This window comes from Aurantimicrobium minutum (assembly GCF_029892845.1).
GTDB lineage: Bacteria > Actinomycetota > Actinomycetes > Actinomycetales > Microbacteriaceae > Aurantimicrobium > Aurantimicrobium minutum_B.
On sequence record NZ_JARXVT010000001.1, the window covers coordinates 398645 to 455576 of the forward strand.

Sequence of the window (56932 nt, forward strand, 5' to 3'; positions counted from 1 at the left end):
GCTGTAGAGCTTTCTCAAGGCAAGAAGGTTGTGTTGGAAGGGTATCCGGACAGTAAGGAGCCCGTCGCAGCTATCGGCCCAGGAGATAGGCTGGTGGGACTGGTTACGGTGAAGAAAAACCAGACTCGCGTTGTGGTGAATTTCCCCACAGAAACCGAAAGTTCGTAACTCTCATGATCGACTGGTTTACTGCCCTGCAGATTGGTGTTGCCGTTACTGGTGGCGTGCTTGCTGTTGCACTGGGGTTGATGGGACGTCGTCCAAGTGACCTCACCATGGCCTTTGCCGGTGTGGTTGCGTTGCTGTTGATTGTTCAGCTCGCCGTGACTATTGCCGGACCGTTGACAGGAAACCAGCCGACGGGAAGCCTGTTTGAGTTCTATATCTATCTCATCAGTGCCATCTTCTTGCCCGTCGGAGCAGGATTCTGGGCATTGATTGATCGTTCACGCTGGAGCACGGTGATTCTGGGTGTTGCCCAACTTGCTGTTGCCATCATGCTCTATCGCATGGGCCAGATTTGGTTCATCCAGAGCGCATAGTCTTCAGAAACTAGAATTAGCTCAACATGACTGACATCTCAGTACCTGCAACGCGCCGCTCTGGCGCTGGTCGCATCCTGATCGCGGTGTATCTGGTGTTGGCGTTGGCTGCTACTGGTCGTTCCTTCTATCAACTCGTGGCCAAGTTTGATCAAGCACCTTTGGCGTATTCTCTTTCTGCGCTCGCCGCAGTGGTTTATGTGGTGGCGACCATTGCTTTGATTGCTCGTGGTCCGGTGTGGTTCCGCATTGCGCAGATCACGATCGGTTTTGAACTTGCCGGCGTGCTCATTGTCGGGCTTCTCAGCCTTCTCGTTCCCTCGCTCTTTGCGCACCCCACTGTGTGGTCCTACTTCGGTATGGGGTATCTCTTCATTCCTCTCGTGATGCCGATTCTGGGACTTATCTGGCTCCGTCGTCACCCTGAGAAGAAGCCCGCCTAATGTTTCACTGGCGCAGTCTGGGTGAGGTTCCTGCTGGGTGGGGGCCAAGTGCGGTCACTATTGGCAAGTTTGATGGTGTCCACTTAGGTCACGTCGAGATTTTGCGCCAACTCGGTGACATCTCTGCCACCCGTGGACTGAAGTCCACGGTGGTGACGTTTGACCGTCACCCCGCTTCGTTGCTTTCTCCTGATCAGCTCCCCGCAGACATCCTCTCGACTGAAGATCGTCTGGACTTGATTGATCAAGAAAACATCGATGCCAGCTTGGTGCTGGCTTTCGATTCGGAACTTGCGAGCTTGAGTCCTCGTGACTTTGTCACCACCATCTTGCTGGGAAAACTCAATACCCAAGTGGTGTTGGTTGGCCATGACTTCCGGTTTGGGGACCACGCCTCCGGTGACGTGACAACCCTGCAGGAACTCGGTGCTGAACTTGGCTTTGACGTGGTACTCATCGATGATGTGGCACCTGTTGACGGGGTTCGTGTTTCTTCTTCACTTATCCGTCAGCTCATGGCGTCTGGTGATGTCGCCGCAGCGGCAAGACTGCTGGGGCGTCTGCCTCGCGTCAATGGCGAAGTTGTTCACGGCCACAAACGAGGCCGTGAACTCGGTTTCCCCACGGCAAACCTTTCTCAAGAGGCCACTGGGCTCGTGCCCAGTGACGGTGTCTACGCTGGGTGGTTCCTAGACGGAGAAGACCGTTTCCCAGCAGCAATCTCTGTGGGCACCAACCCCACCTTTGAAGGTGTGAACAAGCGCACTGTCGAAGCGTTCTTGATAGATCAGAATCTTGACCTCTATGGCCACGAGGTCACCATCGAGTTCGCAGCTCACATTCGTGGCATGGTTGCCTACACCGGCGTTGAGCCGTTGATTGAACAAATGCATGACGATGTTCATGTCACCCGAGTGATCCTGGGATTGGGAAAGTAATGGCTGAAGAATTCGACACCAAGAACGACGACCTCGGTGAATCCCAGGATGTGGGTGGAGTGAAGGTTGCTGTTGCCCAGTTCGGTCCGGGACCCAACCCTGCAGAGAACGTGAGCACCATCCAAGCGCTGGTTCACGCTGCTTCTCACAACGGCGCACGCATGATTGTGTTGCCTGAATACTCTTCTGTTCTGGGTGGAAAGCTCGGCGACTGGGTGTTTGAATATGCCGAGTCCATGGATGGTCCCTTCGTGGAAGCGATGACAGAGCTCGCGGACGAGTGCAACATTGCCATCGTCATTGGCATGCTCGAAAGTTCAGATAACCCCAACGATAAGCGCCCCTTCAACACCGCTATTGCGGTGTTGCCAGGCGCTGGTGTCGTGGCGAGATATCGCAAGGTTCACCTCTATGACGCCTTCGACATGCTCGAAAGCGAATGGATGCAGGCAGGTGACCCCGCTGAAGCACCGCAACTGTTCACGGTGGATGACATCACGGTGGGAATGCAGACCTGCTTTGATTTGCGCTTCCCTGAAACCACCCGCCGTTTAGTTGATGCAGGTGCGCACATGGTTGCCCTCATCGCTGAGTGGATCTCGGGTCCGAAGAAGGCTCATCACTGGGCCGCGTTGACCTCTGCTCGTGCCATTGAGAACACGGTTTACCTGGCTGCTGCAGACCAGATTCCTCCCATAGCGGTGGGGATGTCCCGAGTGATTTCTCCTCTCGGTGAAACCCTCATCGACATGGGTAATCAGATGGGTGTCTCCATCGCCACTGTCAACATTCAGGCTGTCATTGATGCGCGGAAGACGAACCCCTCGCTGGAACTTCGTCGATACAGCGTTCAACCCCGCGACTAATGAAGCCTTCAGGCGTAGGGTGAGAACTATGACCACGCTGAAGAAAAAGTCAGAAGCCGCAGCTCTTGTTGCGTCCCTCCGTGATGCCTATAACTCAGGTTTGACGGCGAAGCGTCAGTGGCGCATCAACCAGCTGAACGCTTTGCGTCAGATGGTGACAGACAATGAAGGCGTCATCGAGGCAGCACTCTTTTCGGACCTGGGCAAGAGCGCATCTGAAGCGCAGCTGACTGAGATCGGCATCATCTTGGGCGACATCGACTACGCGCTCAAGAACCTTGCTAGCTGGCTCAAGCCACAAAAGGTCAGTGTTCCTTTGGCGGCAATGCCCGCCAAGGCATTTGTTGTCAGCGAACCTGTGGGCGTGGCATTGATCATTGCGCCCTGGAACTATCCCATGCAGTTGCTGTTGGCTCCGCTGATCGGCGCTATTGCTTCCGGTAATGCAGCAGTGCTCAAGCCCAGTGAGTTAGCTCCAGCAACCTCTGCCGCTTTGGCTAAGCTCATTCCTGTCTATCTCGACCCTCGCGCCATTGCCATCGTGGAGGGTGCTGCCGAAGAAACTGGGTGGCTGCTCGAACAGCACTATGACCACATTTTCTACACCGGTAATGGTCGCGTGGGCCGCATCGTGATGGAGGCGGCAGCGAAGAATCTCACTCCTGTCTCACTTGAGCTTGGTGGAAAGTCGCCGATCTATATCGATGACACTGTTGACCTTGAAGCAGCTGCGTTACGCATTGCCTGGGCTAAATATCTCAACGCAGGTCAGACCTGCGTGGCACCGGACTACATCTTGGCCACAGCTTCTGTTCAGCATGAACTCGAAGCACATCTCGTTTCTGCCATTGCTGCGCTCTATGGGGCAGATCCTCTTCAGTCAGCGGACTATGGCCGAATCATCAACGACAACCACTTTGCTCGTCTGAATGGGTATCTGAAAGACGGACGCGTCGTCGCTGACGGCAAGCCGGTAGCGAAAACTCGCTACATCCCACCGACAGTCTTGGCAGATGTGAAGCGGGATGCTCCCGTGATGCAGGAAGAAATCTTTGGGCCCATTTTGCCCATGATTACGGTGACAGACCTCGATGACGCCATCGACTTCATCAACTCCAGGTCAAAGCCCCTGGCGCTCTATGTGTTCAGCGAGAACACTTTGGTTCGTCGTGCTTTCACCGAGCGCACCAGCTCCGGCGCTATTGGATTTAATGTGGCCATTCTGCATTTGAGTGTTCCAGGACTGCCCTTCGGTGGCGTGGGGGAGAGCGGCATTGGTGCCTACCGCGGCAAGCGCTCCTTCGATGCGTTTAGTCATGAGAAAGCCATCTTGTCGAAACCCCTCAAGCCAGAAACTCTGGCTTTGGTCTATCCGCCTTTTACGGAATCCAAGAAGAAGCTCATCAAGGGATTGCTTCGGAAACTGAGCTAACGAATTGTCCGAATAGCCGGACGCCTTCCTTGTTCGTGCCCGAATGACCGTTCTAGACTCGAGTCGACCCACAAAGTCCTTAACACAGCAATGGAGCTGATAACCAGTGTCTGAACAGACCACACCATCAACCCGTCCTATCGATACTCTCGGTCTTTCTTCCACCGATCGTGTGGGTAACTTCGCCGGTAATGCTCAGATGCCCATCGCACCTGTTGCAACGCGCACTGAAACAGACTCACTGGGAGCAATGCAAGTTCCCGCTGATGCCTACTGGGGTGTTCACACCGCTCGTGCTCTGGAAAACTTCCCTATCGCCAAGCGTCCCATCTCGGTATTCCCTGAGCTCATCGTGGGCTTGGCCTGCGTGAAGCAGGCAGCTGCTCGTGCCAACGCCGAGATTGGCGTCCTGGACCAGGCCAAGGCAGACATGATTGACCGCGTCTGCCAAGAAATCATTGACGGTGCCTGGCACGAACAGTTCGTCGTGGGTGTCATTCAAGGTGGTGCTGGAACCAGCACCAACATGAACGCTAACGAGGTCATCGCAAACCGCTGCCTCGAACTCATGGGCCACGCAAAGGGCGCGTATGAACACATGCACCCCATCGATGACGTGAACAAGTCACAGTCAACCAATGACACCTATCCCACCGCGGTGAAGCTCTCACTCGCATTCTCGCTGCCACACTTGCTCAACGAGTTGAGCTTGTTGCGAGACGCGTTCAATGCCAAGGGTGAAGAGTTCAAGCACATCCTCAAGGTGGGCCGTACCCAGATGCAGGACGCTGTTCCGATGACCTTGGGTCAGGAATTCCATGGCTTTGGCACCACCCTCGGTGAAGACTATGACCGTCTCACCGAGACTGTCTGGATGCTCAGCGAAATTAACCTGGGTGCTACTGCTATTGGCACCGGCATTACTGCAGATCCTCGTTACCGCGAGGCAGCCGTGCGCCACTTGGCCATCATCTCTGGTCTCGACATCACCAGCGCGCCTGACCTCATTGAGGCCACCAGCGACGCCGGTGGATTCATGAGCTTCTCGGGAACACTCAAGCGCTCAGCGATCAAGCTCTCCAAGATCAGCAATGACCTCCGCCTGCTCTCCTCTGGACCGCAAGCAGGTTTTGGCGAAATCAACCTTCCTGCTCAGCAGGCAGGTTCATCGATCATGCCTGGCAAGGTCAACCCGGTTATTCCTGAAGCAGTCAGTCAGGTGGCCTATGCCATCGCAGGTAATGACGTCACGGTGACTATGGCTGCCGAGGGTGGACAGCTTCAGCTCAATGCTTTCGAGCCTGTGATTGCCTACTCACTCCTGCAGGGCATTAGCTGGCTTGCCCAGGCCTGCATGACACTGCGTGTGAACTGTGTTGTGGGAATCACTGCCAACGTGGAGCGCCTCGAGGGCATGGTTGCCTCGAGTGTCGGTGTCATCACTGCACTGATTCCATTTATTGGTTACGGTCCAGCTGCAGAGCTGGCCAAGCAGGCACTCAAGACAGGTCGCCCCGTAGCTGACCTCGTCGTTGAAGCTGGCCTGATGACCAAAGAAGATGTCATGCGCGAGCTCTCGCCCGCCAAGATTTCAGGAATGGAAGCCTAGTAACCACAGCCCATTACTCTGGAAACATGAGTAACGCGACTGATGTCGTCATGCAACGCATGCTGACGGTTCCCAATTTTCCTTCCGAAGGCATTCTTTTCCGTGACTTGACACCAGTCTTTGCGCACGGAGAGTCCTTTCGTGCCGTCGTGGATGGACTGATTGAGCCATTCGTGGGTCAGTTCGATGCTGTGGCGGGCTTGGAAGCCCGCGGCTTCCTGCTGGCAGCTGCAGCTGCCATTGATGCAGGCGTGGGAGTGCTTCCTATTCGTAAGGGCGGCAAGCTCCCCGGCGACATCATTGGTGAAACGTATGACCTGGAATACGGAACAGCGACTCTTGAGGTGAACCCCATTTCTCTGCCCACTGGCTCTCGTGTTCTGGTACTCGATGACGTCCTGGCCACTGGTGGCACCATCGGTGCTTCTGTGTCGCTGATTGAGCGCGCAGGTTGGCAGGTGGCAGGTATTGCGGTCGTGCTTGAGCTTGATGCGTTAGGTGGACGTGAGCGCCTGGCGGGGCGTGAGATTCACTCTCTCGTCACGCTCTAGCTCGCTCTAAGCTGGGGAGTATGACGACTCCCACATATGAGCTCAATGACGGTCTTGTTCTGCCCCAGATTGGTCTGGGCACCTACAAGCTCACCGGTGATGACGGCATTGCATCCATCGTCAACGCCATTCATGAGGGTTATCGCCTGATCGACACAGCGACTCGGTATAACAACGAGGTTGAGGTTGGCAAGGCTATTGCGGCCTCGGGTGTTCCTCGCGAAGAAATCATCGTCACCACGAAGCTTCCAGGCGCTGCGCACGGTTTTGATGAAACCATGGCTGCGTTTGAGTTGAGCCGTCAAGCCATGAACCTCGACTACATCGACCTCTACTTGATTCACTGGCCCAACCCCAGCGTGAACCGTTACTTAGATTCCTGGCAGGCCATGATCGAACTCAAGGATGACGGTCTAGCTAAAAGCATCGGTGTGTGTAACTTCACTGAAGAGTTTCTGACCAAAATCATTGACGCCACTGGCGTCGTGCCATCTGTGAACCAGATCGAACTCCACCCCTACTTCCCCCAGGCGCAGATGCGTGCCTTCCACGCTCAGCACGGTATTCAAACCGAGAGCTGGAGCCCACTAGGTAAGACAGAAGAACTGCGGAACGAGAAGGTCATCACCGACCTCGCTCAGGCTCGTGGAGTCACCGCTGCACAGCTCATTCTCCGCTGGCACACCCAGCTCGGTGCTTTGCCGCTGCCCAAGTCAGCAGATCGTGGTCGCCAGATGTCGAACCTGCACAGCTTTGACTTTGACCTCTCTCCTGAGGAGATGGATGTCATCTCTGGCCTGGAACGGGGACGCCTCTGGGGTGGGGACCCCAATACGCACGAAGAGATGTAGTTCGAAAGAACGACAAGTTAGGCAGCGCGTGCTGCTTTCTTGGCTAATTGGCGTTTCACCAGCGTCACAATTACCGCAATGACAGCCACGCCGACGGTGAAGAGCACGTTCGGGCCATTCAAGACCAACAGCACGATGGTCATGGCCAGTGCCACAACGGCAACCCACCAGTCCCAGGTCCAGCGAGGGAAGATCAGCACTGCTGCCGTCATGCCCAGTACATAGATGGCCACCATCGAACTCAGGTGGATGGGAATCAAGCTGAGAAGTTGGAAGTCTTGGGCAAACAAGATGGCAAAGAAGATGATGGAAATTCCCAATGACAGCGCCAAGCTTCTGCGGGGGACTTCATCAGGCTCTGCACCCTTGGCGAAATAGCGGGGGAGATCTCCGTCACGTCCCAGAGAGGCACCGAGCTTGCCAATGGCTGCCAGATAGGCGTTGAGCACGCCCAGAGACACAATCGCCGCAATGCTCGCGATGATGATCGAACCAGCCTTAGGTGCGGTTTCATTCACCAGGGTCAGCAGCGGAACGCTGCCCTTGCCGGCATCTTCGCCGAGAACACCAATCGTGACCCATTGCAGAGCCAGATAGGCGGTTCCCACAATGACCAGGGCAATACCGGTGGCAATAGGGATGGTCTTGCGAGGGTTCTTGAACTCAGCTGCGATGTGGGTGCCGACTTCCCAGCCGGCGAATGCCCACACAAACAAGCTGATCGCCACCCCCACACCAACCCAACCATGGGGCATGAAGGGCTGGAAGCTGTTTTCCTGCACGGCAGGAGCGCCATAGGCAATCACGCCAACGACAACAACCACAAGAAGTGCGCTGAGGCCTAGCTGAACCCAGCCAGCAACCTTCACCCCGAACAGGTTCAAGGTGAATGGAACCAGGAAGAGAACGGCGGCAACTGCGGGCAGGAGAGAGCGGTCGGCGCCGGTGATGGCAACCACATATTCGGCTCCCATGACGGCAACCACCGGTTCACCAGCGGCAACGCCGAAGTAAAAGAGGTAGCCAGCTACCCGGGCCCAGGTGTTTCCCATGGACTTGCGCACATAGCTGGCCACACCGCCGGAATCGGGATAGCGGGCAGCTAGTGCGGCAAAGGTTCCTGCCAAGGGAATGGACAATACAAAGATGATCGCGACAGAGAGGATTGAAGCGGGTCCTGCAACCTGCGCTGCTAAGCCGGGGAGAACCAAGATGCCGGTGCCGAGCACGCTGGCGATATAGAGGGCAGTTCCCTGGGCAATGCCGAGGGTGCCTTTGTGTTCACTCACAGATTTACTCTGCCATGTTTAGCCAAGGAAGCCACGAAGCAGGGCTGCAGAGCCTGATACGTGGTCTGCCATAGCTGCACTGGCTTTGTCACCATCACCGGTGAGTATTGCTAACACGATGGCTTCGTGTTGTTCATTCGAGTGTGAAATGTTAGGTGGCAACAAGGGGATGCCGTCCAGAAGTTCATTCAGACGCATGCGTGAGGTTGCCACTTGTGACAGCAATGAAGGAGAACCGGTCAATTCCGCAATCAACAAGTGGAGTCGTGAATCGAGCATGCGGTAATTCTCTGAAGATGCTTCTGCTGTCTCTTGGAGTACTGCCCAGAGTTGTTCTCGCTCTACCGAACTCAGGCTTCGAGTTGCTGCATGTTGAGCTGCGCCGCATTCGAGGATTTCTCGCAGAATGAGGACATCTTCTAGCTCATCGTGAGTGAAATCCACGTGATGGGTCAGTTCACCATCGCGGCCCATGCGTAATGGCTTTTCGGGCAGGGTTTCAGAGACGAACGTACCGCCATAGCGTCCACGCTTCACCACAAGGTAGCCCGCATCCACGAGCGAAGAGATTGCTAAGCGAACGGTGTCCCGGCTCACATCCAGCATCGTGGCCAACTCCCGTTCTGGTGGGAACTGAACACCTGGCAGGGCTAGCCCTAAGCGGATGGTTTGGAGTAAACGCTCTACCGTTTCCTCATAGGTATTCCCGCCCCGGACAGGCCGAAGTAACAAGTCCCCATTGAGAGGGCTTGTTACCGCGGCCAGTCCGGTTTGGATGTCAGGTGACATTGGAGGTGGTGTTAGTCCAGAGGGGTGACGTAGGCAGAAGAAATGCCGCCATCAACCAAGAAGGTTGAACCGGTAATGAAGGAAGAGTCATCACTGGCGAGGAAGGCAACAGCAGCTGCAAGTTCCTCAGGCTTTGCAAAGCGACCAACTGGGATGTGCACCAGTCGACGCTGCGCGCGCTCGGGGTCCTTAGCGAAGAGCTCCTGGAGCAGAGGAGTGTTGACTGGTCCAGGGCACAAAGCGTTGACGCGGATGCCCTGGCGAGCAAACTGCACACCCAGCTCGCGGCTCATGGCAAGAACGCCACCCTTGGAAGCGGTGTAGGAGATCTGCGAGGTAGCAGAACCCATCACTGCAACGAAAGACGCCGTGTTGATGATGGAGCCACTTTGCTGCTTCACCATGTGACGCAGTGCAGCACGTGAACAGAGGTAGACCGACTTGAGGTTGACGTCTTGAACTTTGTTCCATGCAGGAAGCTCAGTGGTTTCAATCGAGTCGTCATCGGGTGGTGAGATACCAGCGTTGTTGAAGGCGATGTCGACAGAGCCATAAACCTTGAAAGCAGTGTCAAAGAGGTTGTTCACCTGATCTTCGTCTGTGACGTCAGCGCGAACATAGAGGCCACCGACTTCAGCAGCTGCCTTTTCGCCTGCTTCTTGGGGAGCGACGTCGCCAATGACGACGGTGGCACCTTCAGCTGCGAAGCGCTTAGCAGTGGCAAACCCAATACCGCTTGCGCCACCGGTAATGACAGCAACCTTGCCGGCAAGACGCTGGGTGAGGTCAATCTTTTCGATACTCATTGTTTTTCTCCTTAGTGAGGTTGTTCAGGTCTTAGTCGGCAGGAATGAAGACGTTTTTGGTTTCGGTGAAAGCCAATGCCGCATCTGGACCGAGCTCGCGGCCCAGTCCTGACTGCTTGAAGCCACCGAAGGGGGTGTTGTATCGGACGGAAGAGTGTGAGTTCACGGAAAGGTTTCCAGACTCGACGCCGCGAGAAATACGCAGTGCACGTCCCACGTCACGGGTCCAAATAGATCCTGAAAGGCCGTACTCTGTTGCATTCGCCAGTTCCATAGCGTCTGCATCGTCGTCAAACGGAAGCACGGTGACGACTGGACCAAAGATCTCGTCCGTTGCACTGATGTGGTTGCGCGAATCAGGAGTCAGCACAGTGGGGGCGAACCAGTAGCCAGCACCTTCGGGGGCAAAACCGCGGAAAGCAACGGGAGCATCGCTGGGCACGTAGGAAGAAACGCTGTCGAAGTGCTTCTTGTGAACCAAGGGACCCATCTCTGTAGCTTCATCGAGAGGGTTACCTACCTTGACGCCTTTGACGGCTGGTTCGAGGTATTCCATGAACTTGTCATAGGCACTGCGCTGAACCAAGATTCGGCTGCGGGCACAGCAGTCCTGGCCTGCATTTTCGAAGACACCATAGGGAGCGCTTGCAGCTGCTTTCTCGAGGTCTGCATCTGCGAACACAATATTGGCGCTCTTGCCACCCAATTCCAGAGTCACGCGCTTGATCTGATCAGCGGCACCCGCCATGATGCGCTTGCCCACTGCGGTGGAGCCAGTGAAGACAACCTTGCGCACGGTGGGGTTGGTAACGAAACGTTCTCCCACGACAGAACCCTGACCGGGCAGGACCTGGAATAGTCCTTCAGGAAGTCCTGATTGCAGGGCTAGCTCACCCAAGCGAATACTGGTGAGAGGAGTCCACTCAGCAGGCTTCAGGACAACGGCATTACCGGCTGCAAGGGCTGGAGCAAAACCCCAGGATGCAATAGTCATCGGGAAGTTCCACGGGGTAATCACACCGACAACACCGAGAGGTTCTTGGAAGGTGAAGTCAATGCCACCGGCAACGGGAATCTGCTTGCCAAAGAGCCGTTCGGGCGTGGCTGAGTAATACTCGAGCACGTTTCTCACATGCTCTGCTTCCCAGCGTGCCTGGCCAATGGGGTGGCCGGAGTTGCGAACCTCGAGCTGGGCGAGGTTTTCAATATCGCCATCTACGGCATCAGCGAAAAGACGAAGAGCTACAGCACGGTCAGCCGGGTTTCTTGCAGCCCATTCTTTCTGTGCACGCTTGGCAAGATCAATTGCCTCATCTGTTTGTTCCAGGCTCAGGTGCTCAATGGTTTCGCCCGCTTCTTCGGTGGCGGGGTTGATGATGGTGTAACTCACGATGAGCTCCTTTGAGTGTTGCGGGGGTGGTGGTGGGCATATTCTTTTGCTGCATCCACCAGGCCTTCAAAGAGGCCTATGTCTTCGGGGGTTTGTTCTGGGTGCCATTGCACGGCAAGGCCGAACGGAACGTCATCTAGTTGGAGTGCTTCAATCACTCCGTCCTCAGTGGAGGCAACAACGCTGAGGCCTTCGCCGAGCTCACCAATTGCTTGGTGGTGATACATGGCGCCCACGGGGGCTTCATTGCCCAGAACAGAGGCAAGGAGTGAATCTTCAGCAACCTTCACAGGAATGTGACTGAAGTTGCCTTGACCTTTTTGGTAGCGGTCATCTCCGACAACTTCGGGGAGGTGTTGAATCAGGTCGCCACCACGGATCACATTCAGCATCTGCGCACCGCGGCAAATACCAAGAAAAGGCAGTTCTCGATTAATCGCCGCCGTCAGGAGTGCATCCTCGAGAGCATCACGATCTGGCCTGGGCTCATCTGTCAATGGGTGAGGCGTCTGTCCATAACGGGCAGGATCAACGTCTTTACCGCCACAGATAATCAATCCATCTAACCCGTCCAGAATGGTCTCAGCGCTTTCCGCATCGATGGCCTGTGGGGGGAGAAGAACGGCAATGCCGCCTGCTTTGTTCACGGCGTTGAAATACACCTTCGGCAAGAAGGCAGCTTGAACATCCCAGACGCCTGACTGGGCTTGTTCTAGGTAGGTGGTGAGCCCGATAACGGGTTTGCGGTTAGAGACGCTCGAAGCCACGAACACGCTCCCAGTCAGTAATGGCAGAGTCATAGGCAGCAACTTCAATACGTGCGTAGTTGAGGTAGTGATCAACAACGTCCTGTCCGAAAGCTTCCTTGGCAATGGTTGAGTTGGCAAACAGCTCAGCTGCATCACGCAGGCTTGAGGGGACGCGTGGTGCACCTCCGGTGTAGGCGTTGCCTGTGGTGAGCGGCTCGAGTTCGAGCTCGTTTTCAATACCGTGCAATCCTGCAGCAATCAGTGCAGCTACTGCGAGGTACTGGTTCACATCTCCACCCGGTACGCGTTGCTCCACACGCATGCCGTGACCTTGTCCGACTACACGAAGTGAGCACGTGCGGTTATCTAAGCCCCACGCAACTGCGGTGGGAGCGAAGCTGCCATCGACATAGCGCTTGTACGAGTTGATGTTGGGAGCGAAGAACAGGGAGAGTTCACGCATTGCAGCAATTTGGCCAGCCAAGAAGTGGCGGAACATCTTGCTCATGCCGTGTTCTGCGTTCTTGTCTGCGAAGACAGGGTTGCCGTCTGTATCGCGCAAGCTGATGTGAATGTGGCACGAGTTACCCTCACGCTCATTGAACTTCGCCATGAAGGTCAATGACTTGCCGTGCTTATCGGCGATCACTTTGGCACCGCTCTTGTAAACGGAGTGGTTGTCACAGGTGACGAGTGCCTCGTCATAACGGAAGGCAATTTCCTGCTGGCCGAGGTTGCACTCACCCTTGACGCCCTCGCAATACATGCCGGCAGCATCCATCGAATTGCGGATGTCTCGAAGCAACGGTTCAACACGGGTTGAAGCGAGCAGGTCGTAGTCGACGTTGTAGTCGGTGGAGGGGCGCAGGTTGTCGTATCCCTTGGCCCAGGCTTCACGGTAGGTGTCGTCAAAGACGATGAATTCAAGCTCGGTGCCCACAAAGGGGACCAGGCCATGTTTGGCCAGGCGGTTGATCTGGGTGCGCAAGATTTCACGAGGAGACTGCATGACAGGGGAGTGGTCAAGCCATTGCATATCTGCCATCACCATGGCAGTGCCTTCAAGCCAGGGAGCCGTGCGCAGGGTGCTCATGTCGGGGATCATGGCCATATCTCCATAACCACGTTCCCAGCTAGAGATGGAGTAGCCATCTACGGTGTTGTTTTCGACATCTACCGCAAAGAGATAGTTACAGCACTCGGCGCCGTGCGCCATCACGTCCTCCACGAAGAGGCGAGCTGAAACACGCTTACCCACCAAGCGGCCTTGCATATCGGTGAAGGAGACGATGACAGTGTCAATCGTTCCGGCTTCAACCAGGGCTTTGAGGCCTTCTGCGGTGAGGTTCCCAGCTGCAGTGGACATTGTCACTCTCTTCCTTGAGGTAGGTATTCCAACCATTAGACCACTCTATTGAAGATTCCGTGTCAAGCGTTCTTGGGTAAATAGCAGATATTTTTCAGATTAATTATTTGTTAAAGGTAGTTACAAGAACCAATTTGAGGCATATAGTCATCTCCAAGGAATCTCACAGTGTTGTGTGCCTCACCTCGAACCTGGGGGTGCTCAACCCGAGCAGAAGGAAATCTCAATGTCCAAAGACACTTTGAACGTCTCGGGTGTGACGTACACAACCGCAGACGCCAACTATTTCAAGAAACGGACGCTCAAGCGTTCGGCTGGTTTGTGGGGTCTCTGGGGCCTTGCCGTCGCTGCCGTGGTCTCCGGAGACTTCTCCGGTTGGAACTTCGGTATCGGCTTTGCCGGCTTTGGCGGAATGCTGATCGCATTCGCCGTCCTCATCTTCATGTACTACGGAATGATGTTCAGCATTGGAGAGATGGCGGGAGCCATGCCTCACTCTGGTGGAGCATATTCATTCGCCCGATCGGCAATGGGGCCGTGGGGTGGATTTATTACCGGTCTCGCTGAAACGATTGAGTATGTCGCAACCACAGCCGTGGTTGTCTTCTTCTCGGCGTCCTATGCCAATAGTGTGACCAGTGAACTCTTAGGGCTGAACCTGCCCATGTTCGTCTGGTACATCATTCTGTACGCGGTATTCGTGCTGCTGAACTCTGCCGGCTCCGCTGTCTCCTTCAAGTTCGCCATTGTGGTGTCCATCATCTCAATCGCTATCTTGCTGGTGTTCTCTGTCATGGCTGTCTTCTCGGGCAAACTTGACTTCAACTCCCTCTGGAACATCGCGCCAGATGCAGGACAGTCCACCTTCCTTCCTCACGGCTGGGTGCCCATCCTGTTTGCACTTCCCTACGCCATGTGGTTCTTCCTGGGTATTGAGGAACTTCCTCTTGCTGCTGAAGAATCTCACGACCCCGTCAAGGACATTCCTCGTGCAGGTCTGATTGCTCGCACCACGCTGATTGTGACTGGTCTGCTGGTTCTGTTCCTCAACACCGCCCTCGTTGGCGCTGAAGGAATCAGCGCTGCAGGCGAGCCATTGCTTGATGGCTTCCGTGCCATGGTCGGTGACGGTGCTGCTGCCGTGCTCGCACTCTTCGCGTTGATTGGTCTGCTTGCTTCCCTGCAGGGAATCATGTTCGCCTACGGTCGCAACATGTACTCACTCTCCCGAGCTGGTTACTACCCCAAGGTCCTGTCTTTGACAGGCAAGCGAGAGACTCCTTACGTTGCTTTGACTGTTGGTGCAGTCATTGGTTTCTTGGCCCTTATCGCTGTTGACTCCCTGGGTGGAGCAAGTGGTGTTGCGGGAGCTATCGTGCTCAACATCGCTGTATGGGGTGCTGTTATTGCCTACATCCTGCAAATGGTCTCCTTTGTGATCCTGCGCAAGAAGTTCCCCAAGGCCAACCGTCCTTACAAGAGCCCCTGGGGAGTACCCGGTGCTGTTATTGCGGCGATTGTGTCCCTGGCAATCTTCTTCGGATTCTTCATCAATGAGCCCGCTCGCCCAGCCATCGTCGCCATTGCGGTTATTTACGCACTGATGTTGATTGGCTTTGCGCTCTGGGGCCGCAAGCGCCTCGTGCTCTCACCCGAAGAGGAATACGCCGTCTCAGGTGGTCTCCACGGAGATCCTCAGAAAGAAGGCTACGGCGGAAAGATAGAGAAGGAACTTCTCGCTTCCGACGGAGTCGACGGAGAAAAGTAACTCAGAAATACAACAGGGGCCGGTTCCTTCGGGAGCCGGCCCTTTTCTCTGCCAGAATTAACCCATGACTGAACACAACCTCACTAAGCCAGAAATCGATGCACCTATGGGCGATGCTCCATCGGAGCTCACCATCACAGACATCGTTGTCGGCGACGGCGCAGAAGCAACCGCCGGTGCAACCGTTGACGTGCACTACGTCGGTGTTGAATACGAAACCGGCGAAGAATTCGATGCTTCCTGGAACCGTGGCGAATCCATCAACTTCCCTCTCCAGGCCCTCATCTCCGGATGGCAAGAAGGTATCCCTGGAATGAAGGTAGGCGGACGCCGCATGCTCGTGTGCCCTCCCGCTAAGGCATACGGTCCAGCTGGTGGCGGTCACCGCCTCTCCGGCAAGACCCTCATCTTCGTTATCGACCTGCTGGGCGTTAGCTAAGCATGACCTTCCCTGCCATCGACAGCACCGCTGTGCGGTGGTCAGTACCACGAGAGAGTGTCGCCTCCGTTCTGGCCGAACGCCCCCTGCTCATCATGATGCATGGCTACGGCTCGAACGAGGGCGACCTCTTCTCGTTAGGGCAGTACTTGCCCGAAGAATTCGTTATAGCCTCTTTGCGAGCACCGCTCACTGCAGGACCAGGCAATGCCTGGTTCGCCATTGACTACGACGCAGAGAATGACACTCTGCGCCGAGACATCAACGAAGTCACTGCCTCCACCCACAGCCTGATCGCGTGGATCGATGCACTCGACGCTGAAGTTGGTGGACTAGGTGATGTTGCACTCTTGGGCTTCTCCCAAGGGGGAGTCATGCTCACTCAGCTCTTCCGCCGCCAGCCTGAGCGCTTTATTGCAGGCGTCTTCTTTGCCAGCTTTGCTGTGCAGGACACGACCGAGGGCGCAGCAGAGCGCGACCAAGCGCTCGCCGATGTGATGCCACCGTTGTTTTGGGGGCGTGACCCTCAAGATCCTGTGATTACGCCAGTTCTTATTGACTTCACGCGTCGCTGGTTGCCTGAACACTTCGATGTGGAAGCCAAACTTTATGCCCATGTTGGTCATAGTTTGTCGTTAGAAGAGATCGAGGACGCTGCTGCGTTCCTGCGAAAGAACGTGACAGGTTAGTCGTCAATCTCAATCTGTTTGATGCGTGCAGTGTGACCGCGAACAACTCTTACCTTGGACTTTGCCACGCCAAAGTGCTCTGCCAGTAGCTTGGTCACGCCTTCATTGGCGCCGCCATCGATGGCTTTCTCGCGCACGAAGACAACAAGGCCTTCCTCGTCAGATACGACGAGTGGCCCCTTAGAGCTTCCGGGTTTAACCCGAACAACAACGCGCATAAAGAAAAGCTAGCGCGAAGCGCTGTTACTTACCGAGGTATTGAACACCGAACTTGTTCGAACCTGGCTGGCTGGGCTGCAGCATGAAGATGATTTCCAACACTCCACCAATAGCGGGGATAAATCCGATGAAGAACATCCAGCCGGACATGCCCTGGTCGTGGTAGCGACGCACGGTCACAGTGATGCGCGTAATCCAAAGGAATACCCAGATCGAACCTGCAGCAATGAGGAAAGGAAGAATTGCCCAGACATCTTTTTGAGGGATCATCATCGCTACAAGAATGACGGGCAGGATGGTGAACATCTGAACGATGAAGGTGAACAGAACCCAGTACCAGTATTCAGAGCGAGGAGCACGGCCCTCAATTTTGGTTGCTTTGGAGAATACGGATTGGATGGCCTGAGAAAAAGTCATAATGTCCATCTTGTCTTAAAGGGGAAAAACCCCCGAATCGAAAACTGCCCCCTGTGAATGAACACAGAGGGCAGTTTCGTTGAAAGAAAGGTTATGCACCCTTGGGGTTTGCCCCAAAGCGGTTAGTGCCAGGCTCGCTGTCCTTGACATACCAAACCAGCAGGAAGATCCAGCCCACGAGAGGGATCAGTGCGAACAGAATGAACCAGCCGGACTTGTTGATGTCGTGGAGGCGGCGCACAGCGTAAGCAAGACCTGGCAGCAAGAGTGCAAGGCCAGCTAGTCCGCCGAGGATGCCGAAGAAGTTGTCGGTCTCTCCGCCGGAGAGGATATTGAAGGCTGCACTTACAAGGGCAGAGAACAGTGCCCAGTACCAGTATCCGGAACGACGAGAACGTCCCTGGAAGTTGGCGTAGTTGTTGAAGCCGAACTTGATTGCTTCACCGAAATTCATGATTACTCCTGACTTTGTGAACCACGAAACAGTTGTGGCTCAATTTCAGGCTACCCCCGAGCTGCGGAATGGGTGGTGACCTCTGGTTACGGGCGTGCCCCACACTCTGATAACCTTGTGAGGTTGCCGTCTAACGGCCGCGGATTAAGAGAGCTCAGACATAAGGTCATGGGCGCCGCGCAACGAGGTACTAAGAAAGGGGATCCCAACATGGCACTAGAAGCAGATGTCAAGAAGGCGATCATCGACGAATACGCAACTCACCCCGGTGACACTGGATCTCCTGAGGTTCAGGTTGCACTTCTCACCAAGCGCATCAAGGACCTGACCGAGCACCTCAAGGAGCACAAGCATGACCACCACTCACGTCGTGGACTGCTGCTGCTCGTTGGTCAGCGTCGCCGTCTTCTCGGTTACCTGTCCGATGTCGACATCACTCGCTACCGTCAGCTCATTGAGCGTCTCGGGCTGCGTCGATAGTCGAAAACGACACTTCACCAAGAGCCACCCTGCGGGGTGGCTCTTGTGATTTAACCTGACATTCATCTTCGAATCTCAGCCTTCATGGGCTTATTGAGGGTTTTGGGGTACTCTTAGAGAAGAGCAGGCAGACAGTTCGCTGGTCTTCGGTGGTGGTTTACCAACAGATGTTGGTGGATTTCTACTGGTGGCCAGCACGAAGTCTGATACTCGTGCGATGTATGTGCGTTGATAACGCCTTCGTTCTGTCTTGTTCTGCTCCGAACGTATGAGTCGAATCCCACACGGGGAATCGACGTAAAACAAAGGAGAAACCTTCAATGGAAGGTCCAGAAATCAAATTCGCCGAAGCCGTTATCGATAACGGTAAGTTCGGCAAGCGCGTCGTCCGCTTTGAAACCGGTCGTCTCGCACAGCAGGCTCAGGGCGCAGTTGCGGCCTACCTGGATGAAGAAACCATGTTGCTCTCTGCTACTTCGGTCAGCAAGCAGCCTAAGGATAACTTCGACTTCTTCCCTCTGACCGTAGACGTTGAAGAGCGCTCCTACGCAGCAGGCAAGATCCCCGGTTCGTTCTTCCGTCGTGAAGGCCGTCCCTCGACTGAGGCCATCCTGGTCTGCCGTCTGATCGACCGCCCATTGCGCCCATCGTTCGTTGATGGCCTGCGTAACGAGGTTCAGATCGTAATCACCGTGCTCTCTATTGCTCCTGGTGAGTTCTATGACGCACTGGCTATCAACGCGTCGTCTGCATCTACCCAGATCTCTGGTCTGCCTTTCTCTGGTCCTATCGGTGGTATCCGTATGGCCCTGATTGACGGCCAGTGGGTTGCATTCCCCAACGTTGACCAGCTCAAGACGGCAGTCTTCGACCTCGTTGTTGCAGGTCGCCTCGTTGTGGACAAGGACGGCAAGGAAGACATCGCCATCATGATGGTTGAGGCAGAAGCTACCGAAGGTAGCTGGGACCTCATCAAGGCTGGCGGCATCAAGCCAGACGAGGCAATCGTCTCTCAGGGTCTTGAAGCATCTAAGCCTTTCCTCACCTCGTTGATCAAGGCTCAGGTTGAGCTCGCACGCCAGGCAGCTAAGGAAGTTCAGGACTACCCCGTATTCCTTCCTTACTCTGACGAGCTCTACGCAGCAGTGAGCGACCTCGCTCTTGCTGACCTCGAGAAGGTTTACCTCATCGCAGACAAGATCGAGCGTCAGAATGCTGACGACGAGGTCAAGGCTCGCGTCAAGGAAGCTATCGCTGCACAGGTTGCCGAAGGCAAGCTCGAAGAGATTGCTCTCAACCAGTTCGGTGCTGCATACAAGTCAGTAACCAAGAAGGTTGTTCGCGGACGTATCCTCACCGAGGGTGTTCGTATGGACGGCCGTGGTCTGCGCGATATCCGTGCACTGGATGCTGAAGTTCAGGTCATCCCTCGCGTTCACGGTTCAGCTATCTTCCAGCGTGGAGAGACCCAGATCATGGGTATCACCACCTTGAACATGCTGAAGATGGAACAGCAGATTGACTCGCTGTCTCCAATCACTTCGAAGCGCTACATGCACCACTACAACTTCCCCCCATATTCCACCGGTGAAACCGGTCGTGTGGGAACGCCTAAGCGCCGCGAAATCGGTCACGGCTTCCTGGCAGAGCGTGCTCTCGTTCCCGTGCTTCCTGCACGTGAAGAGTTCCCTTACGCAATCCGTCAGGTATCTGAGGCTCTGGGCTCCAACGGTTCGACCTCGATGGGTTCGGTCTGTGCATCGACTCTGTCGCTGCTCAACGCTGGTGTTCCTCTGCGCGCTCCTGTTGCAGGTATCGCTATGGGTCTCGTCTCTGACGAGGTCAACGGTGAGACCCGCTACGCAGCTCTGACCGACATCCTCGGTGCAGAAGATGCTCTCGGCGACATGGACTTCAAGGTTGCAGGTACGTCTGAATTCATCACCGCGATTCAGCTCGACACCAAGCTCGACGGCATCCCTGCCTCCGTGCTCACTGGTGCGCTGACTCAGGCGAAGGAAGCTCGTACCGCGATCCTCGCAGTTATCAACGCAGCGATTGACGGTCCTGACGAGATGGCAGCTACTGCTCCTCGCGTGATCAGCGTGCAGATCCCTGTCGACAAGATCGGTGAGCTCATCGGACCCAAGGGTAAGACGATTAACACCATCCAGGACGAGACTGGTGCAACCATCTCGATCGAGGATGACGGAACCGTCTACATCGGTGCTACCGATGGTCCTTCCGCTGAAGCCGCTCGCGCACAGGTTAACGCCATTGCGAACCCCACCAACCCTGAGGTTGGCGAGCAGTTCCTCGGTACCGTCGTCAAGCTCGCGACCTTCGGTGCGTTTGTCTCCTTGCTTCCTGGCAAGGACGGCCTGCTGCACATCTCTGAGGTGCGCAAGCTCGCTGGTGGCAAGCGTGTGGAGAACGTTGAAGACGTTCTCTCCGTTGGCCAGAAGGTTCTCGTCAAGATCACCAAGATCGATGACCGTGGCAAGCTTTCGCTTGAGCCTGTTCTCGAAGGTGAAGAGGGCGAAGCAGCCGCAGCAAGCGACGCTGAGTAAAACTCAACACAACGATGACCCGTCCCACTTCGGTGGGGCGGGTTTCGTCATTCTGGGGGACACTTTAAAGCCCTGACGGGGGACATTTTCTTCCTCTGAGTGGACTGAAGGTCTGTCGTAACATTGCCGTGACATTTCTGCTCTATCGTCAGAGTTATGACCGGAGAAACAGGGGAATTCACCTCCGGAGCAGTGCGCTCCGGAGCGGATGAAACTCCTGCGCGTCGTATCGGTCAAACCGACATTGAGGTTTACCCAGTAGCACTCGGTGGTGCCGTCTTCGGTTGGACTCTTCCCAGTGGTCGCTCAACAGATTTACTGGATCGTTTTGTGGAACTTGGTGGCAACCTAGTTGACACGTCTGACTCATATTCCTCAGGGATGTCTGAGCAGATTATTGGCAAATGGATGCGTGAGCGTGGTAACCGCGACAAGGTGGTCGTGGCTACCAAGGTTGGTCGCCACCCCGAATTCCCAGGACTAGCCGCACAAAACATCATTGATTCCGTCCATGCATCCCTAGAGCGGCTGCAATCAGACCACATTGACCTGCTGTATTTTCACGCTGAAGATCCTGACGTCTCACTTGAGGAGAGTCTTTCTGCTGTTGAAACGCTCATGCAGGCAGGCAAGGTTCGTGCCCTCGGTGCATCTAACTTCAGTGCCGATCGCCTTCTCGAGGCTCGCATTGCGGCAGGCAGTGGCCTGCCCCGCTTTGAAGCAGTGGCGCTGGAATACTCTCTGCTGCGCCGAGACATCGTTGAGGGCAACATTGCCATGATGGCCATTGCTCAGCGTATGTCTGTCATGCCGTACTTTGTGCTGGCTAACGGGTTCCTTGGTCGTCACCGCAATATCAAGAGTTTCAATCCCAGTGACACGAGAGCCAGACGCGCTGCACAACATGGGGGGCGTCATGGCACGCATGTGTTGCGCATACTGGACAACATCGCCATGACCCAAGGAGTAGATATTTCCACGGTGGCGTTGGCATGGATATTGGGAAGGCCTGCTGTGGGAGTGCCCACTGCAGGGGTTGAATCACTGCGTGAACTCGAAGCTCTTATGCACGCACCTCAGGTTCAACTCACTCGTCAGCAACTTGCTGACCTCGACCGAGCATCTGCAGAGCAAGGTCGAAACTGGTTGCCTGGTCGTCAACGTTCTTAACGTCTCTGACGTGAGTCCGTGGCGTGCCCTAGGCTTGAGCACCGTATGAATAACCCCATTGCTTTTCCGCTCGATCAGCCCGAGCTTCACTTCGTTGCATCTGGTGATGCGCTTGTCCGCCGCAGTGTTCTGCCTTCGGGTGTGCGCATTCTGACCGAACGTGTGCCCGGCGCGCGTAGTGTCACTTTGGGTTACTGGGTAGCAGTGGGCTCACGAGATGAACACCCTGCCGAAGCTGCGCATGACGGTCAGAGCGCTCACCCCGCCAGTTTGGGTTCAACCCACTTCCTTGAGCACTTGCTGTTCAAGGGGACCCCATCACGCACAGCACTAGACATTGCTATTGCTTTTGATTCGGTCGGTGGTGAGCACAATGCTGCCACCGCCAAGGAATACACCTGCTATTACGCGAAGATTCGCGACAGCGATCTGCCCATGGCGATTGACGTCATGAGTGACATGCTCACCTCGAGTTTGATTGACCCTGATGAGTTCGAAACCGAACGCGATGTCATTCTGGAAGAACTCGCGATGGCCGAAGACGATCCATCAGATGTTGCCCAGGAGCGCTTCTTTGAAGGCGTGCTGGGGGAGCACCCACTGGGGCGCCCCATCGGTGGAAGCCCCGAAACTATTCGTGCGGCCACCCGCGAAGCGGTCGTGGCGCACTACCGTGCTAACTACCGTCCCAATGATCTCGTCATCACCGCAGCTGGTTCCTTAGACCACGATGAACTTGTTGCCCAAGTTCAGCGCACGCTCGAAGCTGCTGGCTGGGATCTCAGCATCGAAGCTGCGCCTGTAGAGCGTCGTCCCCGCACCCCTGCTCTGATTACTCAAGGAACAGCACTGCAGGTCATCGAACGCCCTATCGAACAGGCCAACATCATGCTGGGTGTTCCTGGCATCGTGGCTACCGATGAGCGTCGGGTTGTTCAAACCGTCATGAACGCCATCTTGGGTGGCGGGATGTCCTCGCGTTTGTTCCAGGAAATTCGTGAGAAGCGCGGGCTGGCTTATTCAGTCTTCTCTTTCGCCTCGTCGTATTCAGATGCTGGTGCGTTTGGTCTTTTTGCCGGTACTTCTCCCAAGAAGGCACCAGAAGTGGCTGAGTTGCTGCTGTCTGAATTCCACAAGCTGGCAGAACACGGTGTAACCGCCGATGAGCTCAGCCGCGCCAAAGGTCAGCTTGCCGGTGGTTCTGCCCTGGCTCTGGAAGATACTGACACCCGTATGTCGCGTTTGGGTAAGTCAGAGATTTCCTCGGGTGAATTCATTGATTATGACGCAGCTCTTTCCATGCTGAATGAGGTCACTGCTGAACGTATCCAAGATCTTGCTCAGGAACTTGCTGCAGGCAAGCTCTCGTTGGTTTCTGTGGGCCAAGCAGATGAGGCCGCGTTATCGCGTATCCTTTCTGAGGGGTAATTCATGGCACACAACATCATCTTGGTTCGTCACGGCGAACAACTCGACGCCGAGCACGGCGTTATTGACGGTCCACTCTCACCGCGCGGCATTGCGCAGGCAGAGGCAGTGGGACGTCGTTTGGCTGATGTTGAGTTCTCTCATGTCTGGCATTCGCCACTCGAGCGAGCCTGGGAAACCGTGCGCGTGATGAGCGAGCAGATGCAGGGTGTCACCACCGAACCTTCTGCTTTGTTGATGGATTGCATTCCTGCCGGAAAGAGTGAAGAAACACCGTCGGTGTTTGATCCCTTCTTTGGATCGGTCACTGAGGCAGATATTGAGGCAGGTTCTGCACAGATGGCAGATGCTGTTGCCGAGTTTTTAGCTCCTGGTCGTCAGGGAGAAACAGACCTCCTCGTCACCCACAACAACGTCATTGCGTGGTTTGTGCTGGAAGCCCTTGGAGCACCTGCGTGGAAGTGGGTCACCCTGAATCAAGCGAACTGTGGAATTACGGTTTTGCAGCAGCGTCCAGGACGTCCGTGGGCACTTGTTTCCCACAATGACCTGGGTCACCTGCCAGTTGAACTGCGTTCGGGTATTCCTGACGCCTACACAATCTAGACTTGACTTGTGTCTACATCCGTTGCCGTCGTTGGTGCCTCAGGAAAACTGGGTTCACTGGTTTGCCGTCTGATCAATGAATCAGAGGACTTTACGCTTGCTGCCCAGTTGGGTTCGCAGAGTGATCTGAGTGAGATGCTCGTGGCTGACATCGTCGTGGATGTGTCCCTGCCTTCGATCAGCCGCAAGGTTCTGGAATTTGCTGTGGAGAATGGCAAGTCCATCATGATCGGCACCTCAGGATGGTCCGCTGAGCGCATCAACCAGGTTGAGCCCCTCATAGAGTCTCACCCCGAAGTTGGCGTGATTTTCATCTCCAACTTCTCTTTGGGTTCTGCCCTCTCTGCCCACTTGGCAACACTGGCCGCCAAGCACTTTGACTCTATTGAGATCATCGAAGCGCACGGCATCCACAAGGTTGATTCCCCTTCGGGAACCGCTGTGAGCACTGCAGAGCGCATCGGTAAAGTCCGCGACCAGGATGTACAGGCTCCTCACGCAGATCAGCGTGCTCGTGGTCAGCTTGTCGCTGGTGTTCCCGTGCACTCCCTGCGCATGGAAGGCGTCGTTGCTAAGCAAGATGTCATCTTCGGCGGCAACGGTGAAACCGTCACCATTACCCACACCACGCTTTCTGACCGCTCCTATGAAGCCGGCATCATGGCTGCTATTCGCGCACTTCCTGGGCTGTCGGGCAAAATCGTCGGTCTCGACCGCGTCATTAACCTCTAAACATGCGCGCCATTTTGGGAGCAGTGCTGATGGCAGCGCTGCTTGCGCTGTATTTGTGGGCCGCGGCCTATCAGGGCATCGTCATGATTAGCACGGGTGTTCCTGTTGCGATCGTGATGGGTATTGCACTCATTGTGTTGCCGCTCGTTGGAGCCTGGGCATTGTGGCGAGAGATTGCGTTTGGCATCTCCTCCACCAAGTTGGTCAACATCCTCGAATCTGAGGGTGCATTACCCGGTGATGACCTTCCTCATCGCCCCAGTGGTCGCCCTATTCGCTCTGATGTGGATAAAGAGTTCCCCGCCTACGCAGCAGCTGTCGACGCAGAGCCTGCCAGTTGGCGCGCCTGGTGCCGTTTAGGCCTGGCTTATGACGCGTCAGGTGACCGGAAGCGCGCGCGCTTCGCTATTCGCAACGCCATTGCCCTGCACAAGTCCAACCCTGCCTAGCTAATCCCACGGCAGTAATACTGCTGCTGGGATAGATGCCAGCATGGCCAGCGGGGAGAGATAGTCCTTGCCTTGTCGCGCCCCCATATGGAGGCAGGTGCAATGAGAGCTGATGGCGACGGTGCCAATTACTTGCCCGCGAGTGACGGATTCACCTTCGGTCAGTGGTGATGTCACGGGCTCGAAGGTGGAGAGAAACTGTCCGTGATCCAGTGAGATGAGTTCACGGTCCACCACAGTGCCCACAAAGTGCACCTTGCCATCGGCAGGGGCAAGAACTTCTTGCCCCACTTCGGCTACGAGGTCTATCCCGCGATGCCCTGCGCCATAAAAAACGCTCGGTGCGTCATAGCCGTGGGAGATGGTGTGGCCGCCCACCACAGGCCACGACCAACTCCCTGCCCGAAGGGCATGGGCGGGAGCTGTGTTGAGCGTGACCACGACGGCCACACTAAACAGACTTGTTGCCAGCAGCTTGGCTAGGTTGTTCTGAAATCCCCACATGCCTCACAGCATGAGGTGAAGTGTCACACGGGAAGCGCTGTCGCTACTTTTAGGGCAGAAACTTCTCTCTAGTGAACTGTGGAGGACTGCTGTGCATACTCGGCATAGAGTTCACGCTCTTTGGTCTTCTTGGGGAAGAAGAAGAACGTGATGACCATGCCAATCAACATCACAAAGATGCCCGAGGCATATGCCCAGTTCGCGCCATCCAGGAAGGACTGCTTGGCTGCCTCAATGATGGCTTGGCTGTAGTCGGGATACTTTGAGGCGAGGTCCTCTGCGCTACCGAAAGACTTCTTCAGTGTTGCGCCAATGCTCGTGGTGATTTCTGCCTGTGTTGATGCAGGTGCAGCTGAGATCGACTTGGCAATCGCAGCGGCATAGCCGGCACCCAGAATGGCGCCCAGAAGTGACTGCATGATGGAGCCACCGAGGTCACGCTGCAGGTCACCGGTTCCGGAAGCCATGCCCACCTTGGTGACGGGAACAGAGTCGGTTAGGGCATGGCTAGCTGGGGTGCCAGCAAAGCCCACACCAGCACCAATGAGGACATAGCTGATGATCACAATGGCAATGGGGGTGTGAATGTTCCAACCAAAGAGCATGACCAAGAACCCAGCCATACAGACAATGAATCCCACCAGCAAGGTGATGCGTGAGCCGTAGTGCTCAATCATGCGGCTAGAGAAGGGGGCCACAATCACCATGGCAAGTGCGGACGGAATAATGGCGAGTCCTGCTTGCAAGGTGTTGTATCCCAGAACATTTTGCAGGAACTGCTGTCCCACAAACATGGCACCCATCAAGGATCCAAAGACGATGATGCCGGACACAGCCGCCACCCAAAAGGGTGGCCGTGCTGCATAGGTCAGGTCGAACAGTGGTTCACTGGCGCGCTTTTGGCGCCAGAAGAACAAGAAACCGGTCACTGCAGACGCGCCCAGCATGCCGATGGCAATGTCGAGCTGGCCGTCGAGTGCGATGTAGTTGATGCCCAGGACCAGTGTTCCAATGAAGATTCCCGAGAGCACACCACCGAGGTGGTCCACCTTGTCTGTAGTTTCATTGACGTGAGCAGGAACCAAGCGCCACACCAGGAAGATCGCCACAACGGCAAACGGCACAGCAATCAAGAAGGAATATCCCCAGGGCAGAATCATCAAGACTGCTCCGGCCAACAGTGTGGAAGAAGCCGACATGGCTGCGCCAATGGCGGACCACAGCGCAATCGCACGGGTGCGGGCAGGGCCAGACCACAACGCCGTAATTAAGGCCAGGGTGGTCGGATAGGCCATACCGGCGGCAAAACCCCCGATCAAGCGAGACAGGGCCAACATCTCAATGTTGGGGGATAGGGCAGACATAAACGCCGCTGGAACACCAATGATAAGACCGGCCATCAGCATGAGCTTGCGGCCATAGCGGTCGCCCAGTGCGCCCAAATAGAGCACGGTTGCAGCCAGGCCAAGGGAGAAGCCCACAGCGACAACGTTCAGCCCGGCTTGTGAAGCGCCTAAGTCGCGCCCAATGTCGGGAAGGCCTACGTTTGCCACGGCCAAGTTCATGTTGGCCACACCAGCACCCAGAATCAGTGCCGTCAGCACCAAACCTGCGTTCTTGGGGGAGATGCTGGGCGGGAGAGCGACCGGTGCTGAAGATGCCATACCCCTATCTTGCCTGTTATGCTGGTGATGCACTCCATTTATGGGGTGACTTCGCGTGCCCAACACGTATGTCAAAACCCTTCGGTCGAATCTGAGCAATCAGAATCGCGGGAATTGCATCGGGCACTAGGGCAGGAACCAACCGGTTACCTGCGACAAAACCGCAAGCGGTATGAGTTGTGCTGTGCACAAAACATGCCAAGAAAAGGAGATGGCCATGGCCGTCGTCACAATCCGCCAGCTGCTCGACAGCGGCGTTCACTTTGGTCACCAGACCCGCCGTTGGAACCCGAAAGTAAAGCGTTTCGTTCTTGCTGAGCGTTCCGGTATCCACATCATCGACCTGCAGCAGTCTCTGCAGCACATCGACAACGCATACGAGTTCGTCAAGGAAACCGTTGCACACGGTGGAACCGTCCTCTTCGTCGGTACCAAGAAGCAGGCTCAGGAAGCAATCCTCGAGCAGGCAACCCGCGTAGGTCAGCCTTACGTCAACCAGCGTTGGCTCGGTGGCCTCCTCACCAACTTCAACACTGTTGGTCAGCGCCTCGCACGTATGAAGGAGCTCGAAGAGCTCGACTTCGAAGACACCGCAAAGAGTGGCTTCACCAAGAAGGAACTCCTGATCAAGAAGCGTGAACTCGACAAGCTCCACAAGAGCCTCGGTGGTATCCGCAACCTGACCAAGACCCCTTCCGCTATCTGGGTAGTAGACACCAAGAAGGAGCACCTGGCAATCCAGGAGGCAAAGAAGCTTGGTATCCCCGTCATTGGTATCCTCGACACCAACTGCGACCCCGACGAGATGACTTACCCCATCCCCGGTAACGACGACGCAATCCGCTCTGTCGGTCTGCTGACCCGTGTTATCGCTGATGCAGTAGCTGAGGGCCTGATCCAGCGCCACCAGAAGCCTGCTGAGGGCGAAGCTGCAGAGCCTATGGCTGAGTGGGAGCGCGAACTCCTCGAAGCTGGCGCACCTGCTGCTGAGGTAGCTGTTGAAGCTGCTGTCGTTGAGGCAGTTGCTGAAGTTGTTGCTGAAGAAGTAGTCGCTGAGGCTGCTGCTGAGAAGAAGCCTGCTGCAAAGAAGGCTGCTGCTCCCAAGGCTGACGCTGCAGAAAAGAAGCCTGCCGCTAAGAAGCCTGCTGCCAAGAAGCCCGCAGCAGAATAAATTCCCTTTCAAGCCTTAATTAGGAGCTAGAACTATGGCATCTTTCAGCATGGAAGACCTCAAGACTCTGCGCGAGCGCCTCGGCACCGGCATGGTCGACACAAAGAACGCACTCACCGAAGCAAACGGTGACTTGGAGAAGGCAACCGAGATTCTTCGTCTCAAGGGAGCAAAGGGTAACGCGAAGCGTGCCGACCGCTCTACCAGCGAAGGCCTCGTTGCTGCCAAGGAAGAGAACGGCTCTGCAACCATGATCGAGCTCGCTTGCGAGACCGACTTCGTGGCTAAGGGTGACAAGTTCGTTGCACTCGCAGCGAAGGTTCTCGACGCAGTTTCCGCAGCTGGCGCAACTTCGGTTGACGCAGGCCTCGCAGCAGCTGCAGGTTCGCAGAGCGTTGCAGAACTCATCGCAGATGAGGCAGCAATCCTCGGCGAGAAGATCGAACTTCGTCGTCTCGCTGCATTCAGCGGTGACAAGTTCTCCATCTACCTGCACCAGACCAGCCAGGACCTTCCTCCTCAGGTTGGTGTTGTGGTTGCTTACACCGGTGACGACGCAGAGACTGCTCGTGCAATTGCACAGCACATCTCCTTCGCTGACCCTGTGTACCTGAGCCGCGCAGATGTTCCTGCAGAGGACATCGAGAAGGAGCGCGCAATCGTTACTGAGATCAGCCGTAACGAGGGCAAGCCCGAAGCTCAGCTGGAGAAGATCGTTGACGGTCGTATCTCTGCCTACATCAAGCAGATTGCTCTGCTCGAGCAGGAATACTCTCGCGACAACAAGTTCAAGGTCCAGCAGGTCCTCGACAACGCTGGCATCACTGTCACGGGCTTCGCTCGTTTCAAGGTTGGCGCATAGTCGTTAGAAATACTCGTAAAGAAGCCCGGTCCGATAAGGATCGGGCTTCTTTCATGTGTGCCGGCGTATTTCTTGAGAGCTTGCCAGTGTAAATTGGTCTCTAGCGCCACTGCTTTTAGATAAGGATTCTCATGCCGACACACACCCGCCGTCGAGTTCTACTCAAGCTTTCGGGTGAGGCATTCGGTGGTGGCGGTCTGGGTGTAAACCCTGACGTGGTCAGCGCTATTGCGCGCGAAATCGCTGCAGCCTCAGAACACGTTGATATTGCCGTAGTTGTCGGTGGTGGTAACTTCTTTCGCGGTGCTGAGCTTTCTCAGCGCGGAATGGACCGTGCACGTGCGGACTACATGGGCATGCTCGGTACCGTGATGAACGCTCTGGCACTGCAGGACTTCTTAGAGCAGGCAGGAGCTGCCACTCGTGTGCAGTCTGCAATCGCGATGAGCCAGGTTGCAGAGCCTTACCTACCCTTGCGCGCTATTCGTCACCTGGAAAAGGGGCGCGTTGTCGTCTTTGGTGCCGGTGCTGGTCTTCCCTTCTTCTCCACCGACACTGTTTCTGCACAGCGTGCACTCGAAATTCACGCCGATGAGGTTCTCGTGGCCAAGAATGGTGTCGACGGTGTCTATACCGCAGATCCCAAGACAGACCCCAGTGCCGAGAAGCTGGAGTCCGTCACGTTCCGTGACGCCCTCAAGCGTGGCCTCAAGGTCGTCGACTCCACAGCTTTCAGCCTCTGCATGGATAACAAGATGCCTATGCGTGTCTTCGGCATGGAGCCTTCAGGCAACATCACCAAAGCCATTCTGGGTGAAAAGATCGGCACGCTGGTCACCAACTAGACTGGCTCTATCGCACCAAATTTCAAGGAGTTACCGTGATTGCGGAAGTACTGTCAGATGCCTCAGAGCGCATGGCCAAGGCTGTTGACGTAGCCAAAGAAGATTTCTCGAGCGTGCGCACCGGCCGCGCCAACCCCGCCATGTTCCAGAAGGTCATGGTTACCTACTACGGCAGCCCCACGCCGTTGGCGCAGCTAGCTTCGATGCAGAACCCAGAAGCTCGCACCCTGCTCATTACCCCTTTCGATAAGACTGCACTTCGCGACATCGAGCAGGCACTGCGTGACGTTCCCAACCTGGACGCAAACCCTACTAACGATGGCAACGTGATCCGTCTGACCATGCCTGAGCTCACTGAAGAGCGTCGTAAGGAATACGTCAAAATCGTCAAGACCAAGGCCGAAGATGCCAAGGTTTCCTTGCGTAACATCCGTCGCAGTGCCAAGGATGGCATCGACGCACTCAAGGGCGAGCTCGGCGATGACGAACGTGCTCGTGGTGAGAAGGAACTCGAAGCTCTCACCAAGAAGTATGTTGACGCTATCGATGACGCGCTCAAGCACAAGGAAGCTGAACTCCTCAAGGTTTAGTCCTTGCTCTGGCCACTGCCATGAACGAGAATCCCAACCGCGATGAACACAGCAGGAGAAATCCTGCTGGAGAGTTGCATGCCCAATTGAGGGCTACTCGTGCAGACTTCGAGCGTCAGCTGGAAGCTCGCCGGATGCAGTTTGAAAAGACAAACGAACGCATCAAGGCCAAGTCTGGGCGCAATTTACTCGGCGCTATAGGCATCGGCATTGTGCTGGGTGGACTTCTCCTCCTGAGTTTGTTGGTGGATAAGAACCTGTTCATGCTCTTTGCTGCCGTTCTGCTGGGCATCTCAGCTGTTGAGCTGGCAACCGCGTTGCATGCCATGGGTCGTCGTGTTCCACGCATTCCCACAGCAATCACAACAGTTGCCGCTGTTCCTATCGCGTATTTCTTCGGAATCTTCGCTGCGCTCGGTGTTGCCCTCGTGGGTGTGTTCTTTGTTACTGCGTGGCGCCTGATTGAAATCAAGCGTAATTATCACGCCACAGCAGACGTCAGCCTGCGTAAAGACTTCCTGGCGGCTACCTTCGTGCAGGCCTATGTCACTGTGCTGGGTAGTTTTGCCGTTGCCTTAGTGGCGAAACCCGATGGTCAGTGGTGGACACTGGCATTCCTCATCGTTGTGGTTTCGGTGGATACCGGTGCTTATGCCAGCGGATTGAACTTTGGAAAGCACTTGATGGCTCCCAAGATCAGTCCTAAGAAGACGTGGGAAGGCTTTGCAGGGGCAGCACTTGCGGCCATCATTGCTGCGGTATTGCTCAGCATCTTCATGATTGGCCAGCCCTGGTGGTTTGGTTTGATCCTGGGCCCCATCATCTTGGTTACCGCCACGTTGGGCGACCTAGGGGAGTCCCACATTAAGCGCACTATCGGCGTGAAGGACATGAGCTCGTGGTTGGCAGGCCATGGTGGTTTCTTGGACCGTTTGGACTCCATCTTGCCGTCCGCCCTCGTTACTTTCGTTATCTATTCACTTGTTGTGCACTAACGCACAGAATTCTCTGAAACAATAAGTCTTGTGAGTATGACTTTTCCCCGCGTGAAGCGTGGCACGCGCGGTTACAACACTGCTGAAGTGGACGCCTTCATTGCTGAAGCTCGAGTTGCCTATGACAGCAACATCGCAGGGGCCTCCACTCTGACCTCTCACGCAATTCGCGACATGTCTTTCGCTCTGCATAAGGGTGGTTATTCCACCCGTCACGTAGACGGAGCACTCGAGCGCCTCGAAACTGCCTTTGCTGAACGTGAGCGAGCAGTTGCCCTGGCCACCATGGGTGAAGCTGCGTGGCTAGAACAAGCTAGCCAAACCTCGGCTGTTCTCACTGCACGCTTCTCGAGAAGCCCCAAGCACCGCTTCACTCGTGTGGGAATTTTCACACAGGGGTATGCCGTCAAGGATGTGGATGCTTTTGCAGAGCGCGTCACCGCTTATCTCCTTCAGGGTGAGCCACTTTCTGTTGCAGATGTTCGCTCGGTGACCTTCCGCGCCGCACGTGGTGGTTACGACGAGGGTCAAGTCGATGCCGTGCTCGACGCTCTGGTTGACCTTCTACTTTCCCTCGGAAACAACTAAAACCCCTGTTCAGAGCCACTGTGCTGGCTGATTCACAGCCTTCTGGGCTAAAATCGGATAACTGTGGGTAGGCATTCAGAAGTAGCGCGCGCGTCAGACCATTCGGTCGTCCGCTCGTTACGTGACTCCGCGAACAAGTCAAAGGTGCGTTTGGCATCTGTTTCTGTTGTTCGTCCTCGCTTAGTCATGCCCACTCTTTTTCCCTCACAACGCTCGGTTGGTCTGTTTTCGGCCGCGTTCATGATCACTATCGGTTTGCTCTTGGTCAACGTTGTGGATCCCTACTCAGGTGCTGTGGCATCTCCGTATTACATTCCTGCTGTCTCTGTCATGAAAGATGGCCAAGAGGTCAGCATTGACGGAACCTACACAACTGCAGCAGGCCGTGATGCCGTTTCCGTCACTGGACGCGCAGCAGCCAAGGCATCAGCAACCGCTCCTGCAGCAGGAATTCCAGATCCTGACACTGCACAAGCCATGGGCTTGGTTGCAGTGAAGGCACGTGGCTGGGGCATGGAGCAATATGACTGCCTCGTTGCACTCTGGAACCGCGAATCTCGCTGGAATGTGTATGCACACAACACCAGCAGCGGTGCCTACGGCATCCCTCAGTCTCTCCCCGGGGAGAAAATGGCCACTGTGGCTGATGACTGGCAGACAAACCCCGCTACTCAGATTGAGTGGGGCCTGCGTTACATCGAAGGCCGCTATGGCTCACCCTGTGGTGCATGGGCACACTCTGAAGCCGTTCACTGGTACTAATGGCGCGCAACAATCGTTCGCGCAAGCGTGAGGCTGAATACGAGCCTCTTGACGTGGAACGTCTGACTACTGGCTGGCGTCGCACGGAAGTGCGTTCAGGCCGTCAGTGGACTGTGCAGCCGATTTCTGCGGTGAATGCCACCAAGAGCTACACCTGTCCTGGTTGCTCTCTCGAGATCGCTCCAGGCGTTTCTCACCTCGTTGCCTGGCGTAACGATGGCATTCTGGGAGACCAGGCTGATTTAGAAGCTCGTCGCCACTGGCACGAGGCCTGCTGGAAAGTGAGCTAACAGTTGTCTACAGAAATTCGTGGCGGGATCAACCTGCCGGCACACCGTGAAGAAATCGAACTTCACACCAGCGATGGCCTCACGTTGGTGGGGGAGCTGGCGATGCCAGTCGGCGGTTCACCTGTTGCCACGCTCGTTACTTTGCACCCGTTGCCAACGGCCGGCGGTTTCATGGACTCGCATATCCTGCGCAAGGCATCTGGTCGTCTTCCAGCACTGGCCAACATTGCTGTTTTGCGTTTCAACACCCGCGGGACCAAGTCCGCTCGGGGGCAAAGCCATGGCGAGTTTGGTCATGGTATTGATGAGCAAGCAGATGTTGCTGCTGCAATGGCTTTTGTGACCGAGCGAGGACTTCCTCACCCCTGGTTGGTGGGCTGGTCTTTCGGAACCGAGTTAGCGTTGAAGTATGGCCGAGAGCACGCCATTGATGGTGCGATTCTTCTCTCGCCACCGCTGCACCGTGCAACGGCAGACGAGGTGGCAGCCTGGAATGGCGATTACCGCCAGCTCATTGCACTCGTTCCCGAGCTGGATGACTATTTACAAGGCCCTGAAGCGCGTGAACGTTTTTCCTCCGTGTCCCACATCGACATCGTCGAAGTGGAAGGTGGCAAGCACCTGTGGGTGGGGGAGAACCAAACTAAGCGTGTGCTCAACGAAATCGTTAAACGAGTCAACCCTGCTGCAGCCCCCCTGCCTGAATGGTGGGATGGCGATGTCGCTGGTTCTAGCGACTAGCTGAAAGAAGTACTACGCCTCGTTTTGGGCGGGGATAACGACTTCTTTAATAATCAGCACAATGGATGCCGCGATGGGGATAGCCACCAGCGCACCCAGGATGCCCATCAGTGTTCCACCAGCTAGCGCGGCAATCACCACGATGGAGCCGGGGATAGAAATCGCTTTGTTCATGATCTTCGGGCTGAACACATACGCCTCTACCTGCATATAGATCAGGAAGTAGATGCCAATGATCAGGGCAACCTGACCATCTGCCAGAACGAGCTGACCTAGGGTCACGATGATGGATGCCATCACCGTACCAATAAGAGGAATCAGGGCGAAGAGGAAGGCGAGGAAGGCAAACAGCAGTGCTTGCTTTCCACCAATGAGGTTTAGCATGATGAACGCCAGGATGCCGTTGAGAGCTGCCAATGCAATCTGGCCGACGACGTACTTGCCCACACCGCCAGTGATTTCTTCACTCATCTCGATGAACTTCTCACGCTTGCTCTGAGGAACGAGGGAGTAAGCAGTGTTCTTGATGGTCTGAAGAGAAGCGGTGAAGTACAAGGTCAAGATCACAACAATCAGCGTGCCAGTGAGAGCGTTGGCTACGCCCACGCCCACTGCCAGTGCGCCACCGGCGATCTTGCTGATGTTAGAAGGATCTCCAAAGAACTTTCCAACCTCAGTGATGACCTGGTTGACATCGATGAAGCTTCCAAACTGGGTGTTGATCAGAGCAATCCAGTCTTTGGTCTTCAATGAGGTAATTTCTGCCGGGAGAGTGTTCCACAGCGAAATAATTTGATCCACCATCATGGGGACAATTGCAATAAGAATTCCAGCAACAGCACCGACTACGACGATGACGACCGTTAAAATAGCGGCCCACTTGGGAAGTTTCTTACTCGTGAGCCACTTCACAGCGGGGTCGAGACCCAGTGACAGGAAGAGGGCAATGAAGATGTAAGTGAGGACTGTAGCCAGAGACTGAACTGCCGTCATCAGCACAATGCCGAGGCCTACGCCCAAGCTGCCGATTAATCCAGCGCGGAAAGCATTCTGAATGCGCATCGGGAGGGCTCCTTTTAGTTCTCTAGTTTCTTCGTCGAGTCAGCATCACCGAGTGATTGCTGTAACTCCAACCGTAGTGCGTCAAAGTACGCTGCGACGGCTTCCCGCTCCACACGAATTCCTTCGAGTTGCGCATAGATTGAGGTCAGAACCGCAGCCACATACTTCTCTGCGTCAGCAATCTTCTTACGAGCAAGCTTGTCTGCACTTGCCTGCTCAGTTTCCGCTTTCACACGGGCCTGCTCGACGAGCGCGTGGGCACTCTGAGTTGCATCGACCTGAACTGTGTCTATTTCTGCTTCGACAGCGCGAAGACGAGTTCGTGCGGTGGCAAGCTGCGCTTCTGCCGCACCGATGTATTTTTCGGTCTGCATGACAGATTCTTGGTGGCGGACCTGCAGCTCTGCTTCCATCTCTGCACGCACAGCGGCGCCGTCAGCATTGAGCTTCAAGATACTCAAGATCTCATCGTTGACAGTGGAATTGCTGTTGGTGGCAAGGACGAGCTTGAGCTCTTCAACTTCACGTTGGGCTTCAGCCATGAACCGAGCAACATCGTTGCGACTCTCTGCACGAAGATTGGCGGCAATAGTCGAAGCTTCACCACGCATGCGTTGTGCTTCTTCCTGCCCTGCTGCGATGATTTCCGCAGACTCTTGCTGAGCTTCTGTCACAATCTGCTCTGCGAGTGCACGAGCGTCAGCTTCCATTGACTGAGCTAACGCTTGTGCGGAGGTGCGTGCCTGTTCAAAGCCATCCCGAGCAGCTTCAATGAACTGACTCGAGGTTTTTTCTGCAGCAGAGCGAATAAACAGCGCATCACTTTCAGCGCGACGCACAATCTCAGCAGCCATCTTGTCTGCTTTTTTGAGTTTGTTGTTGAGCTTGGTGCTCAAGCCCTCAATGGTGGGAGTGCTCTTCACACCTATCTCAAGTTCGAGTTCGGCATACCGAGCTTCGAGATCTTTGAGTTGTGCAGTGGTCTCATCGTGAAGTGTCTTCGCGCTGAGCAATTCACGACGAAGCTTCTGGACGAGAGGGTCAACCTCAGCGGGGTCGTATCCGCGCAGTACGCGTGAAAACGATTCTTCCGTTGCCACCGGTGACCTCCATAGCCCCGTATTTCGGGGAAATTCCAACTGTGTGAGTCTACCCAGCTCTTGAGGTCGACGCTCTCTGCAGAGGGGGCTTAAGCCCCCTCACAGGTTTGGCTCGGGCATTTCCGGTATCTTTGACAGTGACTTAACGTGACGCACCTGACCGGTTCTGGTGTCATGCGTACATGCGTGGAGGAGACAAATCGTGCGGTTCCTTATTGCCATTGGTGTGTTCACCGTGGCTGCTGTGTTGCTGGGCGTGGGTGTCGTTCAAAAAGTATTCTTTGCGGGCGACGAATACACCACTCTCACCACCACTGTGGAACCCAACGCTCCTTATCTCGTGATCGACGGTAAGACTCTGACGCTGCACGGCACCAATCCTGTCATCACGGTCTCAGGGGCCAAGGAAACTTTTGTTGGTTTCGGCCGAACTGAAGATGTTGCTGCGTGGATTGGCACTGACGACTATGACGTTCTGAAGTACTCGACCAAAAAGAGCGACTTTGTTTTTGGTGAAGGTAAGTCGAAGGTTGTTGAACCCGCCAACCTAGAAACTCCTGCACTGACCGAACAGCCCATTCTGACTCCCGCGGGTAGCGACCTGTGGCTTGGCGAGATGGTGGGAAAGTCCACCGCAACCTTGCCTACGTTCTTGGACAACGGAATGTCGGCCATCATCGCTTCTAACGGCACGGCAGATGCGCCAGGTAATGTCACCATTGCGTGGCCGCTGCCCAGCCGGATTCCTTTTGCTACCGGATTCATCATTGGCGGTGGCGCCCTCGCCTTGGTTGGACTTGTTCTGTACCTGTGGGCATTGCGTCATGACCGTAACTCTCAGGGTCCTCGTCGCCGTGGAAAGCTTCCCAAGCCACCTAAGCCACGCGCGCTGCGGATGCCCACACCAAAATCTTTGGTGAGTGCAGCACCTAAGGGTCGTCGCGGTATTTCACGCGGCTCGAGCTTTATTGCTCTTGGTCTCGCTGGTGTCCTGACCGTCGGATTGAGCTCGTGTAGCCCATACAACTCAGGTCAGGGTGTTGTTCAACCAACACCGACCGCCACTCAATCAGTCGAGATCGACGGTCAGCCTCCTGCCGTTACCGAACGTCAGTTGCAACGCATTCTCAGCAAAATTTCTGAGACTGTCACCGCGGCAGACGTTGCACTCGATCCTGCACTGTCCGCAACTCGATTGATTGGTCCAGCACAGGAAATTCGCGCTGCCAATTACTCCATCCGGAAGACGGATTCCAGTGTTGCAGCATTGCCAGAACTTGCTGCTTCGCCCATTACTTTCACCATGCCTCAAGCAACTGCTACCTGGCCACGTCAGGTGATTGCGGTCGTTCAGAATGAGCAAGACCCCTCGGTTCCCACCATGGGAATCATGATGATTCAGAACTCACCTCGTGAGAATTATCACGTGGAGTACATGGTGACTCTGGAGCCCAATGCGCAGGTCCCCACCGTCGCTCCAGCCAATGTGGGTTCAGCTTTGGTTCCGGCAGATTCCAAGCTGCTGCTCATCTCACCTGACCAGCTTTCAGCTGCCTATGGTTCTGTGCTGACTCAAGGGGCCGAAAGTCCTTACTACGGTCTCTTTGATTTCACTTCGGATACCTTGGTCACTCAAGTTGGTAAGGATTACAAGTCACAGAAGGCTGCTTCTGTTGCAGAAAATGCCTCTCTCGAGTTCAGTCAGAACTCCGGTTCTGGTCAACCCTTGGGTCTTGCCACGATGGACTCTGGTGCCATTGTGACGGTTGGTCTCAACGAGGTTGAGACCGTGCGTCCGACACAGACAGGTGCCTCGGTCAGCCCTGAGGGTCTGGCAAAGATTCTCAGTGGTGTGAGCACCTCAACCACAGGCATTGAGTCGACCTACGGTTTGGAATTGGCTTTCTATGTGCCACCACTGGGCAGCAAGGACAAGATTCGTCTCCTCGGATACACCCAAGGTCTTATCTCGGCTAGGGGGCTCTAATGTCATTACCGTCACTTCCCAACCTTCGTGGTGCCGTTGATCTCAGTTCCCTCGTGAACAAACCCAAGCAGGGTTCTGTCAACACTGCCGGGGGCACCCGTCCTCCGGGTGAAGAGTCTGGTCCTGTCTCTGCCGGTGCTCAGGTTCCGGTGCCTCAGCTCGTGCTCGAAGGTACCGATGCCAACTTCACGGCGATTCTGGATTTGTCTAACCAGGTTCCGGTCATTGTGGACCTCTGGGCGGAGGAAGCGCCTCAGTGTGCTGAACTTTCGCCCATCCTGGAAAAACTCGTCATCGGTTTCGAAGGTCGTCTGATTCTGGTTCGCGTCAACGCGGTAGAAAACCCAGGACTGACTCAGGCATTCCAAGCAGAGACAGTTCCCACCACAGCTGCTGTATTAGCTGGGCGTCCACTTCCTCTCTTCGCAGGTGTGGCCGGCGAAGCCGACATTTTCAACCTGTTCGAGCAGGTGCTCGAACTTGCTGCACAAAATGGCGTCGTCGGTATTGCCAAGCCTGCAGGAATTTCTTCCGGGGAAACGGGTGCCCCTGTTGCACCGCCTGCACCGGCACTTCCTCCGCTGCACCAAGAAGCCTTTGATGCTGCAGAGCGCGCGGATTACCCCGCAGCTATTGCTGCGTGGGAGAAGGCACTGAAGCAGAACCCCAATGATGCTGAAGCAAAGGCAGGTCTGGCGCAGATTTCCCTGCTCCACCGTCTCCAGGGCAAGGCAATGGCAGATATTCGTGCAGCTGCTGCTGCCCACCCTGACGGGTTAGAGCAGCAGCTTGACGTTGCTGACCTTGATGTTTCTGGCGGTCATGTTGATGACGCCTTTGATCGCTTGCTTGTGTTGTTCCCCAAGATTGATCAGGACGGCAAGAATGCCGTTCGTGCGCGACTGTTAGACCTCTTTGAGGTTGTGGGTCTGACCGACCCTGCCGTCAACACTGCACGCATGCGGTTGACGAACCTGCTCTACTAAGCCTTACTTCGCGCTTTTGTAGAAGAACAGAACACCCAAGGGTGGAACGGTGATTCGAGCGGAGTGCTCGAAGTTGTTCCACTGTTCCTTGACTGCAGTTACTTTGCCCATGTTGCCCACTCCGGAACCTCCGAAGTCGGCTGCATCTGAGTTGAACAACTCTGTCCAGACGCCACCGGAAGGCAGGCCTAACTGGAAGTCGTTGTGAGGGTTGCCGGCAAAGTTTGCAACGACAGCCAGGGCGTTGCCCTTTTTGTCGTAACGGACAAAAGAGACCACATTGCGAGCATTGTCTGCGCCATCAATCCATTGGAAACCCTCGGGGTCGCTGTCGCGCTCCCAGAGCGCAGGGGTTTCTTTGTAGACAGTGTTGAGTTGCTTCACCATGCGCTGCAAACCTTGGTGGGCTGGCTGATCCAGAATCCACCAGTCGAGTGAGCGTTCTTGGCTCCACTCGGAAGGCTGTCCAAATTCTTGGCCCATGAACAACAACTGCTTGCCAGGGTGGCCCCACATAAATGCGAGAAAGGCACGCATATTGGCAAGCTTCTGCCAATGATCTCCGGGCATCTTGGCAAGGAGGGATCCCTTGCCGTGGACAACCTCATCGTGAGAGATGGGTAGCACAAAATTCTCGCTAAACGCATACTGGAACGAGAATGTGATGTCCCAGTGGTGGTGTTCGCGATACATCGGGTCGGTGTGGATGTATTCCAAGCTGTCGTGCATCCAGCCCATGTTCCACTTGAAACCGAAGCCCAATCCGCCGCCTTCAGTGGGCGCAGTAACACCGCCCCACGACGTGGATTCTTCGGCAGCCATGGTCACGCCCGGGTGGTGCTTATAAACCGTGGCATTGGCTTCCTGGAGGAAGTTGATTGCCTCGAGGTTCTCTCGCCCTCCGAATTGGTTAGGCAGCCACTGGCCATCTTCGCGGCTGTAATCGAGATAGAGCATGGATGCGACTGCATCCACACGCAGACCATCAATATGGAATTCTTCAATCCAATACAGCGCGTTAGCAACGAGGAAGTTGCGCACTTCATTGCGACCAAAGTCAAAGATGTAGGTTCCCCAGTCGGGGTGCTCACCCTTGCGGGGATCTGCATGCTCATAGAGCGGCTGACCATCGAAACGAGCCAGTGCCCATTCATCCTTGGGGAAGTGGCCAGGAACCCAGTCCAGCAGAACGCCAATACCGGCATCGTGGAGACGGTCAACCAAATACTTGAGGTCTTCAGGGTTTCCAAAACGCGCGGTGGGGGCGTAGTAACCGGTGACTTGGTATCCCCAGGAGGGTCCATAAGGGTGCTCAGCAAGGGGCATGAACTCCACGTGCGTAAAGCCCGTCTCCAGGACGTGACCAATGAGGTCGTCTGCCAGCTCGCGATACGAGAGCCCTTGACGCCACGAGCCCACGTGGAGCTCGTAGATACTCATCGGAGCTTCGTGCGCCTTAGTCTTGTCGCGCTTGGTAATCCACTTCTTGTCACCCCACTTGTACGCAGAGTGAGCAATGATGGAGCCGGTCAGGGGTGGGCACTCGGTTTGGCGGGCCATCGGGTCTGCACGCTCAACCCAGCTGCCGGCTTGGGTGAGGATTTCGAACTTGTAGGTCTCTCCTGGGTGTACATCAGGAACAAAGAGTTCCCACACGCCGCTGGCGCCCAGAGAGCGCATGGAATGAGCTTCGCCATTCCAACTGTTGAAGGTTCCCTTGACCCGAACTGCCTTGGCGTTGGGAGCCCACACAGCGAACGCTGTGCCTTGAACGTTGCCCTTGACCCCGCCGTGGCCAATGTAACGCGCACCGAGAACTTCCCAGAGACGCTCGTGGCGACCTTCGCGGATCAGGTGCAGGTCCAGTTCACCCACGGTAGGGGCAAAGCGGTAGCCATCTTCAGCAATCCACTGCGCACCATCGGGGTAACGAGTCTCGATGACGTAGTCGGTGAGTCCCAGAGTGTGTGCACCTTCCCAGATGCCGTGACCTGCATGCGCGAGCTCAATACGTGCCTTGCTGCCCAGAATGGCAATTACCTCTGTTGCCAGAGGGCGACGGGTGCGAATCACAGTGACAGAGTCCTTGGAGCCCTCAACAGGGATGAGATGCTGGCCCAACACGCTGTGAGGGTCGTAGTGGCTGCCTTGGGCAACCCAGGCAAGCAGACCGTCGTCCAGTGAAGGGGTGTGCCACTCAGTGGCGCCCTTGGTCTTTGTGACTGTCTTCTTCACAGGTGTTGTCTTCTCTGCAGCGTGTTTGGGCGCTGCTTTCTTTGTTGGCTTCTTCTCGGTCATCAATTCACCTTGCTCACGTGCAAGATGTGAACAGGCTCGGTGAAGGGATCGAGGCGGACGTAGTTGTCAGCGCCCCACACCCATTCCACGCCGGTAACCAGGTTGGTCACGGTGATGGCATCTCCGTGTGTGGCACCCAGAGTGGTGAGGTCTAAGTGAATTGTGGTCTCGCGCACCGAGTGCGGGTCCGTATTGACCACCATGATCAAAGTGTCGTTCTTACCGGTGCCAGTGAACTGTGCATCAAGGTGCTTGCTATAAGCCAAGATTGCGTCATCGTCGGTGTGCTGAATCGTGATGTTACGCAGTTGACCGAGAGCGGGATGCTCTGCTCGGATCTTGTTCAGTGTGGTGAGGAAGGGCGCGAGAGAAGTACCTTCCTTCTCAATAGCTGCCCAGTCTCGGTTCTTGTATTCGAACTTCTCGTTGTCGATGTATTCCTCAGCACCAGGGCGGGCAACTGATTCGAACAGTTCGAACCCGGTGTAGACGCCCCAGAGGGGAGCTGCTGTGGCAGCCAGGGTTGCACGAATCGTGAACGCGGCAGGGCCACCGAATTGCAAGTATTCGGTGAGGATGTCGGGGGTGTTCACGAAGAGGTTCGGGCGCATGAAGTCGGCGGTGTCGCCGGAGATGCTTCGGAAGAACTCTTCCAGCTCCCACTTAGTGTTGCGCCAGGTGAAGTAGGAATAGGACTGTTGGAACCCCACCTTGGCCAGGGCCTGCATCATGGCAGGACGAGTGAAGGCTTCAGCCAGGAAAACAACATCAGGGTGTTGAGCGTTGACGGTCCTGATCAGCCATTCCCAGAAATGCACGGGCTTGGTGTGGGGATTGTCCACGCGGAAGATGTTGATGCCTTTGGAAATCCAGAACAGCACCACACGGAGTACTTCAGCACGAATACCTTCAGGTTCGTTATCGAAGTTGACCGGGTAGATGTCCTGGTATTTTTTGGGAGGGTTCTCTGCGTAGGCAATCGTGCCATCGGGGAGGGTAGTGAAGAACTCGGGGTTTGTGGTGACCCAAGGGTGGTCAGGAGCTGCCTGGAGGGCTAAGTCGAGAGCAACCTCGATGCCGTTCTTCTTTGCTTCCTTGACGAAGAAAGCAAAGTCCTTGAAGTCACCCAGGTCAGGGTGAATAGCGTCATGGCCACCATCGGCAGAGCCGATAGCCCAGGGGGAACCAGGATCTCCTGGCTTGGTTACCAGGGTGTTGTTGGGTCCCTTACGGTTCAGCGTTCCAATGGGGTGAATTGGTGGCATGTACAAAACGTTGAAGCCCATCTTGGCCACGGCAGGCAGGCGCTGTGCGGCAGTGCGGAAAGTCCCTGAAACCCAGCTGCCATCAGCATTCTGCGTGGCACCCTCGGAACGTGGGAAGAATTCATACCAGTTGGCATTTCCGGCAACGGTGCGCTCAACCAGGAGCTGGTACTCAGTAGAGAAGGTTTCCAAGCTTGAGATAGGTGCTCCAGCCAGCAACTTGTCTACTGCGTCGCCCTCTGCCTGAGAGAAGCGGATGAGGGGATCAACAGAAGTGTCGGCAAGTGTTTCAGCAAGTGCAGCAAGCTTCTTCCGGGTTGCAGCGGTGCGTGAAGCTTCTTTCGACGCGCGGGCAAAGAGCTGCGATCCGATAGTGAGCATGAGCTCCACATCGAGTCCCAAAGGAATCTTGACCTCGGCATTGTGATGCCAGGTGGCGTAGTCATCGGAATAGGACTCGATGGTAAATGTCCACATACCCGCTTTATCTGGCTGTGCTTGGGCGCTCCAGCGGTCAGTGCCGGGAGCAACCGAGGTCATCTCAATGCGGCTGGATTTCCCATCCGGTGCACGCAGATGAAGTGCAACTCCAATGACGTCATGGCCCTCACGGAAGCAACTGGCACCGAAGGGCACAACCTCTCCCACGTAGGCCTTGGGAGTGAGCTCAGGCACGCCCAAATCAGGGGTGACATCGAGAATGGGCAAGCGTCCGATGGAGGAGGGTTCCATAAACGAAAACTAGCGCATATTTATGACGCTGAGGTAACGACTAATTCGCTGCGTTGAACAACAAAATCGAGGTGCCGGTGAGCTTGAAGGTCTCACCGGGACGCAGGACGCCAGGAACCTCACGAGGAGTGTGGTGTGGGCTGAACCACAGGGGCTCATAGAACTGCACGCCGTCGTGCTTGGGAACGACCACCGAGGTGGGCTGTTCCGTACCGTGAATGATCATCAGAATGCGGTTGAAAGGCTCATTCTCAGGAGTGCTGGCGGCCACATACTGGAGCGTACGGTTGTGAGGATCTTCCCAATCCTCGTTCTCCATCATCTCGCCCTGAGTGTTGTACCAATCAACTTGGCTGGCACTGGGAATGCGCTCGCCGAAGACACCGAACTTGGTGGGACGCAAAGCAGGATGCTCGCGGCGCATCTTGGCCAAGTGCTTGGTGGTGGCCAGCATGTCCTGCTGCCACTCCTGAAGTTCCCAATTGACCCAGGTCAGGGGAGAGTCGTGGCAGTAGGCATTGTTGTTGCCGTGCTGGGTGCGACCAAACTCATCACCAGCGGTAATCATCGGAATGCCAGCTGACAGCATCAGTGTGCCCATCAGGTTGCGCATGGTGCGACGTCGTGCAGCGATGATGTCAGGGTTATCGGTGGGACCTTCTACGCCGTGGTTGAACGAACGGTTGTCGTTAACTCCATCACGGTTGTCTTCACCGTTACCAATGTTGTGCTTGTAGTTGTACATCGTGAGGTCGTTGAGCGTGAAGCCATCGTGTGCGGTGATGAAGTTCACCGAAGCAACGGGGCCGCGCTCAGCGGAGAAAGTGTTGCTGGAACCCGCCAGGCGAGTGGCAAAACCACCCACGCCTGTCGGAGCAATGCCCGTCTCACGCGCCTGTGCAATGTCAGGAAGCCAAAAGTTGCGAATGCGGTCCCGGTAGCGGTCGTTCCATTCGTGCCAGCCATCAGCGAAGTTTCCGGTCTGCCAGCCACCCATGCCCACATCCCAGGGCTCAGCAATGAGCTTGGTGGTGGACAGGATGGGGTCAGTGCGGATTGCTTCGAGAAGGGGGTGGTCTTTCTGGTACTCGGCCTTATCGTCGCGGCCCAGGGTCACAGCGAGGTCAAAGCGGAAGCCGTCCACGTGAGTCTCTTCAGCCCAGTAGCGCAGAGAATCCAGGATGAGCTGCTGAACAGCAGGGACAGAGGCATTGAGAGAGTTACCGCACCCTGTGGTGTCGATGTAGTTACCCTCTTCGTCCTGACGGTAGTACGAAGCGTTATCGAGGCCCCGGAAGCTCAGGCGTGGTCCGCCCTTACCTTCCTCTGCAGTGTGGTTGTAGACCACGTCCAGAATGACTTCAAGGCCAGCTTCGTGCAGGTCTTTGACCATCTGCTTGAACTCTCGAAGGATCGCGGATGGTCCTTCAGCTCGTGCTGCCTGTGTGGCGTAGGACGCGTGAGGGGTAAAGAAGTTGAGGGTGTTGTAACCCCAGTAGTTGGTCACGCCCTGGCTGAGTAGATGCTCTTCCGAAAGGTAAGCGTGCACAGGAAGAAGCTCTACAGCAGTGACGCCGAGGTCCTTGAGGTAGGTCGTCATGGCTTCGTGGCCGAGACCGGCATACGTTCCACGCAGCTCGAGAGGAACACCGGGGTGCATCTTGGTCAAGCCACGAACATGAGCTTCGTAAATCACGGACTGGTCAAGCGGAGTGTGTGGCTTAGTGGAGGTGCCCCAGTCAAAGGTGGTGTCAACAACGACAGACCGCCAGGTGTTGCCCACACGGCTCAGCCCCTTGGCATAGGGGTCAATCAAAAGTTCTTCAGCGGAGAAGGAATCCTGCGGACCAGCTGGACCCCACGCCTGCAAGGAATACTCCGCGCCAGGGACGAGCTTCGTGCTCGAAGTTGTCCAGACGCCATCTTTGCCCTTGGTCAGGGAGTGACGTTCTGCAATGTGGTTACTACCCGCAGCGTCATAGATCAGAACGTCAATACCCTCAGCGCTGTCGCTGAATACCTTGAGCTCGCCACCGCTACGGGTTATGCGCACGCCAAGGTTCTTGAGTGAGGGAGGGATAGACACTCGAAATAGACTAGCCAGATAGATTGCATCCGTGTTTCGCTCACGTAGGTGAGCCGTTAATCAGTTGTTCAGACGAAAGGGGAGAACCTATGGTCGCGTACCTCGACCACGCAGCGTCCACCCCTGTTCGTCCCGAAGCTACCAAAGCTTTCACTGACGCCTTGGTGCATGCCGGTAACCCTTCTTCTGTACACCGTCATGGCCAAGCAGCCCGCGCACTGGTTGAAGACGCTCGTGAATACCTCGCCACTGTGGTTGGTTGCCAACCCATTGAAGTCATCTTTACCTCCGGGGGAACAGAGTCCATCAACTTAGCCCTTGTGGGCTTGTTCCGTGCTGCAGTAGAGAAGGACGCCAAGCGCAATCGCATTGTTGTTCCAGAGGCAGAACACCATGCCACCCTCGACACCGTGCTCTGGCTGCAAGAGCACGAAGGTGCCGTACTCGAGTGGATTCCTGTTGACAAGCAAGGCCGCATCGATGTTGTCGAGCTCCAGGACACTCTCGAGCGCGCTGGCACAGCAGTGGCACTTGTCACCATGCTCTGGGCAAACAACGAAGTGGGCACCATTCAGCCCGTGACTGAAATCGCCGCGCTCGCCGCGGAACACCAGGTCCCGCTCCATATCGATGCTGTCTCTGCTTTTGGTCACATCCCCATCAACTTTGCTCAGATCAGAACCGAGTCAGGTGCCACCGGAAATGCGGGGCTCGTAGCCCTGAGCATTTCCGGCCACAAGTTCGGTTCTGTGCCAGGTGTTGGTGCTCTGGTGGTGAGCCGTGAAGCTTTGCTTGAACCTCTCATTCATGGTGGCGGTCAGCAGCGTGGACTCCGCAGCGGAACACTAGATGCCCCTGCTATCTCCTCGATGGCCATCGCGGCACTGGTCACCGACAAGGCCTTCGAGCAAGAACATGCTCGTTTGTTATCCCTGCGCGATGCCACCATCGGGAAGATTCAGGCATTAGTTCCAAGCGCTGTCTTGAGTGGTGATCCACAAAACCGCCTTGATAACAACGTGAACTTCACGTTCCCCGGTTGCCAGAGCGATTCTTTGCTGTTTTTACTCGATGCCATGGGTGTCTCTGTTTCCACGGGTTCAGCCTGTCAGGCAGGAGTTGCGCAGCCATCACATGTACTTCTTGCCATGGGGCATGACGAACGCGAAGCGTCGTCTGCACTGCGTATTTCCTTAGGTCACACCACAACTCAAGAAGAACTTGATGAGTTCCTAGACGCGTTGCCTGACGCCGTGGAGCGGGCACTCCAAGCGGGAACGACTGTTTAGCTACTTTCTAATAACGAACTGGGGACTCAATGCATTGTGTAAATTGTGGAACTTACGTAGAACGAGGCGGGTATTGCTTTGAGTGCGGTTATTCACTCAAACAAGAAAAATCCCTTGAAGCTTCAGGGAAAAAATCTAGAAATAGAATTTCCGTTGGTATTTTTTGGCTCGCCATTTCTTATGGAGCTCTCTCGGTTTTATATTCAGCAACTTTGGCAACTCTTTTCGGTATTGACCAAACCGAAGATGCTTATCCCTACAATTATTGGTTTCAGACACTGGCGGTATTTTTTGCAGCACTTGCAGCTGTATTTTCAAAGAAAGCTCAATTTGAAAAAGTTCCGTGGATGCTGTTTTTCGCATTATTGTTTGAACTACTTTTCAGGATTTACCAATTTAATTTCATAGTTCCCGTAATTGGAGCTCTCTCGGATTTCAGTTCAATGACTTTGGATGGCTACCTTGGCCTAGCTTTTTTCCGATTGGTTTACCATTTTTCAATAGTTGGCCTTTTGGTCGCCTTTGTAATGAGCTGGTTCTTGAATATCAAACAAAGTAAGTAATCAATCTAAGTTCGGTTCACGTAGTTCCGGTACTTGTCAGTCAACGGCTTAAACTTGAATCATGCGAGTACTAGCGGCAATGAGCGGTGGAGTTGACTCCGCTGTTGCTGCTGCGCGAGCAGTTGAAGCGGGTCACGACGTTGTAGGTGTGCACTTAGCCCTCAGTCGGATGCCTGGCACCCTCCGCACAGGAGCCCGAGGCTGCTGCACCATCGAAGACTCGATGGATGCGCAGCGTGCAGCCACCATGCTGGGTATTCCCTATTACGTGTGGGACTTCTCTGAGCGGTTCAAGTCCGACGTGGTCGATGACTTCATTGCTGAATATCAGGCCGGTCGCACGCCGAACCCCTGCATGCGCTGCAACGAGAAAATCAAGTTTGCTGCTCTGATGGAAAAAGCTATTGCTCTCGGCTTTGATGCTGTCTGCACAGGTCACTACGCCAACGTTGTTCCTGATGTCAATGGCAACCTCGAGCTTCACCGCGCTAGTGCGTGGGCAAAGGATCAGTCTTATGTGCTGGGTGTGCTCACCTCGGATCAGCTCGCGCATGCCATGTTCCCTCTTGGCGACACCCCCTCTAAGGACCTCATTCGTGCGGAAGCAGCAGAGCGTGGTCTGAGCGTTGCTCAGAAGCCCGATAGTCACGACATATGTTTCATCCCTGATGGTGATACTCGTGGCTGGCTCGCTGATCGCGTCGGCATCACCGAAGGTGACATTGTCGACACCGAAGGTAACAAGCTCGGAACCCACGAAGGAACACCTGGCTTCACCATTGGTCAGCGCAAGGGACTCCACATCGGAACCCCAGCTCCAGATGGTCTACCTCGCTTTGTTCTCGAGATTCGTCCTAAGACCAACACGGTCGTGGTCGGCCCCAAGGAAGCACTCGACATTATCGAGATTGCTGGAACGAGCTTCACTTGGTGCGGAGAACCACAAGAAAACCCTGAGAACGAGTTTGATGTGGAAGTGCAGATTCGTGCACACGCTGACCCTGTTCCTGCAGTTGCTCTGCTGGTTGGTGGCGAACTCGTGGTTCGCCCCGCCAACCCGCTCAACTCAGTGGCAGCAGGCCAGACCGCTGTGATTTATGTCGGCACCCGAGTCCTGGGGCAATTCACGATTGCCCGAACCGTGAGTGATCTGAATGTCGTGGCCACCGCATGAGCGAAGATGCGCTCTTCGGCGATGACCTCGCACTTGAGAAAGAACTGACCGACTTCGAAAAAGCACAACACGAAGTCGAAGAACTCACCAGCAAAATACTTGAAGCACGCGATGCTTACTATGAGCGTGATGAGAGCCTGATTGCTGACCTTGAATATGACGCTCTGATACAGCGCCTCGAAGCAATCGAACGAACCTACCCAGAACTTCAGGGACAAGACAGCCCCACCCTTTCTGTGGGTGGCAAGGCAACTGAACTTTTTGCACCAGTGACCCACGCAGCTCGGATGATGAGCCTGGATAACGTCTTCTCGCAAGAACAGTTCATGGACTGGGCTGCGCGCATCAAGAAAGACACTGGGCGAGAAGTCAACTACCTCTGCGAGTTGAAGATTGATGGCCTTGCCATCAATCTGCGCTACGAAAATGGAACGCTGGTCTCTGCTGCAACTCGTGGCGATGGCGTTGTCGGTGAAGATGTCACAGCGAATGTGCTCACCATCAAAACCATCCCCACGAAACTTGCTGGCACAGGACATCCTGCCCTTGTTGAAGTACGCGGAGAGATTTTCTTTCCCGTTGATGCATTTCGAAAGTTGAATGTGGAACTGGCGCAGGCAGGGGAGAAAGTTTTCGCTAACCCCCGCAATGCCGCTAGTGGCTCTTTGCGCCAAAAAGACCCAGAGAAGACGGCCACCAGACCACTTGCCATGTTGGTGCACGGTATTGGTGCTTGGGAAGACGCTCCCGTTCCTACGCAGTCCGAAGTGTATGGACTGCTCAAGAGCTGGGGACTGCCCACCTCAACCCACTACCGAGTTGTCAGCTCAGCAGCAGATGCAGCCACTTTCATTCGTGAGATGGGTGCGGCCAGAGATTCTGTTGAACACGAAATCGATGGCATTGTCATCAAAGTTGATGACATGGCCACCCAGCGAGAGCTGGGTGCCACCTCACGAGCACCTCGCTGGGCTATTGCCTACAAATACCCACCCGAGCAGGTCAACACCAAGCTGGTAGATATTCGTGTCAGTGTGGGGCGCACCGGTCGGGCCACGCCCTATGCGGTCGTTGAGCCCGTCAAGGTTGCCGGCTCCACTGTGGAGTTCGCTACCCTTCACAATCAAGATGTCGTCAAAGCCAAGGGCGTGCTGATCGGTGACACCATCGTCATCCGCAAAGCCGGAGATGTCATCCCGGAAGTTCTTGGACCCGTGCTTGAACTACGTGATGGCACAGAACGAGCCTTCGTCATGCCCGAAGGCTGTCCTGAATGCGGGGCAAAGCTCGCACCGGCTTCTGAGGGTGACATCGACCTGCGTTGCCCTAACCAAAAGAGCTGTCCGGCTCAGGTTCGTGGCCGCGTGGAGCACATTGGTTCACGTGGCGGTCTTGATATCGAAGGCCTCGGCGAAGTCGCTGCCACTGCTCTGACCAATCACAAAGATGGTGAAGAACCACCACTGGCTACCGAAGCACATTTGTTTGCATTGACACTGGAGGAACTCAAGCAGGTTCCTTACTTTGTCAACGCCGATGGCACCGAGTCCAAGAACGCAGTCGAACTCATTGCCAATCTTGAACTAGCTAAGACCAAGCCACTGTGGCGATTGCTGGTTTCGCTCAACATTCGCCACGTGGGCCCCGTCGCAGCGCGCGCATTGGCAAACCACTTTGGTTCGCTGGATGCTATTCGTGCCGCCAGCCTTGACGAGTTGGCTGCTGTCGATGGCGTTGGCGCAATCATTGCTGAGTCACTGACCAATTGGTTCCAGGTTGATTGGCATCAGGACATCATTGAGCAATGGAAGGCCGCGGGCGTTCAGTTCGAGATCCTAGGCCACGAAGGCCCAGGTGCTGTTGTCGAAATCGAGGGACCCTGTTCAGGTCTGACCATCGTAGCCACCGGATCCCTTGAAGGATTTACCCGTGATGGTGCGCAAGAAGCCATCATCGCTGCTGGAGGCAAGCCCGCATCGAGTGTGTCCAAGAAGACCGACTTTGTTGCGGCCGGTCCAGGTGCTGGATCCAAGCTCACTAAGGCTGAAGAACTAGGTATTCCGGTTCTGGATGCAGAGGGCTTCACGAAGCTACTTGCCGAAGGCCCTAGCGCCGTTCGCTAGGTAGACTAAAGACCAAATCACACGTACTTTCACGTTCGTTTGTAGTGCACGGAGAATCATGTCTGACATTTCTGCCGAGCAAGTCCGCCACCTGGCTAACTTGGCTCGCATTGACCTTTCTGACGCGGAAATCGCGACAATGACCACTGAGCTGGGCCAGATCATGGAAGCAGTTGCTTCCGTGCAGGCCGTTGCCACACCTGATGTGCCAGCAACCAGCCACCCCATCCCGCTCAAGAACGTCTACCGTCCCGACGTTGTCGCTGATGTGATTCCGACTGACAAGGCATTGGCTTCTGCTCCCGAGCACGATGGTTCGCGCTTTAAGGTGTCTGCAATTCTGGGGGAGGAGCAGTAATCATGTCTGACCTCATTCACAAGACTGCTGCCCAGCTCGCTGAGATGCTCGCAGCCGGAACCACTACTTCAGTCGAGATCACTCAGGCTCACCTAGACCGCATTGCAGCAGTCGACGGTGATCTCAACGCTTTCTTGCACGTGAACGCTGCTGTTTCTCTCGAAGCTGCGAAGGCTTCTGACGCACGCCGTGCTGCGGGTGCACCGCTCAGCCCACTTGATGGCGTTCCGATCGCTATCAAGGACGTGCTTGTCACCACAGACATGCCTTCTACTTCAGGTTCCAAGATTCTCGAAGGCTGGATGTCTCCGTATGACGCCACCGTCGTGACCAAGGTCCGCGAAGCAGGACTTGTCCCACTCGGCAAGACCAACATGGACGAATTCGCCATGGGATCGTCAACTGAGCACTCCGCTTATGGTCCTACTCGTAACCCCTGGGACCTCGACCGCATCCCTGGTGGTTCTGGTGGTGGCTCTGCTGCCGCTGTTGCTGCTTTTGAAGCTCCTCTTGCTCTCGGTTCTGACACGGGTGGATCTATCCGTCAGCCAGCCCACATCACCGGCACCGTGGGCGTGAAGCCCACCTATGGTGGTGTTTCTCGCTATGGCGCGATTGCCTTGGCTTCCAGCTTTGACCAGATTGGTCCCGTGACTCGCACGGTCATGGACTCAGCGCTCCTGCATGACGTGATCAAGGGTCACGACGTGCACGACAGCACCTCGCTCAAGGATGAATGGCCTTCGTTCGCAGAAGCTGCGAAGAATGCCAACGTCAAGGGCCTCAAGATTGGTGTTATCGAGCAGTTGGATGGCGAAGGCTTCCAGCCTGGCGTTCTTGCTCGTTTCCACGAGTCGCTTGAACTGCTCAAGGCCAACGGTGCTGAGATTGTGAATGTCTCACTGCCCAGTCTCGAACACGCTGTTGCCGCTTACTACTTGATCCTTCCTGCAGAAGCTTCCAGTAACTTGGCCAAGTTTGACTCGGTTCGCTTTGGTTTGCGCGTGCAGCCAGAAGGTGGTGGAACGGTAGAGCAGGTCATGTCGGCAACCCGTGAAGCAGGTTTCGGCGCTGAAGTGAAGCGCCGCATCATCTTGGGAACCTACGCACTCTCTGCTGGCTACTACGACGCATATTACGGTTCTGCTCAGAAGGTGCGCACCCTCGTGCAGCGCGACTTTGCAGATGCGTTTAGCAAGGTTGATGTGTTGGCTTCGCCCACTGCTCCCACGACTGCGTGGAAGCTCGGCGAACAGCTTGATGACCCTGTGGCAATGTGGCGCGGAGATATTGCGACCATTCCTGCCAACATGGCTGGTATTCCTGGAATCAGCGTTCCTGCTGGTCTCGCAGACGAGGACGGATTGCCTGTCGGCATCCAGTTCCTCGCACCCGCTCGTGAAGATGCGCGCCTCTACAACGTCGGTGCAGCACTGGAAACGCTGCTGGAGCAGAAGTGGGGCCACACCCTGCTGAGCCAAGCACCAGAACTCAAGGGAGGGGCGCTCTAATGGCTAAAGCAAAGCTCATGGATTACGACAAGGCGCTCGAACTCTTCGAACCCGTGCTCGGTTTCGAAGTTCACGTTGAACTCTCCACCAAGACCAAGATGTTCTCGGCAGCTCCCAACAACTTCGGTAGCGAGCCCAACACCAACATCACACCTACCTGCTTAGGCCTTCCTGGTTCCTTGCCTGTGGTGAATGAAGAAGCAGTGCGCTACTCAATAAGCCTGGGCCTTGCTTTGGACTGCGAGATCGCAGAATCCTCCTCTTTTGCTCGTAAGAACTACTTTTACCCTGACCTGGCAAAGAACTACCAGATCTCCCAGTTCGATGAGCCCATCGCGATCAACGGAAATGTAGAAGTAGAGCTGCCCAACGGTCGCGTCTTCCAGATCGACATTGAGCGCGCTCACATGGAAGAAGACGCCGGAAAGCTCACCCACGTGGGTGGTTCCACCGGACGTATTCAAGGTGCTGAGTATTCCCTCGTGGACTACAACCGCGCTGGTGTTCCCCTGGTTGAGATTGTGACCCGCATGATTGAGGGCGCCGAACACGACGCTCCTGAACTTGCCAAGGCCTATGTCGCAACTATTCGTGACATTGTTCTGGCTCTGGGTATCTCTGATGCCAAGATGGAGCGCGGAAACTTGCGTTGTGATGCAAACGTGTCGCTTCGCCCCCGTGGTTCCGACAAGCTCGGTACTCGCACCGAAACCAAGAACGTGAACTCTCTGCGTTCGGTTGAGCGTGCTGTGCGCTACGAAATCCAGCGCCAGGCACAGATTCTTGCTGATGGGGGAACCATCATCCAAGAAACTCGCCACTGGCACGAAGACACCGGTGCCACCAGTGCCGGTCGTCCCAAGTCGGACGCGGATGACTACCGCTACTTCCCTGAGCCTGACCTGCTTCCCGTTGTGCCAGACCCAGCTCTCATTGAAGACCTGCGTGCTGCATTGCCAGAGAAGCCAGCTGAACGTCGTCGTCGCCTCAAGGCTGACTGGGGCTTCACTGACCTGGAATTCCAGGACGTGGTCAACTCTGGTCTGCTCAACGAGATCACCGAGACCGTTGCCGCTGGTGCAACCCCACAGGCTGCCCGTAAGTGGTGGACAGGTGAGATTGCTCGTTTGGCTAATGCTGCTGAGGGTGATGCCGGTATCGACATCACTCCAGCACAGGTTGCAGAACTTCAGCAACTGGTCAATGAAGGAACCTTGACCGACCGTTTGGCACGCCAGGTTCTTGAAGCTGTTGCTGCCGGTGAAGGTTCACCTCGCAAGATCGTGGAGACCAAGGGTCTTGCTGTGGTCAGCGATGACGGCGCATTGATCGCCGCCATCGACGAGGCTCTTTCCGCTCAGCCGGATGTCCTTGAGAAGATCAAGGATGGCAAGGTTCAGGCTGCTGGAGCCGTCATTGGTGCTGTTATGAAGGCAATGCAGGGCAAAGCAGACGCGGCACGCGTTCGTGAACTCGTGCTAGAACGAGCCGCTGCGCTCTAAACTGTCATTATGCGTATCGTTGAATTCATCGTTTCCTTCGCTTTGCTCGTAGTTGGTTTCTGGCTCATGGCTGCCGCATTCACTTCTGAATTCGTTGGCTACGAAGTACTGACCTTCACTGCAGGCATCGTCGCGTTCTCTGTGTCGTTCGGTCTGCCCATGCGTCGCTACCTGAAGGCATAATTACCTCCTCGATTCTTCATGTCGACATGGACGCGTTCTTCGCGTCCGTGGAGGTATTAGACCGACCCGACGTGGTTGGCAAACCTGCCGTTGTGGCACATGATTCAGCGCGGTCAGTAGTGACCAGCGCAACCTATGAGGCCCGTGCTATGGGTATTCGCTCCGCTATGCCGTTGAGCAATGCCAAGCGTCTTGTCCCAGATGTGATTGTGTTGGAACCGCATTTTGAGAAGTATCGCCATTACTCACAGCTGGTGATGAAGATTTTCCATGACTTCACACCGCTAGTGGAACAGCTGTCTATCGATGAGGCATTTCTTGATGTCTCGGGTGCTCAAAAGATCTTTGGATCTCCCGAGGAGATAGCTGCGCAGATCAAGCAGCGGGTCTTTGAAGAAACCGGCCTGCCCTGTTCAGTCGGTGTTGCCAGCACCAAGTTTGTGGCCAAGCTCGCGTCAACCAAGTCCAAGCCCAATGGTTTGCTGGTGATTCCTGAAGAGGACACTCTGAAGTTCCTGCACCCACTTCCCATTGACGCACTCTGGGGTGTGGGGAAGAAGACGGCGGAGATTCTTCACAAGCGAGGACTTCACACCGTGGCTGACGTTGCCCACTCGCCCGAGCAAAGTTTGATTACTGCACTCGGGCAAGCTGCGGGGGCTCATCTTTATGCCTTGTCCTGGGCTCGTGACAATCGCCCCGTCACTACCGAGCGGGTAGATAAGTCGATTGGAAAAGAGCACACCTTCAACGAAGATGTGACAGACCTCGAGAAACTCAAAGCCACGCTGTTGTTCCAAGCCGACCATGTTGGAGCCCAGCTGCGCAAAGCACAGCTCGAGGCTCGAACAATCGGCCTCAAGGTGACCTTCTCCGACTTTGAATCGTTGACGCGTTCGCGCACATTGCCCGAGGGGACAAGTGTGGGAAGAGAGATTCACAAGATTGTCTGTGAACTCTTGGATGATCTCCGCATTGGTGGGCGTGCAGTCCGCCTGATTGGTGTTCGTGCTGCGGGACTTGTTGAAGCAGGCGGACAGCAATTGTCATTGTGGGAAGACGATGTTGACCCGTGGAAAGATGCTGAGATTGTGATTGACCAGGTTGATCAAAAGTTTGGCCCCGCTAGTGTCCGTCCAGCCTCGTTACTGCGTAAGATAGAGCCCACACGGGAGTCCGGTACACCGGGCTGAGAGGGAAGTTTCGTAACTTCCGACCGTCGAACCTGATCTGGATCATGCCAGCGCAGGGAGGCATTCTCAACGAATAATCCCGTGCCCTCATTTCAACTGAAAGGGGCACGAAAGTGCACGCAACAACTGTTAACAAGTACCGCTGGCGCACCGTCGACATTGTCGTGGCAAGTGTCATTGGAGTCGCTTCAGGAATCATCTTCTGGGCATGGGGATTGGCCTATGGGCCACTCTCTGCCGCGCTGGCAGCAACGCCAGGCCTGACCGCCCTGTTGGGCGGTGGCTGGCTGTTTGCGGCTGTTCTGGGTGCGCTCATTGTGCGCAAGCCCGGTGCTGCCATCTACACCGAGCTCATTGCTGCCACTGTCTCTGCCTTGATCGGCAGCCAGTGGGGATTCGGAACACTCATGTCGGGATTGATTCAGGGCCTCGGCGCTGAGTTGGTCTTCGCTCTCTTCCTCTATGTCAATTGGAACGTCTTCACCGCTGTTCTTGCTGGCGCGGGTGCTGGCGTGGCCATGAGTATCAATGACTTGGTCGTCTGGTATCCCGGCGTGGACTCTGGTTTCCAGAGCATCTATGTCATCTGTGGTGTCATTTCAGGCGCCGTGCTGGGTGGTCTCGTGCCCTGGTTCATTGTGCGCGGGCTTGCCCGTGCCGGTGCGCTGAGTAGATTCGCTGCGGGACGCCAGAACTAAGTGGCAACTCTTTCAGCTCAGGAGTGGGGTTGGCAGTTCGCTGCCCGCCCTGCTCCTGCGTTGAATAACGTCTCCTTCGAGATCGCACTGGGGGAGCGTGTGCTTCTTCTCGGTGCTTCCGGTGTGGGCAAGAGCACGCTGCTGAGAGCTCTTGCTGGAGTTCTGGGTGAAGACGAGGGAACAGCTCGGGGAGAACTGCTCCTTGATGGGAGAAGCCCCGAAGCATCTCGTGGAAAAGTTGGCCTCGTTCTGCAAGATCCTGAGAACCAGGTCATTCTCGAGCGCGTAGGCGACGATGTGGCATTCGGGTGTGAAAACCTCGGTGTTCATCGCGAGGAAATCTGGCATCGAGTGAATGAAGCTCTTGCTCTGGTTGGTCTCAACGTGCCTCTCACTCACTCCACATCAGCGCTCTCAGGCGGCCAGAAGCAGCGCCTGGCGCTTGCAGGCGTATTGGCTATGAAACCGGAAATCATTGCCTTAGATGAGCCCACAGCTAACCTCGACCCCGCGGGGGCGCAAGCACTGAAGCAAGCCCTCACATCAGTGGCTGACTCCACCGGTGCCACCATCGTGATGGTCGAGCACCGGGTGGATATCTGGTGGGACTTTGCTACCAGAATTATCGTTCTGGGGGCTGACGGAGTGCTCTGGGATGGAGCGCCTGGCACTCTTCCCGAAGAAACAGCACACGTGTTGGAATCCGCTGGGGTGTGGTTACCGCATCGAACTGTTGCTGCTGGCCCGCAACATTCAGGTTCAACTGTC

57 protein-coding genes and 1 riboswitch (2 of these 58 cut by a window edge) are annotated in these 56932 nt (G+C 55.5%); of the genes, 41 read left to right on the top strand and 16 right to left on the bottom strand.

All coding sequences use genetic code 11. From position 1 onward, the window contains the following. The 9 genes from truB to M2118_RS01950 all read left to right on the top strand — a co-directional run. Nucleotides 1-168: the 3' end of a tRNA pseudouridine(55) synthase TruB gene (gene truB, locus M2118_RS01910; protein ID WP_280794267.1), read on the top strand. 768 nt of this gene lie to the left of the window's left edge; only the last 168 of its 936 coding nucleotides appear in the window; its start codon lies off the left edge, out of view; it ends in the stop codon at nt 166-168. Between the two features lie 5 nt (nt 169-173). After that, on the top strand, nt 174-542 hold the full coding sequence (locus M2118_RS01915; protein ID WP_280794268.1) for a hypothetical protein: 369 nt from the start codon (nt 174-176) through the stop codon (nt 540-542). A gap of 26 nt (nt 543-568) precedes the next feature. After that, nucleotides 569-985, top strand: a complete 417-nt coding sequence (locus tag M2118_RS01920; RefSeq protein WP_280794269.1) for a hypothetical protein — start codon at nt 569-571, stop codon at nt 983-985. Further along, the gene (locus tag M2118_RS01925; protein ID WP_280794270.1) at nt 985-1923 is read left to right on the top strand and encodes a bifunctional riboflavin kinase/FAD synthetase; all 939 of its coding nucleotides are present in this window, start codon (nt 985-987) and stop codon (nt 1921-1923) included. The genes M2118_RS01920 and M2118_RS01925 overlap by 1 nt, the downstream gene beginning before the upstream one ends. Next, nucleotides 1923-2789, top strand: coding sequence for a carbon-nitrogen hydrolase family protein (locus M2118_RS01930; RefSeq protein ID WP_280794271.1), 867 nt, complete (start codon nt 1923-1925; stop codon nt 2787-2789). The genes M2118_RS01925 and M2118_RS01930 overlap by 1 nt, the downstream gene beginning before the upstream one ends. A gap of 28 nt (nt 2790-2817) precedes the next feature. After that, nucleotides 2818-4221: an aldehyde dehydrogenase family protein gene (locus M2118_RS01935; RefSeq protein ID WP_280794272.1), complete on the top strand. Its 1404-nt coding sequence runs from the start codon at nt 2818-2820 to the stop codon at nt 4219-4221. A 199-nt stretch (nt 4222-4420) separates the two neighbouring features. Further along, entirely contained in the window at nt 4421-5830 is a 1410-nt protein-coding gene (locus tag M2118_RS01940; protein ID WP_280794389.1) for an aspartate ammonia-lyase, read from the top strand. A 26-nt stretch (nt 5831-5856) separates the two neighbouring features. Continuing rightward, on the top strand, nt 5857-6381 hold the full coding sequence (locus tag M2118_RS01945; RefSeq protein WP_280794273.1) for an adenine phosphoribosyltransferase: 525 nt from the start codon (nt 5857-5859) through the stop codon (nt 6379-6381). Between the two features lie 20 nt (nt 6382-6401). Beyond that, complete coding sequence (locus tag M2118_RS01950; RefSeq protein WP_280794274.1) at nt 6402-7232, top strand: aldo/keto reductase; 831 nt, start codon at nt 6402-6404, stop codon at nt 7230-7232. Nucleotides 7233-7249: 17 nt separating this feature from the next. On the opposite strand, the gene M2118_RS01955 is transcribed toward M2118_RS01950, so the two are convergent. The 6 genes from M2118_RS01955 to M2118_RS01980 are packed head-to-tail and all read right to left on the bottom strand — an operon-like array spanning nt 7250 to nt 13621. Beyond that, nucleotides 7250-8521 carry an APC family permease gene (locus M2118_RS01955; protein WP_280794275.1) on the bottom strand — a complete coding sequence of 424 codons (1272 nt, stop codon included), beginning with the start codon at nt 8519-8521 and terminating at the stop codon, nt 7250-7252. A gap of 18 nt (nt 8522-8539) precedes the next feature. After that, nucleotides 8540-9310: a FadR/GntR family transcriptional regulator gene (locus tag M2118_RS01960; RefSeq protein WP_280794276.1), complete on the bottom strand. Its 771-nt coding sequence runs from the start codon at nt 9308-9310 to the stop codon at nt 8540-8542. Nucleotides 9311-9321: 11 nt separating this feature from the next. Then, entirely contained in the window at nt 9322-10116 is a 795-nt protein-coding gene (locus M2118_RS01965) for a 3-oxoacyl-ACP reductase (protein WP_280794277.1), read from the bottom strand. Between the two features lie 31 nt (nt 10117-10147). Next, on the bottom strand, nt 10148-11509 hold the full coding sequence (locus M2118_RS01970) for an aldehyde dehydrogenase family protein (RefSeq protein WP_280794390.1): 1362 nt from the start codon (nt 11507-11509) through the stop codon (nt 10148-10150). Then, nucleotides 11503-12273 carry a gamma-glutamyl-gamma-aminobutyrate hydrolase family protein gene (locus tag M2118_RS01975; protein ID WP_280794278.1) on the bottom strand — a complete coding sequence of 257 codons (771 nt, stop codon included), beginning with the start codon at nt 12271-12273 and terminating at the stop codon, nt 11503-11505. Before M2118_RS01975 ends, M2118_RS01970 begins: the two co-directional genes overlap by 7 nt. Further along, nucleotides 12254-13621, bottom strand: a complete 1368-nt coding sequence (locus M2118_RS01980; RefSeq protein ID WP_280794279.1) for a glutamine synthetase family protein — start codon at nt 13619-13621, stop codon at nt 12254-12256. The genes M2118_RS01975 and M2118_RS01980 overlap by 20 nt, the downstream gene beginning before the upstream one ends. Nucleotides 13622-13847: 226 nt before the next feature. Here M2118_RS01980 and M2118_RS01985 point away from each other — a divergent pair, with 226 nt between their 5' ends. The 3 genes from M2118_RS01985 to M2118_RS01995 all read left to right on the top strand — a co-directional run bounded on the left by M2118_RS01985 (nt 13848) and on the right by M2118_RS01995 (nt 16517). Then, a complete protein-coding gene (locus M2118_RS01985; protein WP_280794280.1) occupies nt 13848-15389 on the top strand; it encodes an amino acid permease in 1542 nt (513 codons plus the stop codon). 64 nt (nt 15390-15453) lie between these two features. Beyond that, nucleotides 15454-15828 carry an FKBP-type peptidyl-prolyl cis-trans isomerase gene (locus M2118_RS01990; protein ID WP_280794281.1) on the top strand — a complete coding sequence of 125 codons (375 nt, stop codon included), beginning with the start codon at nt 15454-15456 and terminating at the stop codon, nt 15826-15828. Between the two features lie 2 nt (nt 15829-15830). Continuing rightward, nucleotides 15831-16517 carry an alpha/beta hydrolase gene (locus M2118_RS01995; RefSeq protein ID WP_280794282.1) on the top strand — a complete coding sequence of 229 codons (687 nt, stop codon included), beginning with the start codon at nt 15831-15833 and terminating at the stop codon, nt 16515-16517. Here the strand turns inward: M2118_RS01995 and M2118_RS02000 are convergent. The 3 genes from M2118_RS02000 to M2118_RS02010 form a co-directional block, all read right to left on the bottom strand. Continuing rightward, a complete protein-coding gene (locus M2118_RS02000) occupies nt 16514-16735 on the bottom strand; it encodes a DUF167 domain-containing protein (RefSeq protein ID WP_280794283.1) in 222 nt (73 codons plus the stop codon). The two genes, M2118_RS01995 and M2118_RS02000, sit on opposite strands and share 4 nt — an antisense overlap. A gap of 25 nt (nt 16736-16760) precedes the next feature. After that, entirely contained in the window at nt 16761-17153 is a 393-nt protein-coding gene (locus M2118_RS02005; protein ID WP_280794284.1) for a DUF805 domain-containing protein, read from the bottom strand. Between the two features lie 91 nt (nt 17154-17244). Continuing rightward, complete coding sequence (locus tag M2118_RS02010; RefSeq protein ID WP_280794285.1) at nt 17245-17607, bottom strand: DUF805 domain-containing protein; 363 nt, start codon at nt 17605-17607, stop codon at nt 17245-17247. A 210-nt stretch (nt 17608-17817) separates the two neighbouring features. Here M2118_RS02010 and rpsO point away from each other — a divergent pair, with 210 nt between their 5' ends. The 7 genes from rpsO to M2118_RS02045 all read left to right on the top strand — a co-directional run bounded on the left by rpsO (nt 17818) and on the right by M2118_RS02045 (nt 25042). Then, nucleotides 17818-18087, top strand: a complete 270-nt coding sequence (rpsO, locus tag M2118_RS02015) for a 30S ribosomal protein S15 (protein ID WP_280794286.1) — start codon at nt 17818-17820, stop codon at nt 18085-18087. Between the two features lie 320 nt (nt 18088-18407). Further along, on the top strand, nt 18408-20657 hold the full coding sequence (locus M2118_RS02020) for a polyribonucleotide nucleotidyltransferase (protein WP_280794287.1): 2250 nt from the start codon (nt 18408-18410) through the stop codon (nt 20655-20657). A 156-nt stretch (nt 20658-20813) separates the two neighbouring features. After that, nucleotides 20814-21827, top strand: coding sequence for an aldo/keto reductase (locus tag M2118_RS02025; protein ID WP_280794288.1), 1014 nt, complete (start codon nt 20814-20816; stop codon nt 21825-21827). Nucleotides 21828-21872: 45 nt separating this feature from the next. After that, nucleotides 21873-23255 carry a M16 family metallopeptidase gene (locus M2118_RS02030; protein ID WP_280794289.1) on the top strand — a complete coding sequence of 461 codons (1383 nt, stop codon included), beginning with the start codon at nt 21873-21875 and terminating at the stop codon, nt 23253-23255. Between the two features lie 3 nt (nt 23256-23258). Next, nucleotides 23259-23861, top strand: coding sequence for a histidine phosphatase family protein (locus M2118_RS02035; protein WP_280794290.1), 603 nt, complete (start codon nt 23259-23261; stop codon nt 23859-23861). A 9-nt stretch (nt 23862-23870) separates the two neighbouring features. Then, the gene (gene dapB / locus M2118_RS02040) at nt 23871-24593 is read left to right on the top strand and encodes a 4-hydroxy-tetrahydrodipicolinate reductase (RefSeq protein ID WP_280794291.1); all 723 of its coding nucleotides are present in this window, start codon (nt 23871-23873) and stop codon (nt 24591-24593) included. Nucleotides 24594-24595: 2 nt separating this feature from the next. Continuing rightward, nucleotides 24596-25042 (top strand): tetratricopeptide repeat protein, encoded by a 447-nt coding sequence (locus M2118_RS02045; RefSeq protein WP_280794292.1) that lies wholly within the window; start codon nt 24596-24598, stop codon nt 25040-25042. Here the strand turns inward: M2118_RS02045 and M2118_RS02050 are convergent, their stop codons facing one another. Together M2118_RS02050 and M2118_RS02055 are read right to left on the bottom strand one after the other, a co-directional pair. Further along, nucleotides 25043-25546 (bottom strand): M23 family metallopeptidase, encoded by a 504-nt coding sequence (locus M2118_RS02050; RefSeq protein ID WP_280794293.1) that lies wholly within the window; start codon nt 25544-25546, stop codon nt 25043-25045. A gap of 68 nt (nt 25547-25614) precedes the next feature. Then, on the bottom strand, nt 25615-27210 hold the full coding sequence (locus tag M2118_RS02055; RefSeq protein WP_280794294.1) for an MFS transporter: 1596 nt from the start codon (nt 27208-27210) through the stop codon (nt 25615-25617). Between the two features lie 217 nt (nt 27211-27427). Here M2118_RS02055 and rpsB point away from each other — a divergent pair, with 217 nt between their 5' ends. The 9 genes from rpsB (at nt 27428) to M2118_RS02100 (ending at nt 34054) form a co-directional block, all read left to right on the top strand. Next, on the top strand, nt 27428-28381 hold the full coding sequence (gene rpsB, locus M2118_RS02060; protein WP_280794295.1) for a 30S ribosomal protein S2: 954 nt from the start codon (nt 27428-27430) through the stop codon (nt 28379-28381). Between the two features lie 34 nt (nt 28382-28415). Continuing rightward, the gene (gene tsf / locus M2118_RS02065; RefSeq protein ID WP_280794296.1) at nt 28416-29243 is read left to right on the top strand and encodes a translation elongation factor Ts; all 828 of its coding nucleotides are present in this window, start codon (nt 28416-28418) and stop codon (nt 29241-29243) included. 131 nt (nt 29244-29374) lie between these two features. After that, complete coding sequence (gene pyrH, locus M2118_RS02070; protein ID WP_280794297.1) at nt 29375-30088, top strand: UMP kinase; 714 nt, start codon at nt 29375-29377, stop codon at nt 30086-30088. A 35-nt stretch (nt 30089-30123) separates the two neighbouring features. Then, entirely contained in the window at nt 30124-30678 is a 555-nt protein-coding gene (frr, locus tag M2118_RS02075; RefSeq protein WP_280794298.1) for a ribosome recycling factor, read from the top strand. Between the two features lie 20 nt (nt 30679-30698). Next, complete coding sequence (locus M2118_RS02080; protein WP_280794299.1) at nt 30699-31673, top strand: phosphatidate cytidylyltransferase; 975 nt, start codon at nt 30699-30701, stop codon at nt 31671-31673. Nucleotides 31674-31709: 36 nt separating this feature from the next. Then, nucleotides 31710-32261 (top strand): DivIVA domain-containing protein, encoded by a 552-nt coding sequence (locus tag M2118_RS02085; RefSeq protein ID WP_280794300.1) that lies wholly within the window; start codon nt 31710-31712, stop codon nt 32259-32261. Nucleotides 32262-32501: 240 nt separating this feature from the next. After that, nucleotides 32502-33023, top strand: a complete 522-nt coding sequence (locus M2118_RS08845; RefSeq protein ID WP_348519949.1) for a lytic transglycosylase domain-containing protein — start codon at nt 32502-32504, stop codon at nt 33021-33023. Then, nucleotides 33023-33313: a hypothetical protein gene (locus M2118_RS02095; protein WP_280794301.1), complete on the top strand. Its 291-nt coding sequence runs from the start codon at nt 33023-33025 to the stop codon at nt 33311-33313. The genes M2118_RS08845 and M2118_RS02095 overlap by 1 nt, the downstream gene beginning before the upstream one ends. A 3-nt stretch (nt 33314-33316) precedes the next feature. Next, entirely contained in the window at nt 33317-34054 is a 738-nt protein-coding gene (locus tag M2118_RS02100) for an alpha/beta hydrolase (protein ID WP_280794302.1), read from the top strand. A 12-nt stretch (nt 34055-34066) separates the two neighbouring features. Here M2118_RS02100 and M2118_RS02105 read toward each other — a convergent pair whose 3' ends face one another. Then, nucleotides 34067-35116 (bottom strand): AI-2E family transporter, encoded by a 1050-nt coding sequence (locus M2118_RS02105; RefSeq protein WP_280794303.1) that lies wholly within the window; start codon nt 35114-35116, stop codon nt 34067-34069. A 14-nt stretch (nt 35117-35130) separates the two neighbouring features. After that, on the bottom strand, nt 35131-36216 hold the full coding sequence (locus M2118_RS02110) for a DivIVA domain-containing protein (RefSeq protein WP_280794304.1): 1086 nt from the start codon (nt 36214-36216) through the stop codon (nt 35131-35133). A 202-nt stretch (nt 36217-36418) separates the two neighbouring features. On the opposite strand from M2118_RS02110, the gene M2118_RS02115 reads away from it, so the two are divergent. Together M2118_RS02115 and M2118_RS02120 are read left to right on the top strand one after the other, a co-directional pair. Continuing rightward, nucleotides 36419-38203 carry a hypothetical protein gene (locus tag M2118_RS02115; protein ID WP_280794305.1) on the top strand — a complete coding sequence of 595 codons (1785 nt, stop codon included), beginning with the start codon at nt 36419-36421 and terminating at the stop codon, nt 38201-38203. Next, the gene (locus M2118_RS02120; protein ID WP_280794306.1) at nt 38203-39189 is read left to right on the top strand and encodes a tetratricopeptide repeat protein; all 987 of its coding nucleotides are present in this window, start codon (nt 38203-38205) and stop codon (nt 39187-39189) included. Before M2118_RS02115 ends, M2118_RS02120 begins: the two co-directional genes overlap by 1 nt. Before the next feature lie 3 nt (nt 39190-39192). Here M2118_RS02120 and glgB read toward each other — a convergent pair whose 3' ends face one another. Genes glgB through glgX form a run of 3 tightly spaced genes read right to left on the bottom strand, consistent with a single transcriptional unit; the run spans nt 39193 to nt 45570 of the window. Beyond that, nucleotides 39193-41487: a 1,4-alpha-glucan branching protein GlgB gene (gene glgB / locus M2118_RS02125; protein WP_280794307.1), complete on the bottom strand. Its 2295-nt coding sequence runs from the start codon at nt 41485-41487 to the stop codon at nt 39193-39195. Continuing rightward, complete coding sequence (locus M2118_RS02130; RefSeq protein WP_280794308.1) at nt 41487-43484, bottom strand: alpha-1,4-glucan--maltose-1-phosphate maltosyltransferase; 1998 nt, start codon at nt 43482-43484, stop codon at nt 41487-41489. The genes glgB and M2118_RS02130 overlap by 1 nt, the downstream gene beginning before the upstream one ends. Nucleotides 43485-43524: 40 nt before the next feature. After that, on the bottom strand, nt 43525-45570 hold the full coding sequence (glgX, locus tag M2118_RS02135) for a glycogen debranching protein GlgX (RefSeq protein WP_280794309.1): 2046 nt from the start codon (nt 45568-45570) through the stop codon (nt 43525-43527). Between the two features lie 89 nt (nt 45571-45659). Between glgX and M2118_RS02140 the strand changes: the two genes are divergently transcribed. From M2118_RS02140 to M2118_RS02190, 11 genes are all read left to right on the top strand, one after another. Continuing rightward, nucleotides 45660-46859 (top strand): cysteine desulfurase family protein, encoded by a 1200-nt coding sequence (locus M2118_RS02140; RefSeq protein ID WP_280794310.1) that lies wholly within the window; start codon nt 45660-45662, stop codon nt 46857-46859. Nucleotides 46860-46888: 29 nt separating this feature from the next. Then, complete coding sequence (locus M2118_RS02145) at nt 46889-47422, top strand: hypothetical protein (protein WP_280794311.1); 534 nt, start codon at nt 46889-46891, stop codon at nt 47420-47422. 61 nt (nt 47423-47483) lie between these two features. Next, a complete protein-coding gene (gene mnmA / locus M2118_RS02150) occupies nt 47484-48596 on the top strand; it encodes a tRNA 2-thiouridine(34) synthase MnmA (RefSeq protein ID WP_280794312.1) in 1113 nt (370 codons plus the stop codon). Then, nucleotides 48593-50719: an NAD-dependent DNA ligase LigA gene (ligA, locus tag M2118_RS02155; protein ID WP_280794313.1), complete on the top strand. Its 2127-nt coding sequence runs from the start codon at nt 48593-48595 to the stop codon at nt 50717-50719. Before mnmA ends, ligA begins: the two co-directional genes overlap by 4 nt. 58 nt (nt 50720-50777) lie before the next feature. Next, nucleotides 50778-51077 (top strand): Asp-tRNA(Asn)/Glu-tRNA(Gln) amidotransferase subunit GatC, encoded by a 300-nt coding sequence (gene gatC / locus M2118_RS02160; protein ID WP_110233754.1) that lies wholly within the window; start codon nt 50778-50780, stop codon nt 51075-51077. A gap of 2 nt (nt 51078-51079) precedes the next feature. Beyond that, on the top strand, nt 51080-52588 hold the full coding sequence (gatA, locus tag M2118_RS02165; RefSeq protein WP_280794314.1) for an Asp-tRNA(Asn)/Glu-tRNA(Gln) amidotransferase subunit GatA: 1509 nt from the start codon (nt 51080-51082) through the stop codon (nt 52586-52588). After that, complete coding sequence (gene gatB / locus M2118_RS02170; protein ID WP_280794315.1) at nt 52588-54090, top strand: Asp-tRNA(Asn)/Glu-tRNA(Gln) amidotransferase subunit GatB; 1503 nt, start codon at nt 52588-52590, stop codon at nt 54088-54090. The genes gatA and gatB overlap by 1 nt, the downstream gene beginning before the upstream one ends. Before the next feature lie 9 nt (nt 54091-54099). Beyond that, nucleotides 54100-54273, top strand: coding sequence for a hypothetical protein (locus M2118_RS02175; protein ID WP_280794316.1), 174 nt, complete (start codon nt 54100-54102; stop codon nt 54271-54273). Nucleotides 54274-54284: 11 nt separating this feature from the next. Further along, complete coding sequence (gene dinB / locus M2118_RS02180; RefSeq protein WP_432418373.1) at nt 54285-55466, top strand: DNA polymerase IV; 1182 nt, start codon at nt 54285-54287, stop codon at nt 55464-55466. Next, nucleotides 55432-55540: riboswitch (TPP riboswitch) on the top strand. It overlaps the preceding gene by 35 nt. Nucleotides 55541-55579: 39 nt before the next feature. Continuing rightward, complete coding sequence (locus tag M2118_RS02185; RefSeq protein ID WP_280794317.1) at nt 55580-56164, top strand: ECF transporter S component; 585 nt, start codon at nt 55580-55582, stop codon at nt 56162-56164. Further along, nucleotides 56165-56932 carry the 5' portion of an ABC transporter ATP-binding protein gene (locus M2118_RS02190; protein ID WP_280794318.1) on the top strand. The gene runs 663 nt beyond the window's last position, so the window shows 768 of its 1431 coding nt (coding positions 1-768); its start codon is at nt 56165-56167; the stop codon falls past the right edge of the window. It begins immediately after the preceding gene.

Coding starts and splice junctions, on each gene's coding strand:
- M2118_RS01960 (WP_280794276.1), bottom strand. CDS start 9,310: ATGTCACCTGACATCCAAACCGGACTGGCCGCGGTAACAAGCCCTCTC.
- M2118_RS02095 (WP_280794301.1), top strand. CDS start 33,023: ATGGCGCGCAACAATCGTTCGCGCAAGCGTGAGGCTGAATACGAGCCT.
- M2118_RS01915 (WP_280794268.1), top strand. CDS start 174: ATGATCGACTGGTTTACTGCCCTGCAGATTGGTGTTGCCGTTACTGGT.
- M2118_RS02085 (WP_280794300.1), top strand. CDS start 31,710: ATGACTTTTCCCCGCGTGAAGCGTGGCACGCGCGGTTACAACACTGCT.
- M2118_RS01950 (WP_280794274.1), top strand. CDS start 6,402: ATGACGACTCCCACATATGAGCTCAATGACGGTCTTGTTCTGCCCCAG.
- M2118_RS02130 (WP_280794308.1), bottom strand. CDS start 43,484: ATGGAACCCTCCTCCATCGGACGCTTGCCCATTCTCGATGTCACCCCT.
- gatB (WP_280794315.1), top strand. CDS start 52,588: ATGGCTAAAGCAAAGCTCATGGATTACGACAAGGCGCTCGAACTCTTC.
- M2118_RS01965 (WP_280794277.1), bottom strand. CDS start 10,116: ATGAGTATCGAAAAGATTGACCTCACCCAGCGTCTTGCCGGCAAGGTT.
- M2118_RS02005 (WP_280794284.1), bottom strand. CDS start 17,153: ATGACTTTTTCTCAGGCCATCCAATCCGTATTCTCCAAAGCAACCAAA.
- M2118_RS01990 (WP_280794281.1), top strand. CDS start 15,454: ATGACTGAACACAACCTCACTAAGCCAGAAATCGATGCACCTATGGGC.
- M2118_RS01985 (WP_280794280.1), top strand. CDS start 13,848: ATGTCCAAAGACACTTTGAACGTCTCGGGTGTGACGTACACAACCGCA.
- M2118_RS01995 (WP_280794282.1), top strand. CDS start 15,831: ATGACCTTCCCTGCCATCGACAGCACCGCTGTGCGGTGGTCAGTACCA.
- M2118_RS02175 (WP_280794316.1), top strand. CDS start 54,100: ATGCGTATCGTTGAATTCATCGTTTCCTTCGCTTTGCTCGTAGTTGGT.
- M2118_RS02120 (WP_280794306.1), top strand. CDS start 38,203: ATGTCATTACCGTCACTTCCCAACCTTCGTGGTGCCGTTGATCTCAGT.
- mnmA (WP_280794312.1), top strand. CDS start 47,484: ATGCGAGTACTAGCGGCAATGAGCGGTGGAGTTGACTCCGCTGTTGCT.
- M2118_RS08845 (WP_348519949.1), top strand. CDS start 32,502: ATGATCACTATCGGTTTGCTCTTGGTCAACGTTGTGGATCCCTACTCA.
- glgB (WP_280794307.1), bottom strand. CDS start 41,487: ATGACCGAGAAGAAGCCAACAAAGAAAGCAGCGCCCAAACACGCTGCA.
- rpsO (WP_280794286.1), top strand. CDS start 17,818: ATGGCACTAGAAGCAGATGTCAAGAAGGCGATCATCGACGAATACGCA.
- M2118_RS02000 (WP_280794283.1), bottom strand. CDS start 16,735: ATGCGCGTTGTTGTTCGGGTTAAACCCGGAAGCTCTAAGGGGCCACTC.
- M2118_RS02035 (WP_280794290.1), top strand. CDS start 23,259: ATGGCACACAACATCATCTTGGTTCGTCACGGCGAACAACTCGACGCC.
- M2118_RS01945 (WP_280794273.1), top strand. CDS start 5,857: ATGAGTAACGCGACTGATGTCGTCATGCAACGCATGCTGACGGTTCCC.
- gatA (WP_280794314.1), top strand. CDS start 51,080: ATGTCTGACCTCATTCACAAGACTGCTGCCCAGCTCGCTGAGATGCTC.
- gatC (WP_110233754.1), top strand. CDS start 50,778: ATGTCTGACATTTCTGCCGAGCAAGTCCGCCACCTGGCTAACTTGGCT.
- M2118_RS02145 (WP_280794311.1), top strand. CDS start 46,889: ATGCATTGTGTAAATTGTGGAACTTACGTAGAACGAGGCGGGTATTGC.
- M2118_RS01980 (WP_280794279.1), bottom strand. CDS start 13,621: ATGTCCACTGCAGCTGGGAACCTCACCGCAGAAGGCCTCAAAGCCCTG.
- M2118_RS02080 (WP_280794299.1), top strand. CDS start 30,699: ATGAACGAGAATCCCAACCGCGATGAACACAGCAGGAGAAATCCTGCT.
- M2118_RS02020 (WP_280794287.1), top strand. CDS start 18,408: ATGGAAGGTCCAGAAATCAAATTCGCCGAAGCCGTTATCGATAACGGT.
- pyrH (WP_280794297.1), top strand. CDS start 29,375: ATGCCGACACACACCCGCCGTCGAGTTCTACTCAAGCTTTCGGGTGAG.
- M2118_RS02140 (WP_280794310.1), top strand. CDS start 45,660: ATGGTCGCGTACCTCGACCACGCAGCGTCCACCCCTGTTCGTCCCGAA.
- M2118_RS02030 (WP_280794289.1), top strand. CDS start 21,873: ATGAATAACCCCATTGCTTTTCCGCTCGATCAGCCCGAGCTTCACTTC.
- M2118_RS02105 (WP_280794303.1), bottom strand. CDS start 35,116: ATGCGCATTCAGAATGCTTTCCGCGCTGGATTAATCGGCAGCTTGGGC.
- tsf (WP_280794296.1), top strand. CDS start 28,416: ATGGCATCTTTCAGCATGGAAGACCTCAAGACTCTGCGCGAGCGCCTC.
- M2118_RS02055 (WP_280794294.1), bottom strand. CDS start 27,210: ATGGCATCTTCAGCACCGGTCGCTCTCCCGCCCAGCATCTCCCCCAAG.
- M2118_RS02050 (WP_280794293.1), bottom strand. CDS start 25,546: ATGTGGGGATTTCAGAACAACCTAGCCAAGCTGCTGGCAACAAGTCTG.
- M2118_RS01920 (WP_280794269.1), top strand. CDS start 569: ATGACTGACATCTCAGTACCTGCAACGCGCCGCTCTGGCGCTGGTCGC.
- M2118_RS01935 (WP_280794272.1), top strand. CDS start 2,818: ATGACCACGCTGAAGAAAAAGTCAGAAGCCGCAGCTCTTGTTGCGTCC.
- ligA (WP_280794313.1), top strand. CDS start 48,593: ATGAGCGAAGATGCGCTCTTCGGCGATGACCTCGCACTTGAGAAAGAA.
- M2118_RS02045 (WP_280794292.1), top strand. CDS start 24,596: ATGCGCGCCATTTTGGGAGCAGTGCTGATGGCAGCGCTGCTTGCGCTG.
- rpsB (WP_280794295.1), top strand. CDS start 27,428: ATGGCCGTCGTCACAATCCGCCAGCTGCTCGACAGCGGCGTTCACTTT.
- M2118_RS02010 (WP_280794285.1), bottom strand. CDS start 17,607: ATGAATTTCGGTGAAGCAATCAAGTTCGGCTTCAACAACTACGCCAAC.
- M2118_RS02025 (WP_280794288.1), top strand. CDS start 20,814: ATGACCGGAGAAACAGGGGAATTCACCTCCGGAGCAGTGCGCTCCGGA.
- M2118_RS01925 (WP_280794270.1), top strand. CDS start 985: ATGTTTCACTGGCGCAGTCTGGGTGAGGTTCCTGCTGGGTGGGGGCCA.
- M2118_RS01930 (WP_280794271.1), top strand. CDS start 1,923: ATGGCTGAAGAATTCGACACCAAGAACGACGACCTCGGTGAATCCCAG.
- M2118_RS01940 (WP_280794389.1), top strand. CDS start 4,421: ATGCCCATCGCACCTGTTGCAACGCGCACTGAAACAGACTCACTGGGA.